Consider the following 56862-nt stretch of genomic DNA (forward strand, 5'->3'; position numbering starts at 1 on the left):
CGCAGATCCTCACCTGCGCGCCGCTCCGATGTCCCTGCTGTCGGTGCTGGCTCGTCCCGCACCGGCGGGAGTAGAACTGCCAAAGTAGTGCTAGCGGGATGCGGAAAAAGGGCTGTGCACGGTCGGCCTGCCATAATTCTCTGCGGCTGGGGGGAGGACGATGCGGGGTTCGGACGAACGCAGCGAGTGTCTGTTCAACTGTGTGAGCTGCCAGACGTGGGTCCCGACCGATCACCCGCTGCGGCCGATCCGAGCGATCGTGGACGAGGCGCTGGAGGTGATGTCGCCGACTGTCGCCGACGTTCGAGGGTCTGTACCCGAGGATCCGGACGGCCCTCGAACCGTCACGCCCAGGTGGTCGATGTGCGGCTCACGGCCGCCACCGGCTTGGCCGAGCGTGCCGTGGCGGTGTCCATGGTCGAAGCGATCCCCGCCGCCACCGCATCACGGTGGGCGCCGACAAGCGCCTACGACACCAAGGATTTCGTGGCAAACATGCGCAAGCTTGGGCGCCACCCCGCACGTTGCCCAGAACACGAGCAAACCGCCGCTCGGCGATTGGTGGGCATCGTGAGCGGATTCTCACGGAGCGCACGATGAACAGGAACTGGCACGAGACCCACCCCATGCCGCGGAAAGCGACCCATCGGCAGCGCGTCGAATGGCATCTGGCGCATTCCCAGGCCTGCGGATGCCGGCCGCCCCCGATGTCGCTGCTTGCCGAAATCCGTGACCTGGAGAAACGGAGCCTGCCGCCCGCCGAAAAGGACACCGTCTGACGGCGGAGGCACTTTCTGTATCAGTGCCGCTTGGCAATTCCTGGCAACGTCGGCAACCCGCATCCCGGCGCGTCCTTCTCCTTGGTGCGGTTGTCGATCCAAGCGCCGGGCACGGCTTCACCAATGCCGAACAGGGTGATGTGAATTGCCGGCCAGCGGCCTGTCCCTCGCCGCGCTTCCGGCGCTCCATCCCTTTCAACAGAGACCGCCGCCGTGGCAAGGACCGGGGCGGGGTGACACAGGTGGTCACTGGACTTGCAAGGCGCGTCTTCCGCACACTCTCTTTCGACCGTGGCGGGCCGTTTCAGTCCTTGGCACGGCCTACACGAGATCTCACGCCCCGGATACACGCCATGACTCACCCGCCCATCTTCCACGACCAAGTCACCGATTCCATCACACAGGTCAACATCAAGCGGCCCGATGGAACGTTTATGACGCCGGAAGAAATCATGAAGGCCAACAGCGCGAGCACACAAACCGTCACTCACGTCCCTTTTGCTCAGATCGCCCCGAAAATCAGCGAGAAACACCAAGAAACCGCTGCTTCGGACCCAACGACCATCATGGACCTGATAGCGAAGCTCTGAGGCTCTCCACACGACCTCATGCGACTGGTACGCAGCGGTGTGGAACGATCCGGATCGATCCACACCGCCGTCGCCATGGCATGAGACTCGCCCTTCGGCGGAGCCCTCCTCCTCCTGCGCCTCCTTTGACCTTCTCGAACGCCCTATGGGCGCCGAGACCGAGCATCGGCACGGTCACCAGCCTGCCGGTGCCGATGCGGCATCGGCGTGCGGGCGACCGGATCGACAGCCTCCAGCTCGTGAGTGGGGCGCCAATGGCCTGGGCAACGAATCCCGGACCACAGACTCAGCCGACGGACTCGGCCAACGGTTGGGCGCCAGCCGACGACGAACACCGATGGGTTGATGGCCTCAAAGGAATTTTTACTCCATCTGGGCAACCAACTCAGGGGATGGCGCCATCAGGTGATGAGATCGTAGTTCACCCATACCCCGGCGCTGCCGACACCGTTTCCGGTAGCGGCCGTCAACGACACCCCGGCCGGAAGATTCATCGGATAGGGCATCGCCTCCCTTCCCGGCTGATTGGATAGAGCGGTCACGTAGAAGAAGGCGACACTGCTGGAATCCGGGTAGGTGGCGATCAGCCGAATGCTGATGTCGTTTGCGGCCCAGAGCTGGGCCGACTTGAGGTCGATGCCGCCGGTATTCTGGGCGGCGCTGACGATCGTGACCGATTGCGAGGTCGTCAGGATGGAGTTGTAGCCATGCTTGCCGACACGTACCGCGTTCATGCTTTGCCTCCCGACAAAATGAAGGGAATATATTCATACACCCATGCCGTGATGCCGTGCGGACTTTCTGAAAATTCCGGGGGCGCCGTCATGGTTCACCGCCGTTCGCGGAATCAGCGGTTGGCGCCATCCCCCTCCGGGGGCTTGCCGGCCGGCATGATGAAGGAGGCCGCCCGTTGCCTCCTTGTCGGTGACATCGCATGCGAACCCTCCCGGATTTCAGCCCGCTTCCCAAAGGGGCAGGCATTTCCGTGCCTGCCGGATTGCCACCCTTGCTTGCTGGCACCTGCGCCGCCGCATCCCAATCTATTCGTCACCCCGCCGTCGACCGGCAACCGGACGATGCCCATTCCGTCCGGCGCAGCGCGTGCAGCGGCTTGCAAGCTGGTCGCGGCGGGGATTCCGTCGACGCGGCATAGGCTGGCGAAGCCGATAATCATGTCGGGGCAATTTCTTTGCCTGGCGCCGGATCGCCGGCCGCCGCTGGTTTTTCCGGTGTCACTCCCTCGCTTCCGGCCAGCACCCCCGCACCCGGCCCGGCCCCCGCCGGACTTTCCCATGCGGCGGCTTGGCGGTAGGATCAAGCACCCAACGGGAAGTCCCTGTTCCTCCCTTGAACACCCGGCGCCTCAGGAGGGCCGATCCACCATGTCCACCGTCAAGCTCTGGACCGACGCGGAAGCCGCGCGGAACCCTCGTGTCAAAGCCGTCTTCGATGACATCCGGGCAACGCGGAAGACCGACTTCGTCAACAACATGTGGCGGGCGCTGGCGAACCAGCCGGACCTCCTCGAGGCGACCTGGAACCGGCTGAAGCAGGTGATGGTGGCCCCCTCGGCGCTCGATCCGCTGACCAAGGAGCTGATCTACCTCGCCGTCTCGACGGCCAACTCCTGCTCCTACTGCGTCCATTCCCACACCGCCGCCGCACGGGCCAAGGGGATGACCGACGAGCAGCACCAGGATTTCCTCTCCGTCCTCACCATGGCCATGCAGACCAACGCGATGGCGACCGCCATGCAGGTGCCGGTCGATCCCGAATTCCAGATTTGACCGACCCAGATTTGACCGGCAAGACGGCGCGCCGCCCTCCCTTCGCCAGGAGCCGCGGCTCCCGGATGGGAAGGCGACGCGGCGCGCGCGCCGGGCGCCATCGGTGTGGACACGATCAAGGGGCAACCGAAGCCTCGGGCGCGGGCAAGGTCATGCTGGCGGGGCGAAGACAAAGGCGGTAAGAGCTTCCGCACCCGAACACGACCGTCACACGCCAAGCACGCGCCCGATGACCATGCCCCGATGATCGAATTCCGCTCCGTCACCCACGCCTACGGCGACCGCCCCGTCCTGCACGATCTGAGCGTCCGGCTGGCGGAGCGGCGCGTCGCCATCGTCGGCGGCAACGGGTCGGGCAAGAGCACCTTCGCCCGGCTGCTGAACGGGCTGCTGGTGCCCTCAGCCGGCAGCGTGCTGGTCGATGGGCTCGACACGCGGACGGACGGGCGCGCGGTGCGCCGGCGGGTCGGCTTCGTCTTCCAGAATCCCGACATGCAGATCGTCTTCCCGACGGTCGAGGAGGATGTCGGCTTCGGCCTGAAGGCCCGCAAGGTCCCGAAGGAGGAGATCGGCCGGCGGGTGGCGGCGGCGCTCGACCGCCACAACCTCGCCCGCCACCGCCACCAGCCCGCCCACCAGCTGAGCGGCGGGGAGAAGCAGCTTCTCGCCATCGCCGGGGTGCTGGTGCTGGAGCCGGCCCATGTCGTGTTCGACGAGCCGACCACCCTGCTCGACCTGCGCAACCGCCGACGGGTGATCGAGCTGGTCCGCGAGTTGCCGCAGAACGCCGTGGTCGTCACCCACGATCTCGACATGGTGATGGATTTCGACCGGGTGCTGGTGCTGGAGGACGGGCGGATCGTCGCCGACGACGTGCCCTCCGTCGCGATTCCCGCCTATGTGAAGCGGCTGTCCTGATGCTGGGACTCTACCTGCACCGGGAGTCGCCCGTCCACCGCTGGCCCGCGGGCGTCAAGCTGGGCGGGCTGCTGGCGGTCACCGCCGTGGTGCTGGCGCTGCCCGGCGTCTGGGGAGCCTTGGCGGCCGGAGCGCTCGGGCTCGGGCTGCTCCCCGCCGCGCGGCTGCCGGTGGCGACGGTGCTGCGCCATCTGCGGGCGCCGGTGGCGATGCTGGCGCTGCTGTTCGGGGTGCAGGCCCTGCTCGCCGGGACCGGCTGGGAGGCGGCGCTGGTCGCCGTCCTCCGCTTCGCGGCGCTGATCCTGCTGGCGACGCTGGTCACGCTGACCACACGGGTCACCGACATGGTGGAGCTGTTCGAGCGGGTGTTCGGCCTGCTCCGGCCCGTCGGCGTCAATCCGGCCAAGCTGGCGCTGATGCTGGCCTTGACCATCCGCTTCATCCCACTGCTGGCCGAACAGGTCCGCGAGGTCCGCATGGCCCAGCAGGCGCGCGGCGTGGAGCGGAGCATAGCCGCCCTGTTCGTTCCGCTGCTGGTCAAGATCTTCACCATGGCCGATGATCTGGCCGCCGCGCTGGAGGCGCGGGGCTACGACCCCGCCGACCGCGGCCCGTAGGGGCAAGCCCCACCCAGGAAGGAAGCGCACCACCATGCTGAGCACCCGCGACCTCGTCCTCTGCGCCCTGTTCGCCGCCCTGTTGGCCGGGCTCGGCATGGCTCCGCCCATTCCGCTGGGCTTCCTGCCGGTGCCGGTCACCGCCCAGTCGCTGGGCGTCATGCTGGCCGGCGCGCTGCTGGGCGCCCGGCGCGGCGGGCTGGCGGTGCTGCTGTTCGTCCTGCTGGTCGCCGCCGGGCTGCCGCTGCTGGCCGGCGGGCGCGGCGGCATCGGCGTGCTGATGGGACCGACCGGCGGCTTCATCCTGGGCTGGGTGGCCGGCGCCTTCGTCACCGGGCTGCTCGCCGAGCGCTTCGCCACCGGCGTCAACCCGGTGCGGCTCTTCGCGGTCTGCGCGGCGGGCGGCATCGCCGTGGTCTATGCGGGCGGCATCCCCTGGCTGTCGCTGGTCGCCGGGATGCCGCTGGAGAAGGCGGCGTTCGGGTCGATGGCCTTCCTTCCGGGCGACCTGATCAAGGCGGGCGTCGCCGCCTTCGCCGCCGCCGCCGTGCGCCGCGCCGGCGTGCTGCCGGCCCACGCCTGATCGCCGGAAGCCATGAGCCTCTGCCGCCCCTTCCTCGACGCCGCCGACCGTGCCCCGTCGCACCCCGCCCTGATCTTCGACGGGGCGCCGATCGGCTACGGCGCGCTGCGGGACTCCGTGCTGCGGGCGGGGGCCGGCGTGGCCGCCCTGACGGGAACGGCGGGGCGGCCGCCGCGCGTCGCGTTGCGGCTGGGCAACCGGCCGGAACTGCTGGCGCTGTTCCTCGGCACCGTCGCGGCAGGGGGTACCGTGGCGCTGCTCGACCCGAAATGGAGCGGGGGGCAGGCGACGGCGGCGCTCGACACCCTGCGTCCGGACCTGCTGCTGGCCGAGGACACGGCGGCCGGCTGGATGGCCGCGCAGTCGGCCGGCTGGATGCCGCCGCCGGTCGATCCGAAGACCCCCTTCCTGATCGGCTTCACCTCCGGCACCACCGGGCGGCCGAAGGCGTTCATCCGCGACCAGGGCTCCTGGCTGGCGACGCTGGAGGCCAGCCGGGTCGAGTTCGGCATCGGTCCCGGCGACGTCGTTCTGGTGCCGGGACCGCTGGTGCACGGCCTCGGCCTCTACGGCGCGGTGGAGGGGCTGTCGGCCGGGGCGACGGTCCATGTCCAGCCGAGGTTCGACGGCGACGACGCGGCCCGGCGGCTGGCGGAGGCCGGCGTCACCACCCTGGTCGTCGTGCCCACCATGCTGGTCGCCATCCTCGACGCGGCGGAGCGGCGGGGCGCGCCCTTCCCCGCCCTGCGCCGGGTGGTCTGCTCCGGCGCCAAGCTGGCGCCCGCCCTGCACGAGCGGCTGACGGCGCTGTGCCCGGACGTGACGGTCCTCGAATATTACGGCGCTTCGGAGCTGAGCTTCGTCAGCCTGCGCTCCTCGCGCGAGGGGGCGCCGGCCGACAGCGTCGGGCGGCCCTTCCACGGGGTGGAACTGTCCCTGCGCGACGACCACGGCCGGCCGGTGGAGCGCGGCCAGCCCGGCACCGTGTGGGTGCGCAGCGGCATGCTGAGCGACGGCTACATCGGCGACGCCGACGGCGCCGGCTACCGCGAGCGGGACGGCTGGGGAACGGTCGGCGACTGTGGCTGGCTCGACGCCGGCGGCTGGCTGCGGCTGGCCGGCCGCGAGGGCGACATGCTGATTTCCGGCGGCCTCAACGTCTACCCGGCGGAGGTCGAGGCGGTCCTGCGCGCCCATCCGGCGGTGGCAGAGGCGGTGGTCTTCGGCCTGCCCGACGCCTACTGGGGCGACGCGGTGTCCGCCGTGCTCTGGTGGCGGGGGGAGGCCCGCGCCCCGGCGGCGGAGCTTCGCGCCTGGTGCCATGGCAGGCTGGAGGGCTACAAGGCGCCCCGGCGCTTCCTGGCGGCCGACAGCCTGCCCCTGACCGGCAGCGGCAAGATCGCCCGCGCCGCCCTGCGCGACCGCGCGCGCGACGGCCGGCTGGAGGAGCTGGCGTGAGGGCTCCCGCGTCTTCCGGCTTTCCTCATCCCCATCCCGACCTTCCCCCCAGCCCTCTCCCCGGCGGGGAGAAGGGGACTGAAGGCGGGAAGGCATGACGCAAAGCCCCATCCTCGTCGCGGCGCGGCGCACCCCCGTCGGGCGGATCGGCGGATCCTTGCGCGACCTGCCCGTCGAGGATCTCGCCGCGCCGGTCATCCGCGCCGTGCTGGCCGACGCCGGTCTCGACCCGGCGGAGGTGGACGACGTGCTGCTCGGCAACGCCGCCGGACCGGGAGGCAACGTCGCCCGGCTGTCGGCGCTGGCCGCCGGGCTGCCCGTCGCGGTCCCCGGCCTCACCGTCGACCGCCAGTGCGGCTCCGGGCTGGAGGCGATCAACCTCGCCGCCCGGCTGGTCCAGGCGGGGGCCGGCGACGTCTTCCTCGCCGGCGGGGTCGAGAGCACCAGCACCGCCCCCTGGCGCGTCGCCAAGCCGTCCGGCCCCACCCGCAGCCCGGTCTTCTACGACCGCGCCCGCTTCGCCCCCGACAGCGTCGGCGACCCGTCGATGGGCGAGGCGGCCGAGAACGTCGCCGCCGCCTTCGGCATCGCGCGCGAACGCCAGGACCGCTACGCCCTGGACAGCCACCGCAAGGCGGTCGCGGCGCAGGCCGCCGGCCGCTTCACGCGCGAAATCGTGCCGCTCGCCCTGCCCGACGGCCGCACCGTCGACCGCGACGAGTGCCCGCGCGCCGATACCAGCCTGGACAGGCTGGCCCGCCTCCGTCCGGTCTTCCGCGAGGGCGGCACCGTCACCGCCGGCAACGCCTGCCCGGTCAACGACGGGGCGGCGGTCGTCGCCATCGTCTCGGAACGCAGGTTCCGGGCGCTCGGCCTGACGCGGGGGTTGCGGATCGTCGATTCCCAGGCGGCCGGCGTCGACCCGAATCTGCTCGGCACCGGGCCGATCCCGGCGGTGCGCAAGCTGCTGGCCCGCCATCCCGGCCTGACCGTCGCCGACATCGACCGGATCGAGTTCAACGAGGCCTTCGCCGCCCAGGTGCTGGCCAGCCTCGACGCGCTGGGCATCGACGAGGCCCGCGTCTGCCCCGGCGGCGGCGCGCTGGCGCTCGGCCATCCCTACGGCGCGTCGGGGGCGATCCTGATGACGCGGCTGTTCTCCGACCTCCTGTTTCCCCTCCCCGGTCCGGACGACGGCCCGGCGCCCCGGCGCGGGCTGGCGACGCTGGGCATCGGCGGCGGGCTGGGGCTGGCGACTCTCGTGGAGCCTGTTCGATGATGCCTGTTCGATGACGGCGGCGACCTCCTCCGGTGGGTCCGGCGACGCCTTCGGCTCGGCCTTCCGGCACCGGGCCTTCGCCCTGTTCTGGAGCGCCAGGGTGTGCTCCATGCTGGCCTTGCAGATGCAGGTCGTCGCCGTCGGCTGGCAGGTCTACGACATGACCGGCAGCCCGATGGATCTCGGGCTGGTCGGGCTGTTCCAGTTCCTGCCCACCCTGGCGCTGGCGCTGGTCGCCGGCCATGTGGTGGACAGCCACGACCGCAGGGGCGTGCTGCTGGGTGCCCTGTCGATCGAGCTGGCCGCCATCGCCGCCCTGCTGTCGATGACCCTGGCCGGCGCCCTGACGCCGCCGGCGGTCTTCGCCATCGTGGCGCTGATCGGCACCGCCAAATCCTTCGAGGGGCCGGCCAACCAGGCGATCCTGTCGGCCACCGTGCCGGTCGAGGATCTGCCCAACGCCGTCGCCTGGCATGCCTCGGCGGTGCAGGTGGCGCTGATCTCCGGGCCGGCGCTGGGCGGGCTGCTCTACATCGCCGGGCCGGCGGCGGTCTACGGCTTCAGCACGGCGGCGATGCTGCTCTCGGTGGTCCTGATCCTGCTGATGCGGCCGCGCCCGGTGACGATGACCCGGCGGGCGATGAGCCTGACCAACATGCTGGCCGGCGCAGCCTTCATCCGCAGCCGGCCGGAGATCCTCGGCGCCATCTCGCTCGACCTCTTCGCCGTGCTGCTGGGCGGGGCGACGGCGCTGCTGCCGATCTTCGCCCGCGACGTGCTGCATGTCGGCCCCTGGGGGCTCGGGCTGCTGCGCAGCGCGCCGGCGCTGGGCGCGCTGGCCGCCGCGATCTGCATCACCCGCTGGGGCGTGCGGCGCCACGCCGGGCGCTGGATGCTGGCCGCCGTCGCCAGCTTCGGCGCCGCCACCGTCGCCTTCGGGCTGTCGGCCGACCCGGTGCTGTCCTTCGCCGCGCTCGCGGTGGTGGGGGCGACCGACCAGATCAGCGTCTTCGTGCGGCAGACGCTGGTCCAGCTCTCCACCCCCGACGACATGCGCGGGCGGGTGGGCGCCGTGGCCTCGCTGTTCATCGGCGCCTCGAACCAGCTGGGCGAGTTCGAATCCGGGGCGCTGGCGGCGGCGCTCGGCATCGTGCCGGCGGTGGTGCTGGGCGGGCTCGGCGCCATGGGGCTGGCGGCCGGCTGGGCCTGGATGTTCCCGGCTCTGCGCCGGATCGACCGGCTATCCTCCCTGCGCTGAACCGCCCCCCCTGGGGAGCCTTCGGCCGCCCTCCAGGTTCTTGCGGACGATGGCGACGATGATCAACCCGAAGGCGAGCAGGCGGAGCAGGTAGATCCAGCTCTGCTCCTCGCGCACGACGCCGCCCACCGCGACCAGCGCCTGGTTGAGGGCGAACAGCCAGAAGGCCAGCGCGAAATGCAGGAACAGCGCGTCGCGCGTCCGCCGCCAGAAGCGCAGGAAGAACAGCCCGGCGACGACGTTGAGCGCGGCGAGCGCCCCGGTGATGAACCCATAGCTGGTTCCGGCCATCAATCGGCATCCCAGATGAAGCCGTAGAGCAGCACCCCGACCGCGGCGAGGGCGGAAAGCTGGCGGAACGGCAGAAGATCGACCTGCGTCGGCAGGACCACCACGTCGATGAACAGCAGCAGGTTGTTGATGGCGAGCGCCACGAAGCACAGCGTGCTCCACAGCAGCAGGCGCGAGCGCGAGCGCCAGTAGCTGCGCGCCAGCAGGATCATGCAGAGCAGGCTCGCAGCGAAACACAGCAGATAGACGCCAGACTTCACGACATCCATGTCAGTCATTGCTCCGGAAACGGAACGAATCCGCGAAGATCTGCACCTTGTTGCCGGGCGCCGCGAAGATTTCCCGGATGACGGCGGAGGGGCGCTGCGCGTAGGCCCGCTCGATCTCCTCCACCCACTGGTCGAGCACCGGCACCGCCGGCCGGTACTGGTGGCTCCCGGCGCTCCCGGACGTGACCAGGGCGGCGGCGAGAAAGGCATCCAGCGCCTCCTGCACCACCAGCTCGCTGCCGCGCAGCTCGCGGATCAGCTCGTCGCGCGACCACACGCGGTTGGGATCCCGACGCAGGAGCATCAGGAGTTCCAGAGCCCAGACCGAACGGATCGAGCTGCGGAGAAGGGTGAGCGCATCGTCGGACAACACCATAAAGCAGAACCTGACCTGTTTTTCTCACCAGCCCTCCCCGCCAGGGGGGAGGGAGCCGTCACCCCGCCTGGGACAGGGCGGCGGCGGAATCGAGCGCGCGCCGCAGGGCGCGGGCAAGGTCGGCGTCGCGGTAGGGCTTCGCCAGCGTCTCGGCGGCGGCCAGTTCGGGGTCGAGCGGCGCCGTCGAGCCGTTGGCGTAGCCCGACGCGAACAGCACGCGCAGCGCGGGATGGCGGCGCAGCCCCTCGCGCGCCAGCTCGCGGCCGTTCATGCCGCCGGGCATGACGATGTCGGTGAACAGCAGATCGACCGCCGCCCCTCCGGCCGCCGCGCCGTCGAGCACCGCCAGCGCGGCGGCCCCCCCGTCGGCCTCCAGCACCCGGTAGCCCAGCGCCGTCACCGCCTGCACCGCCACCGCGCGCACGTCGGCGTCGTCGTCCACCACCAGCACGGTCTCGCCACGGCCGGCGCTCTGCTCCGCCGCGTCGCCGTCCGGCTCGCCGGACGGGCGGGCCACCTCCACCGCGCGCGGCAGGTAGAGGCGGAAGGTGGTGCCGGCGCCGGGCGCGCTGTCGATGCCGATCAGCCCGCCCGACTGCTTGACGAAGCCGTGGATCATGCTGAGGCCGAGGCCGGTGCCCTTGCCGGTCTCCTTGGTGGTGAAGAAGGGTTCGAAGGCCCGCTCCAGCACCTCAGGCGCCATGCCGCAGCCGCTGTCGGACACCGACAGCAGCACATAGTCCCCGGCGGGGACGCTCATGCCGTGGGCGCAGGCCGGCCCCCGGAAGCGGGCGTTGGCGGTGTGGATGCGCAGGTGCCCGCCGTCCGCCATGGCGTCGCGGGCGTTGATGACGAGGTTCAGCAGCGCCGATTCCGCCTGGGAGCGGTCCACCGTGGCGGTCCACAGCGGCTCGGGCGGCGGCTCGATGACGATCTCGATGTCGCGGCCCAGCGTGCGCTCCATCAGCTCGCCCATGCCGGCCACCAGCGCGTCGAGATCGACCGGCTCGGGGTGGAGCTGCTGGCGCCGCGCGAAGGTCAGCAGCCGGCGCGTCATGTCGGAACAGCGCAGCGCCGCCTGCAACGCCATGTCGGCGCGGCGCGCGGTCTTGGCGTCGTCCGCCAGCACCGGGGCCAGCCGCTCCAGGCTGCCGATCACCACCATCAGCATGTTGTTGAAGTCGTGGGCGATGCCGCCGGTGAGCTGGCCGACCATCTCCATCTTCTGGGAATGGGCGAGCTGCTGCTGCGCCTGCCGGGTCTCGGTCACGTCGAGGATGGTGCCGAACAGCTCGCGCGGCGCCCCGGCCTCGTCGCGGACGACGACGGTCTGGTCGAGCAGATGGCGCACCGACCCGTTGGGACAGACCCAGCGGTATTCCACCGTCGACAGGCCGGCGTCGCGGATCGAGGCGAGCTGCTTGAGCACGCGCGGCCGGTCCTCCGGGTGCAGATGCTCCTCCCAGAAGCTGCTGCTCTCGACGAAGCGTCCGGCGGGATGGCCCAGCACCGCCTCGACGTTGTCGGAAACGTAGCGGAAGGGCAGCCCCGGCGTCAGGTCGGCGGTGTAGAGCACGATGGGAAGCTGGCGCAGGATCAGCGCCTGCCGCTCCTCCGAGCGGCGGAGCGCCTGCTCGGCGTGCAGCTTCTCGCGGCGGACCCGCTCGTTCTCGTCGAGCAGCCTCTGCTTGGCGGCGACCTCGCGGCGGACCTCCTCGCTCTTGCGGTAGAGGTCGACGAAGACGGCGACCTTGCATTTCAGGACATGCGGGTCGACCGGCTTGAACATGTAGTCCACCGCCCCGGTCGAATAGCCGCGGAAGATGTGGACCTCGTCCTTGTTGATGGCGGTCAGGAAGATGATCGGGATGTGGCGCGACCGCTCGCGCTTGCGGATCATCTCGGCCGTCTCGTAGCCGTCCATGCCCGGCATGTGGACGTCGAGCAGGATCAGCGCGAAATCCTGGCGCAGCAGATGCTTCAGCGCCTCCTCGCCCGACTTGGCGAGGACGAGCTGCGCACCCAGCTCCTCCAGCGTTTCGCGCACGGCGAACAGGTTCCGGGAATCGTCGTCCACGATCAGGATGGCGACGTCCGGCTTGCGCGGTTCCGGTTGCGGGTCGCTGCTCATGCCCCGGCTCTCCCACGCGGCGCGCGGCCCGGCGATGGCCGGCGGCGCCGGGTCGAGCGGCGCCAGACCCTGGCGGGGGATGACGAAGGGGGCGATTCCCCCCTGGCCCCGCCGCGGGATGCCCCGTGCCGGCACGGGCGCCGCAAGACGGATCCTCCGTCTGTTCATGCCGGCAGCCCCCGCAGCACCGTGCGCGTCCCCTTCGCGGTCCAGATGCGCAGCAGCGACAGCAGATGGTCGATGTCCACCGGCTTGGCGATGTAGTCGGTGGCCCCCGCCTCGATGCATTTGTCGCGGTCGCCCTTCATCGCCTTGGCGGTGACGGCGATCATCGGCAGATGGCGCAGCGAGTCGATGCCGCGAATCTCGCGCATGGTCTGGTAGCCGTCCATTTCCGGCATCATGATGTCGACCAGGGCGACGTCGATGTCGGGATTCTGCTTCAGCAGCTCGATGCCCTCGCGCCCGCTTTCGGCGTGCAGCACCTGGATGGCGTGCGCCTCCATCACGCTGGCCAGCGAGAAGATGTTGCGGATGTCGTCGTCGATCACCAGCACCCGCTTGCCGGCCAGCGCCGGATCGTGCTGGCGCAGGTCGAGGATGGCGCGCTGCTTCTCGTCGGGCAGGCGGTCGACGGCGCGGTGCAGGAACAGCGCGGTGTCGTCGAGCAGGTCGGCCGGCGAGCGCGCGCTCTTCAGCACGACCGTTTCGGCCAGCCGGCGCAGCCGCGCCTCGTCGTCCGGGGCGATGTCGGTGGAGGCGTAGACCACGACCGGCATCCAGGCGAGCGACTCGCGGGTGCGCAGCCATTCGATCAGCTCGAAATCGGCCGGCTGCGGCGTCGACAGATCCAGCACCATGCAGTCGAAGCGGTCGACGTTCAGCACCGCCATGGCCGCCTCGGTCGAGGTGACGGTCCGCGATTCGACGTCGCCGTTACCGATCAGGGCGGCGATGCCGAGCGGGGTGCGGCCCTCCCCGCTCTCCTTCTCGACCACCAGCAGCTTGCGGTGCGGCTCCTCCTTGAAGGTCTTGACGCGGTTCAGCGCGGCGAAGATCGCCTCGCGCTCGACCGGCTTCTCCGAATAGTCGAAGGCGCCCATCGACAGGCCGCGCCGCCGCTCGTCCTTGGCGGAGATGACGTGGACCGGGATGTGGCGGGTCTGCGGGTCGCGCTTGAGCAGGTCGAGCAGCGCCCAGCCGTCCATGTCCGGCAGCCCGATGTCGAGCAGGATGGCGTCCGGCCGGTATTTGCGGGCGAAGGGCAAGGCCGTCGTGCCGCCCGACGACACCACGGTGCGGAAGCCCTTCTCACGCGCCAGATCGATCAGGATGGAGGCGAACTTCGAATCGTCCTCGACGATCATCACCACCGGATCGCCGGGGCGGATGCGCTCGCGGTCGTCGGAGGCCGGGTGCGGCTGGAGCAGGGCCAGCCCCTCCTCCGAGCCGGTGGTGACGATCGGTCGGGTGGCGAGGTCGGCGCGCTTGGGCAGCAGGCCGCCGGACGGCCCACCCGACTGGCCGGTCAACTGGGCGGCGTCGCTGGCGAGGTCGAAGGTCAGCGGCACGTAGAGGGTGAAGGCGCTGCCCTTGCCCAGCACGCTGACGACGCGGATCTCGCCGCCGAGGAGGCGGGCGATCTCGCGGCTGATCGACAGGCCGAGCCCGGTGCCGCCGTATTTGCGGCTGGTGGTGCCGTCGGCCTGCTGGAACGCCTCGAAGATGATGCGCTGCTTGTCGTCGGCGATGCCGATGCCGGTGTCGACCACCGTGAAGGCGAGCACCGAGCTGGCCGCGCTCAGCACCGCGTGGCCGGCGCTCCAGCCTTCCGTCGCCGGGGCGACGCGGAAGGTGATCCCGCCGACGTCGGTGAACTTGAAGGCGTTGGACAACAGGTTGTTCAGCACCTGCTCCAGCCGCTTCTCGTCGGTCTGGATGCTGACCGGCAGCTTCTCGTCCATCTCGATGGTGAAGAGCAGCTTCTTCTCCTGCGCCACCTGCGAGAAGGTGCGCTCGACATGGCCGCGCAGGTCGCCCAGCACGACCTCGCCGATCTCCAGCGTGACGGTGCCGGACTCGATCTTCGACAGGTCGAGGATGTCGTTGATCAGGCCAAGCAGGTCGGAGCCGGCGGCGTGGATGGTGTGGGCGAACTCGACCTGACGCGCCGACAGGTTGGTGTCGGGGTTGTCGGCCAGCAGCTTCGACAGGATCAGCAGGCTGTTCAGCGGCGTGCGCAGCTCGTGGCTCATGTTGGCGAGGAACTGCGACTTGTACTTGGAGGTGAGGGAGAGCTGTTCGGCCTTCTCCTCCAGCGCCGCCTTGGCCAGCACGACCTCGCGGTTCTTGCGCTCGACCTCGACGTTCTGCTGTTCGAGCTGCTCGGCCTTCTCCTCCAGCGCCTCGTTGGTCTGGCGCAGCTTCTCCTGCTGGGCCTTGAGCAGCTCCTCGGACTTGCGCAGCGAGGCGGCCTGCTGTTCCAGCCGCTCGTTGGTGGTCTTCAGCTCCTCCTGCTGGCTCTGGAGTTCCGTCGTCAGGCGCTGCGACTGCTTGAGCAGCCCTTCGGTGCGCATGTTGGCGGCGATGGTGTTGAGCACGATGCCGATGCTCTCGGTCAGCTGCTCCAGGAAGGACTGGTGGGTCTCGCTGAAGCGGCCGAAGGAGGCCAGCTCGATCACCGCCTTGACCTCGTCCTCGAACAGCACCGGCAGGACGATGATGTTCAGCGGCGGCGCCTCGCCCAGCCCGGAGCTGATCGACACGTAGTCGCGCGGCACGTTGGTCAGCAGGATGCGCTTCTTCTCGTAGGCGCACTGCCCGACCAGCCCTTCCTTCAGGCCGAAGCGGTTGGCGAGGTTCTTGCGCTCCTTCAGGGCGTAGCTGGCGACCAGTTCCAGCATCGCCTCGTCCTTCTCGCGGCCGGCAACGTAGAAGACGCCGTGCTGGGCGTTCACCAGCGGAGCGATCTCCGACAGGATCATGTTGGAGACGGTGACGAGGTCGCGCTCGCCTTGCAGCATGCGGGTGAATTTCGCGAGGTTGGTCTTCAGCCAATCCTGCTCCGCGTTCTTCAGCGTGGTGTCGCGAAGGTTGCGGATCATCTCGTTGATGTTGTCCTTGAGCGCCGCGACCTCGCCCATCGCCTCGACGGTGATGGAGCGGGTCAGGTCGCCCTTGGTCACGGCGGTCGCCACCTCGGCGATGGCGCGGACCTGGGTGGTCAGGTTGGCGGCGAGCTGGTTGACGTTCTCCGTCAGGTCCTTCCAGAGGCCGGCGGCGCCGGGCACGCGGGCCTGACCGCCCAGCTTGCCCTCGATGCCGACCTCGCGGGCCACGTTGGTCACCTGATCGGCGAAGGTCGCCAGCGTCTCGATCATGCCGTTGATGGTGTTGGCCAGCGCGGCGATCTCGCCCTTGGCGTCCACCGCCAGCTTGCGCTTGAGGTCGCCGTCGGCGACCGCGGTCACGACGCTGGCGATGCCGCGCACCTGGTTGGTCAGGTTGGCCGCCATCATGTTCACGTTGTCGGTCAGGTCCTTCCAGGTGCCGCCGACGCCCTCGACCTTCGCCTGACCGCCGAGCTTTCCTTCCGAGCCCACCTCGCGCGCCACGCGCGTCACTTCCGAGGCGAAGCTGTTCAGCTGGTCCACCATCGTGTTGATGGTGTTCTTCAGCTCAAGGATCTCGCCGCGCACGTCCACGGTGATCTTCTTCGACAGGTCGCCCTTCGCGACGGCCGTCGTCACCTCGGCGATGTTGCGCACCTGACCGGTCAGGTTGGCCGCCATCATGTTCACGTTGTCGGTCAGGTCCTTCCACGTACCCGCGACGCCCTTCACCTGCGCCTGCCCGCCCAGCTTGCCCTCGATGCCGACCTCGCGGGCGACGCGCGCCACTTCCGAGGCGAAGCTGTTCAGCTGGTCCACCATCGTGTTGATCGTGGACTTGAGTTCGAGAATCTCGCCCTTCACGTCCACCGTGATCTTCTTCGACAGGTCGCCGTTGGCGACCGCCGTCGTCACCTCAGCGATGTTGCGGACCTGACCGGTCAGATTGGTCGCCATCGCGTTCACGTTGTCGGTCAGGTCCTTCCACGTACCCGCGACGCCCTTCACCTGGGCCTGACCGCCCAGCTTGCCTTCCGAACCCACCTCGCGCGCCACGCGCGTCACTTCCGAGGCAAAGCTGTTCAGCTGGTCCACCATCGTGTTGATGGTGGACTTGAGTTCAAGAATCTCGCCCTTCACGTCCACCGTGATCTTCTTCGACAGGTCACCGTTGGCGACCGCCGTCGTCACCTCGGCGATGTTGCGGACCTGACCGGTCAGGTTGGTCGCCATCGCGTTCACGCTGTCGGTCAGGTCCTTCCAGGTGCCGCCGACGCCCTTCACCTGCGCTTGGCCACCCAGCTTGCCCTCGGAGCCCACCTCGCGCGCCACGCGCGTCACTTCCGAGGCGAAGCTGTTCAGCTGGTCCACCATCGTGTTGATGGTGTTCTTCAACTCAAGAATCTCGCCCTTCACCGGCACCGTGATCTTCTTCGACAGGTCGCCATTCGCGACGGCGGTCGTCACGTCGGCGATGTTGCGCACCTGACCGGTCAGGTTCGCCGCCATCAGATTCACGCTGTCGGTCAAATCCTTCCAGGTGCCGCCGACGCCCTCGACCTTCGCCTGACCGCCCAGCTTGCCCTCCGAGCCCACCTCGCGCGCCACGCGCGTCACTTCCGAGGCGAAGCTGTTCAGCTGGTCCACCATGGTGTTGATCGTGGATTTGAGTTCGAGGATCTCGCCCTTCACGTCCACCGTGATCTTCTTCGACAAATCGCCGTTCGCGACCGCCGTCGTCACGTCGGCGATGTTGCGCACCTGACCGGTCAGGTTGGCCGCCATCATGTTCACGCTGTCGGTCAGGTCCTTCCAGGTGCCGCCGACGCCTTCCACCCGCGCTTGGCCACCCAGCTTGCCCTCGGAACCCACCTCGCGGGCGACGCGCGTCACTTCCGAGGCGAAGCTGTTCAGCTGGTCCACCATCGTGTTGATCGTGGATTTGAGTTCGAGGATCTCGCCCTTCACATCCACCGTGATCTTCTTCGACAGGTCGCCCTTCGCGACGGCCGTCGTCACGTCGGCGATGTTGCGGACCTGACCGGTCAGGTTCGCCGCCATCATGTTCACGTTGTCGGTCAGGTCCTTCCAGGTGCCGCCGACGCCTTCCACCCGCGCTTGGCCGCCCAGCTTGCCTTCCGAGCCCACTTCGCGCGCCACGCGCGTCACTTCCGAGGCGAAGCTGTTCAGCTGGTCCACCATCGTGTTGATCGTGGATTTGAGTTCGAGGATCTCGCCCTTCACGTCCACCGTGATCTTCTTCGACAGGTCGCCCTTCGCGACGGCCGTCGTCACCTCGGCGATGTTGCGGACCTGACCGGTCAGGTTCGCGGCCATCATGTTCACGTTGTCGGTCAGGTCCTTCCAGGTGCCGCCGACGCCCTTCACATGGGCCTGCCCGCCCAGCTTGCCCTCGATGCCGACCTCGCGGGCGACTCGGGTCAGCTCCGAGGTGACGGAGACGAGCTGCTCCACCATGGTGTTGACGTTGCGCGCGGTGCGCAGGAACTCGCCCTGGAGCGGCCGCCCCTCGATCTCCAGCGCCATGGTCTTGGACAGGTCGCCCTTGGCGACGGCGCCGATCACCCGCGCGATCTCGGTGGTCGGCTGGATCATGTCGCCGACCAGCGTGTTGATGCTGTCGACGCAGGTCTCCCAGCCGCCGGACGCGTTGGACAGCTTGGCGCGCTGGCTGATCTTGCCTTCCTTGCCGATGGCGACGCTGAGCCGGCTGACCTCCTTGGTCAGGTTCTCGTTCAGCTCGACGACGTCGTTGAAGGCGGCGGCAATCTCGCCGTCCACGCCGGTCAGGTCCATCGGCAGCCGGACCGAGAAATCGCCCTTGCGGAGCTGCCGCAAGGCGAGAAGCAGCGCCTTCGGATCCAGAATCTCAGCGGTCGCCATCGTCGCCGTCATGCCGTTTCCCCATCCCGCTCGCGGCCCCGCCGGCCGCCCCCGTGTCCACCCATCCCCGGTCGAATTCGGCGCGGTCACACCCGGCGCCATCGAATCCGACGCCTTCGAATTCAACGGCGCCGAACCCGGTCAAGCAATGCGCGCAACCTTATCGCTTTGCGCAAATACCAGCTTCACCCCAACGTGAATCCATCCCGACCGAATGAGTTAGCGCGCAGTCCTACAGCCCCACACGATGAAGTAAAGGCGATTCCGGTCAACTTAGCCTTTGGTACGCACACCGACGCCCGTCATAGGATGCTTGCCTATGACCTTGGGCGGATATCCGTCTGCTTGTCCGTGAGAAGGCCGTGACATCCGGAAAGCGGGAGCCGCAGCGCCCCGAACGATCCAATTTTCCGAGAATATGTTGGAATCGCCGTGCGTTGCTCCCCTCGCCCGCCGCGCGGTAGAGTGAGGCCCCATCGCCAGAACCAAGCGGACGGTCGCCCCCGATGCTCACCCCCAGCAGCCCCGTCTTCCGCCACAATTTCCACGAGCTGAGCGACCTCAACCGCATCCTCTACATGGTGGCCGTCAAACCGAAATGGGACGCCCACACCCAGTTCCTCTTCGAGGGCTGCCGCGACCTGATCGGCCAGATGTATCTGGAGGAGCGCCGCGCCCTGTACGACGCCATCCTCCGTCACAAGCCGCGCCACTGCTTCGAGATCGGCACCTTCACCGGCGGCGGCAGCACCTTCTTCCTGTCCTCGGCCTTCAAGGCGCTGGGCGCCGGACAGGTGGTGACCCTGGAGGCCGACCAGAACCTCTATCTGCTGGCGGCGTCCTTCTACGAACGCTACCTGCCGGATCGGAAGCCGCACGCCAAATTCATCCACGGCAGTTCCGCCGAACGGTTCGCCCCCATCCTCGCGGAGGCCGGCGGGGCCGATTGCGTGTTTCTCGACGGCGCCTCGGACCCCGAACAGACCATGCGGCAGTTCGCGTATTTCGAGCCGCACTTCCGTCCGGGCTCGGTGCTGATGTGCCATGACTGGGACTGCGACAAGCAGGCCCTCCTGCGGCCGCACCTCGAATCGCGGGCCGACTGGCGGCTGGAGGTGCGCCTGACGGATCCCGACAGCGTCGGCTTCGTCGTCTACGTCCACGAACCGGCCTGATCCTCCTCCCACTCCCGTTCACGCAAACGTGTAGGCCCCGTGATTTGCCGGCGGGCGGCTCCGGACCTATGGTTATGGGGTGACGTCCGGATTGGGAGAGGGTCGATGCTGTTCAAGTTCCCCACCGCCTCGATGGCCCGCGAGGACGAGGTGACTCCGAAGGGGCTGGTCCTGTCGCGCCGCAGCCTGATGGCGGCCGGCACCGCGGCCTTCGCCGTCGGCGGCCTGCCCGGCTGGCCGGGGCTGGCCCAGGCCGCGGCCTTCCAGGCGCCGACCACGGTGAAGCCGGCCGACGGCAAGCTGGACGCGACCACGCCGATGAAGTCCGCCACGACCTACAACAACTACTACGAGTTCGGTACCGGCAAGAGCGACCCGGCCGATGGCGCCTCGGCGCTGCGCACCCGCCCGTGGGAGATCGTCATCGACGGCGAGGTCGCCAGGCCGACGACCATCGGCATCGACGATCTGCTGAAGTTCCCGATGGAGGAGCGCATCTACCGCCTGCGCTGCGTCGAGGGCTGGTCGATGGTGATCCCCTGGATCGGCTTCCCGCTGGCCGAGCTGCTGAAGCGGGTCGAGCCGACCGGCAACGCCAAATACGTCGCCTTCCAGACCCTGCTCGACCCGGAGCGCATGTACGGCCAGAAATCCTGGGTGCTGACCTGGCCCTACGTCGAGGGGCTGCGGCTGGACGAGGCGATGCACCCGCTGACCCTGATGGCGGTCGGCATGTACGGCGAGACGATGCCCAACCAGAACGGCGCGCCGATCCGGCTGGTGGTGCCCTGGAAATACGGCTTCAAGTCGATCAAGTCGGTGGTGAAGATCTCGCTGGTCAAGGACCAGCCGCCGACCGCCTGGAACCGCTCTCAGCCGCGCGAGTACGGCTTCTATTCGAACGTCAACCCGGAGGTCGACCACCCGCGCTGGAGCCAGGCGACGGAGCGCCGGGTCGGCGACTTCTCGCGCCGCAAGACGCTGATGTTCAACGGGTACGCCAACGAGGTCGCGTCGCTCTACACCGGCATGGACCTGAAGGCGAATTTCTGAGCCTTGCGTCCCACCCCCTCAAGGTTCCTCACATGGCTCCCGACCTCCGCCAGACCGCCAACGCCGTCCTGACCGCGCGCTGGGCCAAACCGGTCGTCTTCGCCCTCGCCCTGGTTCCCCTGTTCTGGACGGTCTGGCTGGCCTGGAGCGGCGAGCTGGGGGCCGAACCGGTGCTGGAAAGCGTCAAGCAGAGCGGGCTATGGGCCCTGCGCTTCCTGCTGATCGCGCTGGCGGTGACGCCGCTGCGGATGCTGACGGGCGTGGCGGCGCTGGCGCGCTTCCGCCGGATGATCGGGCTGTTCGCCTTCTTCTACGCGGCGGTCCATTTGTCCACCTACATCGGCCTCGACCAGTTCTTCGACTGGCCGGCGATCTGGAAGGACATCGTCAAGCGCCCCTACATCACGGTCGGCATGGGCGCCTTCCTGATCCTGGCGGCGCTCGCCGCCACCTCGACCAACGGCATGGTCAAGCGGCTGGGCGGCAAGCGCTGGCGGGCGCTGCACCGGGGCGTCTTCATCGCCGGGCTGGCCGGCTGCCTGCACTTCATCATGCTGGTGAAGGGCTGGCAGACGACGCCGCTGGTCTACGCCGCCATCGCCGCCGGGCTGCTCGCCTTCCGCCGCTGGCCGCTCCGCCTGCCCGACGCCCGCCGCGCGGAGGGCCGTGTCAGAACACGGCCCGCAGGAACCCCAGCGTCCGCAGCCGCGCCAGAGCGGCGCTTCGCGGATGGAAGCTCCCCCGCTCGTCGCAGTTGAAGCCGTGCCCGGCCGGGTAGAGATGGACGGGAACCGCCGGATGGCGCGCCGTGACGCCGGCGGCGACCTCCGGCGGGATGGCGTGGTCCCGCTCGCCGAAATGCAGCAGGGTGGGCACGCGCGGCGTCTCGTCCAGCCGCTTGCCGATGTCGCCGCCGTAATAGCCGACCGCCGCGCGCAGCGGCAGTCGCGAGGCTGCCGCCCAGGCGAGGCTGCCGCCCCAGCAATAGCCGACCAGCGCCGCGTCGCCGCCGAGACGCTCCAGCGCCGCCTGGACATCCTTCAGCGCATCCTCGGTGGACACCCGCCCCTTGAGGGCGATGCCGCGCTGGATCCCGGCCTCGTCGTAAGGCAGCTCGACCGCGCGCTCGGCCCGCTCGAACAGGTCGGGGGCGATGACCGTGTAGCCCTCGGCCGCGAAGCCGTCGCAGACCGAGCGGATGTGGCGGTTGATGCCGAAGATCTCCGGCGCGACGATCAGCCGGCCGATCTCCTCTCCCCTGGCCGCCGCCCGGTAGGCGCGGAATCGATGGCCGTCCCCGGCCGGCAATTCCACCCAGCCGCCGTCGATGCCGCTCATGCTGGCCTCCCGCCTTGCCTTGTTCCGTCCCGTGTCCCGCCCACTGTCCTGGCCAGTGTCCCGACCGTCGTCCTGCCGGTTCGGGCGGTGCGATGATCCGCCAGGATCACCGAAAGGCATTTTCCTCGCAACCGCCTAAAATACACTCTTCTGCGCGATCGATTTCCTTGGCAGCGTCAACAGGACGCGGCGCGGGACATCACCCCGCGACCGCCCGCCGGACGATCCATCGCCCCATCGAAGAGGTGCTCCTCGTGCGCAAACGTCTTGTCTTCTGCGTGCTCGCCGCGCTGGCCGGCTTCGCTTCGGCGGCCCAGGCCGCCGACACCTACAAGTTCAACCTCCACAACAAGTCGTCCGAATACGTCATCAACGGCTTCCGCACCTTCGAGAAGGGGGAGTGGAGCAAGAACTGGATCGATTTCACGCTGAAGCCCGGCGAGTCGGCCGAGATGGACTGGGGCAGCGACGAGGGAAGCTGCGTGGTTCCCTTCAAGGTCAGCTGGATCGGCTACGAGGCCGAGCAGTTCAAGGTGGACTGGTGCAAGGTCCACAACATCTACATGAAGGACAGCGGCTTCACCTTCGACTGAAGCCCCCGGACGCGGATGGGCGCAGGGCGGGACCGGACCGGCCGTCGCGGCCCCGGTTTCCGCCCTGCGCGGCACCGTCACATCACCATGTTCTGCTCGATCGCCGCGTTCTTGATCGCCTTCTGCAACTTCTCGAAGGCGCGGACCTCGATCTGGCGGACGCGCTCGCGGCTGATGCCGTATTTCTGCGACAGATCCTCCAGCGTCGTCGGCACCTCGCGCAGGCGGCGCTCCATCAGGATGTCGCGCTCGCGGTCGTTCAGGTTCTCCATGGCGCCGCTCAACAGCTTGCGGCGCTTGCCCAGCTCCTGCTGGTCGCCGAGCGTGATCTCCTGGTTGGCCGATTCGTCGACCAGCCAGTCCTGCCACTCGCCCTCGCCGTCGACGCGCAGCGGCGCGTTCAGCGAATGGTCGGGGCTGGCGAGGCGCCGGTTCATGTTGACGACGTCCTGCTCCGGCACGTCCAGCTTGGTGGCGATGGCGTTGACCTGCTCGGGCGACAGGTCGCCCTCCTCGATCGCCTGCATCTGGCCCTTCAGCCGGCGCAGGTTGAAGAACAGCTTCTTCTGGGCGGCGGTGGTGCCCATCTTCACCAGCGACCAGCTGTGCAGGATGTATTCCTGGATCGCCGCGCGGATCCACCACATCGCGTAGGTCGCCAGACGGAAGCCGCGGTCCGGGTCGAAGCGCTTGACCGCCTGCATCATGCCGACGTTGCCCTCCGAGATCAGCTCGGACAGCGGCAGCCCGTAGCCCCGGTAGCCCATGGCGATCTTGGCGACCAGCCGCAGATGGCTGGTGACGAGCTGGTGGGCGGCACCGGAATCCTCATGCTGCTGCCAGCGCTTGGCCAGCATGTATTCCTTCTGGGGCTCCAGCATCGGGAACTTGCGGATTTCCTGGAGATAGCGGGAGAGATTGCTCTCGGCCCCGATCGCCGGAACGCTGGATGCTGTCGCCATGTCTTTTCCCCTTTCCTGCGGCCCCCGCGCGCAAGGCTGCGCGGGGGGCCGTTCTTGTCTGCGCGGGCTCCCGGCCCCTCAGTCGGAGCGGGCATCGAAGCCTGCCATGGCCCCGACTCTAAACCAGGCGACCACCCCCCGCGCATTAATTTAAACCGATTCTAGGATGACAATCAGTTCATGGAAGTCGGCGGGCATCGGCGCGTGGAAGGTCATCGTCTCCTCGCGCGACGGGTGCCGGAAGGTCAGCGCGGTGGCGTGCAGGGCCTGCCGTGGAAACTCAACAAGGGCCCGGCGCGCCGGTTCCGGCAGGGTCGAGGCGTGCTTCCCCCCCGGACGCGACGAGCGGCCCCGGCCATAGAGCGGGTCGCCGACCAGCGGGTGGCCGATGTGGGCCATGTGGACGCGGATCTGGTGGGTGCGGCCGGTTTCCAGCACGCATTCGACCAGGGCGGCGGCCTGCCCGAAGCTCTTCAGCACGCGGTAGCGGGTGGCGGCGTGCTTGCCGCCATGCTCGACCACCGCCATCTTCTTGCGGTCGGCGGAGCTGCGCCCGATGGCGCCCTCGATCCGCCCCTGCCTGGGGTTGGGCACGCCCCAGACCAGCGCGTGGTAGGTGCGGCTGAGCGACCGGTCGCTGAACTGCTCGGTCAGGCCATGGTGGGCGCGGTCGTTCTTGGCGACCACCATCAGGCCGCTGGTGTCCTTGTCCAGCCGGTGGACGATGCCCGGCCGCCGCACGCCGCCGATGCCCGACAGGCTGTCGCCGCAATGGGCGAGCAGCGCGTTCACCAGCGTGTTGTCGGGGTTGCCGGCGGCGGGATGAACCACCAGACCGGCCGGCTTGTCGATCACCAGCACGTCCTCGTCCTCGAACAGCACGTCCAGGGGGATGTCCTGGGCCTCCGGCTGCGCAGCCTCAGCTTCGGGGATGAAAACGTCGAAATTTTGGCCGGGTTTGACCCTCATGGACGGGTCCGTTATCGTCCGCCCGGCCTCGCTCACCCGCCCCTGCTCCAGCAGGGCCTGCACGCGCGAACGCGAGAGGTCGGGCAGCCCGGCGGCCAGCGCCTTGTCCAGCCGCTCGCCGGCCGCCGTCACGGGAACCGTGTAGGCGAGCGGTGCCTGCTGGACGCTGTCGCCGGACTCGGGCATCGTTCCGGGCATCGATCGGGCGTCTTTCATCGCGTGTTCGCCAGTTTTCTCTTGTCGTCTCATTTGTCCGGGAGTGGACCCCAAACCGTGCAGATCCTCAAGGCACTCGTCGTCATCATGGGCGTTCTGATCATCGCCGGCTTCACCTTCCTCGGGGTGGAGCTTTACAAACGCGCGACCGATCCCAGCCGCGCCGCCCAACAGGCCGCCGATTCCGACCGTGCGCCGCCCGGCCGCGAACCCGCCGACGTCACGCTGGACGTGCCCGCCGGGTCGCGCATCGGCGAGATCGTGGTGGTCAACAACCGCGTCCTGTTCAAGGTCACCCTGCCCCAGGGGCTGGATCGGCTGTACATGATGGATCCGCGCAACGGCGCCGTCACCGCGACCGTCACCGCCGGCAAGCCCGCCCCCTGACCCCTTCCCAGACCCGGACCCTCGACCATGCATGATTTCCGCAGCGACAATGTGGCGGGCGCGGCGCCGGAGGTGATGACGGCCCTGGCCGCCGCCTCGACCGGCTCGGCCAGCCCCTACGGCGACGACCCGTTGACCCGCCGGCTGACCGAGCGCCTGTCGGCGCTGTTCGAGACCCCGGTGGCGGTGTTCCCGGTGGCGACCGGAACGGCGGCCAACGCCCTGGCGCTGTCGGCGCTGGTGCCCCCCTTCGGCGCGGTCTATTGCCACGAGGAGGCGCACATCACGGTGGACGAATGCGGCGCCCCCGAATTCTTCACCGGCGGCGCCAAGCTGGTGCCCCTGCCGGGCGCCGGCGGCAAGCTGACGCCGGAGGCGGTGGCGCGGGCGGTGGCGCGGGCCGGCGTCAACGTCGTCCACCGGGTTCAGCCGGCGGCGCTCAGCCTGACCCAGGCGACCGAGGCCGGCACCGTCTACAGCCCGGCCGAGGTCGGGGCGCTGGTCGACGTGGCGCACGCCAACGGCATGGCGGTCCACATGGACGGGGCGCGCTTCGCCAACGCGATGGCCCATCTGGGCTGCGCGCCGGCCGACGTGACGTGGCGGGCCGGGGTGGACGTGCTGGCGCTGGGCGGCACCAAGGGCGGCTGCCTGGCGGCCGAGGCGGTGGTCTTCTTCAATCCGGCGATGGCCGAGGATTTCGGCTACGCCCGCAAGCGCGGCGGCCATCTGGTGTCGAAGACGCGCTTCCTGTCGGCGCAGCTCGACGCGTGGCTGGCCGACGGCCTGTGGCTGCGCCTCGCCCATCACGCCAACGCCATGGCCGCGCGCTTGGCGACGGGGCTGGCCGGTGTTCCCGAGGTCACGCTGGAGCATCCGGTGGAGGCGAACGAACTGTTCGTGCGCCTGCCGGAAAAGACCATCCGGGCGCTGGAGACGGAAGGTTTCGCATTCTACCGTTGGGACGACGGATTGGTGCGCCTGGTGACCTCCTTCGACACGCCGGCGGCCGCGGTGGACGCTTTTCTAAAAATCGTATCGGCGACGAAAGAAAGTGCTTGATCACTTCGTCAGGGTTCGCTAAAAACCCGCCCACGCCAACGACGTCCCCTTCGTCTAGAGGCCTAGGACACCGCCCTCTCACGGCGGTAACAGGGGTTCGAATCCCCTAGGGGACGCCAACCGCGTCAATGACTTAAGCCCCGCCTCGTGCGGGGCTTAGTCGTTTTGAAGGGTTTCTCGAGCGGCATCGAACCGCACGCCCCCGAGACAGGGAATGTCCGGAATTCCGTGCTCGGCGGGGCGGGTGTCAGGCGCTCCTTTCGCTTCAGGATAAGCCGGCCGAGCACGACCCCCCGGATACTCCCGACCCTCCCGGCCGCTGCGCTGAAAACTCGTCGCGCAGGACGGTCTTCAGAATCTTCCCATAGCTGTTCTTGGGCAGCTCGTCGCGGAACACGTATTGCCTGGGCTTCTTGAAGGAAGCGATCTCCGCCCGGCACCAGTTTTCCAGGTCACCGGTGTCGCACGCCATCCCGTCGCGACGGACGACGAAGGCGACGACCTGCTCGCCCCATTCCGGGTCGGGCACGCCGATCACCGACACTTCGAGGATCGCCGGGTGCCGCGCCAGCACCTCCTCCACCTCGCGGGGGTAGATGTTGGTGCCGCCGGAGATGATGACGTCCTTCGAGCGGTCGGTCAGGGTCAGGAACCCGTCCTCGTCCAGCCGGCCGATGTCGCCGGTGCGCAGCCAGCCGTCGACGACGGTCTGGCCGGTCGCGTCCGCGTTGTTCCAGTAGCCCTTCATGACGGTGTCGCCGGACACCAGGAGCTCGCCGGGCGTTCCGGCCGGGACCTCGCGCAGATCGTCATCCACCACCTTGATGGCGATGCAGGCCTGGGCGTAGCCGACCGAGGCGCGCCGCTCCCGCCAGCGTGGGTGGGTCTCGTCGGACACCACATGGCGCGGCAGGACGCTGATCGTCATCGGGCTCTCGCCCTGACCATAGATTTGAGCGAACCGTGGCCCCAGCACCGACAGCGCGTCGTCGATGTCGGCCGCGTACATCGGGCCGCCGCCGTAGACGACCAGCTTGATGCCGTCGCCGTCGTAGCCGGCCGTTCTGGCCGTCTCCGTCAACCGCTTGACCATGGTCGGCGCCGCGAAGAAGGACAGGCGCCGGTGATGACGTGCAAGCCCGATGATCTCCTCCGGATCGAAGCCCTGGGAGACCGGGACGACATGGCGCGCGCCGGCACGGACATAGGCGAAGTTGTAGAGACCGGCCCCGTGGGACAGGGGGGCCGCGTAGAGCGCCTGGTCCCCCGGTTCGACGCGGTCGACGTCGAGCCCGTAGCAGAAGGTCATGACCGCCAGGTTCCAATGCGTCAGCATCACCCCCTTGGGCCGTCCCGTGGTGCCCGAGGTGTAGAAGAGCCACGCCACATCGTCCTTGCGGGTGGGGTACGGCTTGCCCGCCGCCGCGGCGGATTCCAGCATCCCACGGTACTCGGGCGACCGGACACCGACCTCGGCGCAGGAGGCCGGCAGGGCGCAGGCCGTGTGAAGCGCGCCCCCGTCGGTGAAGACCACCGACGCTCCGGAGGCTTCGACGATCCAGGCGACCTCCTTGGGGTGCAGCTTGTTGTTCACCGGAACGGTCACGCCGCCGGCCCACCAGACGGCGTACAGGATCTCCAGATAGTCCGGGCAATTCTTCAGGAAGAGGGCGACCCGGTCGCCGGGCTTCACGCCATAAGTGTTCGTGAGCGCGGCGGCAAGCCGCCGGCTGCGCTCGGCGAACGCACCGTAGGTCGCGTGCAGCGCCTCGCCGTGGAAGATGGCCGGCGCGTCGGGGGTCGCCGTGGCGGAGGCGTGCAGCCAATTCGCGATGTTCATGGTGCGGTCCCCCTCTAAGCGCGCCCGGCTTCCAGGACGGAGGCATAGTTGGCGACGCCGGCGCCACCCATGTTGAACACCAGCCCAAGCGCGGCGCCGGGCTGTTGCAGGTCGCCGGCCTGCCCTGTCAGCTGGCGGTAGGCGATGGCGTGCATCGACACGCCCGTCGCGCCGACCGGATGCCCCTTCGCCTTCAGGCCGCCCGAGAGGTTGACGGGCGTCCGTCCGCCGCGATGGACCACGCCGTCCTTCAGCGCGCGGATGCCCTTGCCCTTGTCCGCAACCCCCATCGCTTCGTAGATCAGCAGCTCGGCGATCGTGAAGCAGTCATGGACCTCGGCGAAATGGAGATCCTCCACGCCGATGCCGGCGTCCCGGTAGGCGGTCCGGATCGCCCGTTCGGGGCCCTCGAAGGCCAGGAAGTCGCGCGTCGCCATGGGCAGGCAATCGCTGACATGCGCCGCGGAGCGGAAGCGGACGCTGCGCTTGAAGCCCGCGGCGTTGCCGGCCCGCGTGAGGACCAGGGCCGCGGCGCCGTCGGTGACCAGCGAGCAGTCGGTCAGGCGGAGCGGCGGAGCGATCAGTGGGTTCTTCTCGCTGACCGTGTTGCAGGTCTCGAAATCCATCGCCCGGCGCATCTGCGCCAGGGGATTCGCCAGCGCGTTCGTGTGGTTCTTCGACGCGATCAGCGCCATCGCCTCCAGCGGGTCGGCGTAGCGTTCCCGGTACTGCCGGGCGGCGAGCGCGAACAGCTGGGGGAAGCTGAGGCCGGCTTCGGCCGCGTCGTTCTGGTACCCCGCTCCCGCCAGGGCCTGGGTGACGTCCGCCGTGGAGCGATGCGTCATCTTCTCCGCGCCGACCACCAGCACCGTTTCCGCCCGCCTGGCGAGGATCGCGTGAAGGCCGGCATGGATCGCCGCCGCCCCCGACGCGCAGGCGTTCTCGCAGCGGACGGCCGGCTTGAAGCGGAGAGACGGCGACAGCTGGTGGATCAGGGAGGAGGCGAAGCCGTCGGGGACGAGCCCGGAATTGAAATGCCCGAGAAACACGGCGTCGATGGCCGACGGGTCGATCCCGGCTTCGTCGACCGCTTCCCGCGCCGACGCGACGATGAGATCCTCCAGGGTCTGTCCGGTCAATTTCCCGAAAGCCGTGTGGCCGCTTCCGACGATGCAAACCTCGGGGCTGATCACTGGCCGTCTCCCATTGTTCGTGTAGCAAATTTTTACGGCCAAAAACACATTGGCTCCATTCGTGCAAATACCTATAAGCCTACGTAGTTCCACGAGGCTGGCCGGGTTTCACCGGCCGGGTTTCAAGGGAGGATCGCGTGAGCGTTCTCGCGTCGGACTCGATGATGCGGATGGGCTTCCTGGAGTCCCCCACCGCCCAGCTCGTGCTGGCCAGGCGGCGCATCATGGAATGCAACAAGGCCGTGGAAAGGATGTTCGGCTATTCCCGCGCGGAGCTGGTCGGCCAGTCGGTCCGCAAGCTCTACCCGAGCACGGCCGATTACGACGCGATCGGGGAGCGGTGTGAAAAGGCCCTGCAAACGCAGAAGGACTATGAAGACGAGCGCTTCATGCAGAAGCGGAACGCCGACATCTTCTGGGTAAGGGCCTGCGGTGTCACCCTGTCACCCGGGACACCGTTCGACCTGATGGTCTGGAGCTTCGTCATCATCGCGGAGGCTGTCGTCAAGTCGGTGTCCCTGACGGTGCGCGAGCGGGAGATCGCCCGGTACATCGTGAACGGCCACACGTCCAAGGAGATCGCCAACATCCTCAACATCTCGCACCGGACGGTCGAGGCCCATCGCGCGCAGGTGATGAGGAAGGTCGGCGCAAGGAACGCGGCGGATCTGGTGTCGCAGATCATCCTGGTCGAATAGGAACTCTTGGCCGGTGCGGCGGTCGGCCACCATCCCTCCCGCCGACGGGGCCAGGGGAGGATGGCGGGGATCCCTTCTCATACCAATCCCGGAACGTTCCGCGCGGCCGCCGTCGCGGCCGATGCCAGGAGCGGGCGTCAAGATTTTCCGGCCCTGGCATCACTCCTCGCGGAAAGCCTTGCGGAAACTGTCCTCGATCGGCTGCGTCAGGTAACGCAACAAGGTCCGCTCGCCGGTGACGATCAGCGTTTCCGCAGGCATGCCCGGCAGGAGATGCACGTCCCTCAATGCCGTGAGCTGGGCCGCGTCCACCGCCACGCGGGCCTGATAGTAGGGCTGCCCGGTGCGCTCGTCGGTCACCGCATCGGCCGACACGCGCAGCACCGCGCCGTCGAGCTGCGGCGTGGTGCGGCTCTTGAATGCGCTCAGCACCACCTTTGCCGGCAGGCCGGCGTGCACCACGTCGATGTCGGTCGGGCTGACCCGCGCGTCGATCACCAGACGGTCATCGAGCGGCACGAGATCCAGGATCGCCTCGCCGGGCGCCACCACCGCCCCCGGTGCGAAGGCGCGCAAATTCATCACCGTGCCGGACTCCGGCGCCAGCACGTCGCGCCGGCCGTGACGGATGGAGGCGGCGGCCAGCTTTTCCTCGGCCTCGGCGCGACGGATCTGCACGTCGCGCAGTTCGGTGGCGACCTCGCTCTGCTGGTCGGCGCGCAGGCCCAGGATCTCCAGCTCCGCCTGCGCGATGCCCTCGCGGGCCTGGGCGATGCGGTTGGCAAGGTCGCCCTGCACCCCTTCCAGTTCCACCGCCTGCCGCATCAGGGCGAGCAGCCTCGGCTTGCGCTCCAACCCCTTGGCGACCATCTCCGCCACGGCTGCCGTTTCCTCCTGGATCAGGACAAGCTGGCGCCCTCCGGCCTTGCGTTGCGCCTCCAGGCCGGCGATCTGCGCCTCCAGCTGGGCGATTCGCTGCCGGGTGACCACGGCGCGCCCCTCCAGGCTGGCGCGACGGCTGGCGAAGATGCGCTCCTGTCCGCCGAGCATTTCCGCCACGCTCGCGGCGGAGACCGGGTCGGCGGCCTTCGCGGCCAGAGCCTTGGGCAGGGCCATCGCCGGCGCCTCGTCGCGCTCGGCGATCAGCCGCGTCTCCTGCGCCAGCAACGCCCAGAGCTGCCCTTCCAGCAGCGTCACCGTCGAACGGGATTCCAGATCGTCGAGCCGGATCAACGGTTGCCCCGCCACCACGCGGTCGCCGTCGCGCACCAGAAGCTCCGCAACGATGCCGCCGTCCAGATGCTGCACGGTCTTTCGATGACTGTCGGCGGTGACGGTGCCGGGCGCCACCGCCGCGCTGGCGAGCGGGGCGAGCGCGGCCCAGGCGCCGAAGCCCCCGAAACCGGCGAGCCCCAGCGCAAGACCGGCGACGACGAACCGGCCGACCGGCGGGCGCGACGGCGGAGGATCGACAGGGTTGTCTTTGGCCATAACCGAACCTCACTCCCCCATCTGAAGCGTCGGCGCCTGGACCATGAAGGGCTGGCCCCCCGGTGAATGCGCCGCGCCGGCCTGGGCTCCGCGCGCGGGCGCCGCCCCGCCGGGCACCGATTGCAGGGTGCGGCGCTTCAGCGCCTCCAGCACCTCGGCACGCGGGCCGAACGCCTCCACCCGACCGTCGCGCAAGGCGACCATGCGGTCCACCTGGGCCAGCGTGCCGGGCCGATGACCGATGACGATCACGCAGGCTCCCCGTTCCTTCAACGCCGCGATGGCCCGGTTCAGCGCCTGCTCGCCCTCGGCGTCGAGGCTGGCGTTGGGCTCGTCCAGAACCACCAGCTTCGGGGCGCCGTACAGCGCACGGGCCAGGGCGATCCGCTGGCGCTGCCCGCCGGACAGGAAGGCGCCGCCGTCGCCGACCTCGGTGTCGTAGCCGTTCGGCAGCCGCAGGATCATGGCGTGGCAGTCGGCGAGCCGTGCCGCCTCCACCACCGCGTCCGGGGCGGGCTCGCCCAGCCGGGCGATGTTCTCCGCCACCGTGCCGGCGAACAGTTCGACATCCTGCGGCAGATAGCCGATGTGCCGGCCGACGTCGTCGCGCCGCCACTGGAACAGGTCGGCGCCGTCCAGCCGCACCGCGCCACCCAACGGCGGGTGCAGCCCGACCAGAAGCCGGGCCAGCGTCGATTTGCCGGCCGCCGACGGGCCGACGATCGCCAGCGCCTCGCCGGCCCGCGCCTCGAACGACACGTTGTTCAGCAGCGGCCGTCCCCGATCGCCGATGCGGAACGCCACGGTCTGCACGGTCAGCCGCCCGGCCGGCGGCGGCAGCGGCAAACCGGCGGAGCGGCGCATCGGCCGCGCGAAGAACGCGGTCAGCCGGCGCCAGGCATCGCGCCCCGCGCTGACCTGCCGCCAGCCGCCGATGGCCTGCTCCACCGGGGCGAGCGCCCGGCCGACCACCAGCGACGCGGCCATCATCGAGCCGGCGCCCATCTCGTGCCGCACCACCAGCCAGGCGCCGGCCCCCAGCATGGCCACCTGCACCATCTGCCGCAGGAACTTGGTCAGGTTCAGCAGCGCCGTCCCACGCCGATGCGCCCGCTCCTGCAAGTCGAGCGCGCGGGCGTGGTCGCGCTCCCACCGGCGGGTCAGGCCGGGCAGCAGGTGCATGGCGTCCACCGCCTCGGCGTTGCGCATGGCGGTCTCGGCGGTGGCCAGGGCGCGGGTGCTGGCTGCGGCGGCTTCGCCCAGACTGGCGCGGGTGACCCGGTCGTTGATCAGCGCCAGCGCGAACAGCAGCAGCGCGGAGGCCATCGCGACATGTCCCAGCACCGGGTGCAGCGCGTAGAGCAACGCCAGATAGACCGGAACCCAGGGCGCGTCGAACAGAAAGGTCAGGCCGTTGCCGAGCACGCCGCGCACGGTTCCGAGGTCACGCAGGATTTCGGCACGCTGCCCCTGCCCGAGCAGGGCGCCGTCCACCATCCGCTCCAGCATCGGCGGGCCGAGGCGGCGTTCCATCCAGTCGCCCAGCACGCCGAGCGTCCGCACCCGCAGGTAGTCGAGCGCGCCGAGCAGGGCCAGCGCCCCCGCGGCGATCAGCGACAGGAACAGCAGCGTCGACAGACTGCCCGACGGCAGAACCCGGTCGTAGACCTGCATCATGTACAGCGAGGAGGTCAACATCAGCAGGTTAACGAGCAGGCTGAACCCGGCCACCCACAGCAGCGGCGCCCGGCAGCGCGCGACGATCGCCGCGGGGCCGGGCACGGCCGCCGCTTGACGGGCGGTCTTCTCCGTCGACGGCGCGGGGGGGGGCATCAGACGGGCTTGCGGTCGTCGGGGCCGGCTTTGCCGGCGCCGGACTTCAGGGCCTCCGGCAAGCCGTCGCCGGCCGCATCGCCGGTCTCGCCGGCTCCAGCCGAAAACGGGAAGACACCGGAATGTCTTGCCGCACCCAGGGTCTTCCACCGGGCGGCTCCTGACGACGGTAAAGCATTCAGAGGCGCGGTCTGGCCGATCATCATGGCGCATTCCCAATCGAATGGATGGCCCTGGCATTGGTTGCCGAACCCGGCCAACATAAGCCCAGCATCAGTAAACGATTCGTTAACTTCTCAAACCACCTTTAGAATTACCCGAATAATTTCCTTCATAAGTATTTATTTTGAGAGCGAATCATTAGTTTTCTATTCTTATGTATTTATATTTTTACTTGACTCTTGCGGTTTCTCTAAAATAACCCTGTAAAGCCAGGCAGGCTGGCCGAATTTGGAGAAAAAAATGGCGACCTATTACGGCGATGCGGGCGCAAATAACCTTGGTCCATACAGCGGACCCAACACGATTTATGGCGGCGCGGGCAACGACACCATCTATGGATACACCGACAACGATCGCCTGGATGGGGAGGATGGCGACGACCAGATCACGGGCTGGTTCGGAAACGACACCATCTTCGGGGGAAATGGCAATGACTTCCTCGATGGGTGGGACAACAACGATATTATTTACGGCGAAGCCGGAAACGACACCATCTATGGCGGAAACAACAACGACACCATTAATGGCGGATCCGGCGACGACTATATCTATGGCGACTACGGCACCGAGAGCGGACAGGACGTTCTTGCGGGCGGCTCCGGAAACGACACCATCGAAGGCGGCTCCGACAACGACTTCTACATCTTCAACTTCGGCTCGGACGGCCAGGATCTCTATTACGATTCCCAAGGCGATTACGACACGGTCCGCGTCAATGGCGTGACCAACATCAGCCAGCTCACCATCACCTCCGCCGCCGCCTATGGCGGCAGCGCCAACAACCTCGTCATCCACAAGGATGGCTCGCTCTCCGAATACATACAGATCTACGACTTCTACAGCGGGAGCGGATTCGGCGCCGGCCGCATCGAATACCTCGATGTGAACGGATCGACCTTCTGGCTCAGCGACTACATCGACCGGGTCTGAGCCCGGCCATGGTGCGGTCGGGGGACGCCGTTCCCCGACCGGACACCGCAGCAATCCCGCCCGACCATGAAAATCGCCTTCATCCATCAGAATTTTCCCGGCCAGTACAAGCATCTGGCCGCGGCGCTGGCAGCCGACCCGTCCAACCAGGTTGCCTTCATCTCCCGCCGCGCCGACCGGGACATCCCCGGCGTGCGAAGACTGACCTACGGCACGCGGCGCACCGCCGGTCCACCGACCCACCCGTATCTGCTGAGCACCGAAAACGCCGTCCTGCATGGGCAGGAGGTCGCGCGCGTCCTTTTGTCGCTGCGCAAGGAGGGTTCCGTCCCCGACATCGTCGTCGGTCATCCCGGCTGGGGCGAGACGCTGTTCGTCAAGGACGTTTTGCCGCAGGTGCCGTACCTGAGCTACTGCGAGTTCTACTATGGCGCGCAGGACCGGGATTTCGGCTTCGACCCTGTCTATCCGCCCGACCTCGACGCCCGGCTGAGCCTGCGCATGCGCAACACGCCGCTGCTGCTGGCGCTGGAGAGCTGCGACCGGGGAATCGCGCCGACCGAATGGCAGCGGGCCACCCATCCCGAGCCGTTCCGGTCCAAGATCGCGACCATTCACGACGGCGTCGACACCGCCGGCCTGCGCCCCGATCCGGCGGCGCGCGTCACCCTGCCGGACGGCCGCGTGCTGGCGCCCGGCGATCCGGTGGTGACCTACGCCGCCCGCAATCTGGAGCCATACCGCGGTTTTCCCAACTTCCTGCGGGCGGTTCCGCGCATCCTGGACGCGCGGCCCGACGCCACCATCCTGATCGTCGGCGGCGACGAGACCAGCTATGGCGCCCGCCCCCGGGAAGGCGGCACATGGCGCGAGGCGATGCTGAGGGAGGTGCCAGTCGATCCCGCGCGGGTGGTCTTCCTGGGGCACCTGCCCTATGAGCGCTTCCTGGCGGTGATCGGGGTGTCGCGGGTCCACGTCTATCTCACCTACCCCTTCGTGCTGTCCTGGTCGATGCTGGAGGTGATGGCGCTCGGCCGCGTGGTGGTGGGCTCCGACACCGCGCCGGTGCGCGAGGTCATCCGGCATGGCGAGAACGGCCTGCTCGCCGATTTCTTCTCGCCCGGGTCGATCGCCGACCGCGTGATCGATGTGCTGGGCGATCCTGGCGCCTTCGCCCCGCTGGGCCGGGCCGCCCGCCGGACGGTGATCGACCGCTATGCCCGTCCCGATTGCCTGGCCCGCCAGACCCGCCTGATCCACGACATGGCCGGGCGCTGAAGGGCACTGAAACGTGCCGCATTTTCCGGAGGCCGGTTTGGCTGAGTCACGCCGTCATCCCGGCCACACCGCCATGCCGGTTGCCGCGCGGCCTTTGCGACCGGAGGCTCTGCACGCCGGGCGTGCAGGATTTGGGAAAGCCGGACTTTCGGAATGGCTGGGGCCGCCACCGGGCGCGCCCCAACAGCGCGGCCAGCGAACGCCTCGCGGAAGCGGCAGCGACGTCGGCCACGGGTATCGGGCCACGGGACATCGGCGGGCGGATGCGGGCAAGAAAAGAGCGGCGAACCGGTTTCCCGTTTTCCGCCGCTCTTCGCTGCAACGTCGATGACGCTGCGAATTGGATGGTGCCCAGGGACGGAATTGAACCGCCGACACGGGGATTTTCAGTTGCAAGCATTATAGGCTAATTAATTGTTTTTGCTGGGATGCGGCGCATTATGTGCTAGCTCTGTGCTAGGGTGACGACTGGAAGGTTTTAAATCCCATTACACCGATTTCATAGGATATTTTAGCCAATGCAGTTCCTATTCGGCCCCATCCCTACCCTTCAGTACTCGTCGGCCAGCATGATCGTCAACACCCGTACGGTCACGCTGGGATCAGCGGCATCGGATGACAGATAGGTCATCGTGGGGTCGTAGTAGTCGATCTTCCACAACACCCCAACCCCTCGCACCACCAAGGTCGCGCAGTCGTGCTCGCTACAGGGGTCGTTGTCCACCGTGAAGGCGTTGAAGGTACGAACCCCGGCGAGGACGAGATTGAGGTGAAGGGGGGCGAGCGCAGCAATGCCGGCGGTGATGACCACCCGACCGCCATCGAAGGTTCGGCGCAGATGGTCGTTGAGGCGTGCGATTTCAGCCACCTTGGATTGGCCCCTCTTGGGGCCAATCTCATGCCCCATCGCCTTGCCGGTCATTGCGCCGGCTTCCCAGCCTTGGCGGTCGTCACCGGCTTCTTCAGCACGCGCTGCCGCCGCGCGACCGCCTCGGTCATCGCCTTGTCGAGCTCACCCGCCGCCACCGCCAGCTTGATCTGCTCCAGCGTGGGCAGCAGGTTGTCCATCGCACCGACCGTGATTGCGGCCTTGCCGGGCTTGAGTTCGAGCGGCCTGTTGCCGTAGTGGATGTGGAGGTGGATCGTTCCCGCCTCGTCCTTCCACCACCAGGGCCGGAACCGCACCGGCACGTCGCGGCGTTCCTTCGTGCCATTGACGTCCACCCACCGGCCGACACGGCGGATGAACACCTCGCCTTTGATCGTCGCCGTCGCGGCCTCGATCTGAAGGCCCAGGGCGTCGAGCAACTTGCGGCGAGCGGTGCCGACTGGGCTGGTGTCGATGCGCTTCGCGGTGCTCGTAAGCGTCAGGCTGTCCAGGATGCTCATTGGGGTTCTCCATTTGTTCCGTTCCCCAACGATAACACCATGGCAACGCCATTCAATACCCTAGGTTGAGTCAGGACCCTTAAGTCTCAAAATGCCCGCTTCACCTGAAGTGAAGAGCTGCTTGCCGTATCGGACTAAATACACCTGCTACTCGTGTAGTAGCGCAACACTCACACAAGGCGACTAAAAATGGATAAGACGTATATCGACGACATCCAGTATATCGATGCTGATTTACCAATGCCAACTCAGCCAGGAAACAAGCCGTTGCCGAAGGAGGTCATGGACAATCTTGAGGCTCGCGTTCGCCTCATGCAGCGCCGATGTGTCGCTGGCATTGCCGCCCCACGCCAAGCGCGCCAGAAGCGCAACCAGCACATTTGATCACTAGGGCTGCTACTGGGCAAGCACGGAGGCGGAACGCACTGTGCGGCGACGTGGCGTGCGGCAAAGGCTACGCTGGTCTATGTCCGCCCAAACAATGTCCGCACACCGTCGCAGGCGGTTGGCCGTTGCCGATCGAGGGTTGCGTTCCGCCAACGTGGCAGCGAGGCGCTCAAGACGAAGCACGAGACTTGTAAGAACCTGTATGCTTGGTTGGCGACCAGTTGCAAGTATATTACTGTAATATCGGCTACTCGATCCCAGCCACACACGGCTAAACTCGACTTGAGACGAGCAAATACGCTCTGAAACAAGTTCTTTGTATATCTGATCCAACATTTATGCATACCTCATGGCCATATTTTTGCCAGCACGCCATCGCGTGTCGCATAAATACTTATCGAATAGCACATACCTGGAACTGAATGGCGGTTACGTATCCGCTGTGTGGAAGGACCGGCGGGAGCCGATAGGAACACACGAAGGCCGAGAGGAGTGTAGGCCAGCCCACCAGGAGGGCACCGCAACGTAACCCCTGTAATGGCACCAACCTACCCAGGGCGGTCGGCGGTATATGGTGGCTGGTAACGGCCCCGTAAGTAGGACACCCCTGCTGATGGCAGGGCGACAAAGGACGATGGCTCTGTGGCGAGCACACACAACCATCACCTGCGCGGCGATCACCTTCCGGGTCGTCGTGCGGCACCGAAACTGGCGCGAGCCAGGGAATGAGAGGACTGAACCGGCGAAGCTGGTCAATGGCAGGAATTCGGGTTTCCGCCTGCTGTGAATGCCTCGACGGAAGGGGCGATGAGGGCTTTATACGCAGAACGAGCAATTCCCCCTGTGACGACCAGCAAGCACCCAGTGCTTCACTTCAAGTGAGTGGTTGTCACAGGGGGAATGTGCTCTTCCAGCTTTGACGCAGGACGAGAAGGCATAAGAACATCACGTTTGATGGTTTGCCGGACGAGTTTGCGAGGCCGCGAAACCACCAAACGTTCGCGAATGCGTGAGCGTTCGCGCATTCATCAACCAGAACATTCAGGATATATGCGATGCGACTGCACGAGATCATGGGGATTACGAGAGAGCACTGGCGCCAGCACCTCGCTGAGATTGGCCTTCCTGATACGACAGCCGACGCTGCGACCCGGCAGGCTGATCAGTTGGTGAAACGCGGAAAGCTGGCGAAGAAGAGCGCGGCTGTAACGAAAGCGCGAAAGGCTCTCGCTGACAAACAGCGCGACCTTGCAGACGCTCAGCGTGACACCTACAAAGCAAGGTAACTGACAGAGCCCCCCACCTTCTCGATTGTGTCCAAGGTGCGCCATGAGCGATATTGTTGCGAACGCACGCTAGGGGGATGCTCACGGAGCACACCCCCGCTTCATCCGATGTCGAGCGGCTCTGAATCATAGCCGCTCAGCACGACACTCGTTAGCTTCCTCTTGGCCGGTACGGGGACCTCCCCTCCTCCGGCTACCCTTATCCGGCTGGGAATCTGGTCCGCGCAGACATGATGATCCTCGACAACATCAATCAGCTCTTTGGCGATGACCTGAAGCGTACAATCCGCTCGGGCGCGCGGCTGAAGATCGCGGCGGCGACCTTCTCGATCTATGCCTACGAGTCGCTTCGCAGGGAGCTGGAGAAAATCCACTCGCTGGAGTTCATCTTCACCGCGCCGACGTTCCTCCCTGAGCAGGCCACAGACCGACTCCGCAAGGAGCACCGGGAGTTTCAGATCCCCAAGGTCGAGCGGGAGCGATCACTGTACGGCAACGCCTTCGAGCTGCAACTGAAGAACAAGCTGACCCAGCGCGCGATTGCCCGTGAGTGCGCCGACTGGATTAGGCGGAAGGCGACCTTCCGCTCCAATCGAGGGAAGGCGCCGATGCAGCAGTTCGGCCATGTAGGCAATGGGACGGAAAGTGCCGTCTACCTGCCGCTGCACGGCTTCACCGCCGTCGACCTAGGCTTTCAGAAGGGCGATGCGGTTTCCAACATCATCCACAAGATGACGGACGCGCCGACGACCGCGACCTATCTCAGCCTATTCGAGCAAATCTGGCACGACAGCGACCGGTTGGAGGACGTGACCGCCGCGATTTCCGACCATATCGCCTCGGTCTATCAGGAAAACTCCCCGGAACGGATCTACTTCGTGATCCTATACAACATTTTCAGCGAGTTCCTGGAGGATCTGAACGACGATGTGCTGCCCAACGACCTGACAGGCTACAAGGATACGCTGATCTGGCAGAAGCTATTCCCTTTCCAGCGGGATGCCGTCACCGGCATCATCAACAAGTTGGAAACCTACAACGGCTGCATCCTCGCCGACAGTGTCGGTCTCGGTAAGACGTTCTCCGCACTGGCCGTCATCAAGTATTACGAGCTGCGAAACCGCTCCGTGCTCGTCCTCTGCCCCAAGCGGCTGGCAGAGAACTGGTTGAACTACAACCGGAACCTCAAGACCAACATCTTCGGGCGCGACCGGTTCAACTACGATGTCCTGTGCCACACCGATCTCCTGCGGGAGAGCGGAGAATCCTTCGGGACGCCGCTCGACCGGGTTAATTGGGGCAACTACGACCTGGTCGTGATCGACGAATCCCACAACTTCCGCAACAACGATGCCTTCAAGGAACGGGAAACCCGTTACCAACGCCTGATGAACGCCGTCATCCGCGACGGGGTGAAGACGAAGGTGCTGATGCTGTCGGCAACACCGGTCAACAACCGATTCGCCGACCTGCGCAACCAGCTCGCGTTGGCCTACGAGGGTGATCCAAAGGCGTTGAACGACAAGCTGAAGACCAGTCGGGACGTGGAGGAGATTTTCCGCCGCGCCCAAACCGCCTTCAACAGTTGGTCGAAGCTGCCTCCCGAACAGCGAACCACCGCCGCCATCCTGAACGCGCTGGATTTCGACTTCTTCGAGCTGCTCGACAGCGTGACCATCGCTCGTTCCCGCCGACAGATACAGACCTTCTACGGTCTGGAGGAGGTGGGGCGCTTCCCGGAGCGGCTGAAGCCGATCTCGTTCCACTGTCCGCTGACACGCCGGCCCGACGTGTTCAGCTTCAATGGAATCTACGCTCAGCTGTCCCTGCTGAAGCTGTCGGTCTATGCCCCGATCAGCTACATCTTCCCGTCGCGGCTGGCCAAGTACGAAGCCCTGTACGACACCGAGGTCAAGGGAGGACGTGGCCGGTTTCGGCAGTCGGACCGCGAACGCAGCCTGCAACGGCTGATGACCGTCAATCTTCTGAAGCGACTGGAAAGCTCGGTGGAGGCGTTCCGCATCACGCTGAGCCGGCTGGCCGAGCTGCACACCGCCACGCTGGAGCGGATCGCCGAGTGGAAGCGGACGGGCAAAGACCCGGAGCTGGAACAGGTGTTGGGCTATGATGAAGACACCTTCGATGCCGACGAAATCCTGACCGGCGGGAAGGTCAAAATCAGCCTTGCGGACATGGACGCCGCGTCGTGGGAACGCGACCTCGCCGCCGACCGTGCCATCATCGAGGCGCTGCTCGCCGAGATGGCCAAGATCACCCCCGACCATGACGCCAAGCTGCAACACCTGAAGGGGGAGATCGAGCGCAAGCTCGCCAACCCCATCAACCTCGGCAATCGGAAGCTTCTAATCTTCACGGCGTTCGCCGACACCGCAAACTACCTCTACGCCCACATAGCCCGCGACGTTCTGAACCGCCACGGCCTACACAGTGCCAAGGTGATTGGCGGGACCAGCGCCCCGCAAACCACCCTGGACACGTTCTATGATTTCCCTTCGGTCCTCACGCTGTTCTCGCCCGTCTCGAAGGATAAGGCCATCGTCCTGCCGAAAGAACTGCGGGAGATCGACATCCTGATCGGCACCGACTGCATTTCCGAAGGGCAGAACCTTCAGGACTGCGACACGGTCATCAACTACGACATCCACTGGAACCCCGTCGCCATCATCCAGCGGTTCGGGCGGGTGGACCGCATCGGCTCGCGCAACAACGCGATCCAACTGGTCAATTACTGGCCCGACATCACGCTGGACGAATACATCAACCTGCGTGAGCGGGTGGAAAACCGGATGATCATCGCCGACGTGACCGCGACCGGCGACGACAATGTGCTGAGCCACGAGGCCAACGACGTCTCCTACCGCAAGGAGCAACTCCGACGTCTCCAGGAGGAGGTAATTGAGTTGGAAGACGTTCGCGCCGGTGTTTCCATTACCGACCTCGGCCTGAACGAGTTCCGCATGGACCTGCTGAACTACGTCAAGGCCAATCCCGACCTGGAACGGGCTCCCACCGGCATGCATGCGGTGGTTCCAAGCTCGCCGACGCTGCCACCGGGTGCCCTGTTCGCTCTGCGCAACCGCAATCACGGAATCAATATCGGCCAGCAAAATCGGCTGCACCCCTATTACCTCGTCTATATCGGCGAGGATGGGCGGGTCGTTGCCAACCATATGGAAGCCAAGAAGTTGCTCGACTTGCTACGCGCGGCTTGCAAGGGGCGTGTCGAGCCTCTGGCCGATGTCTGCGCCCTTTTCAACGCCGAAACACAAGACGGCCGGAACATGGGGCGTTACTCGGCCTTGCTGACAGACGCGATCCGCTCGATGATCGACCTGAAGGAGGAAAAAGACCTCGACAGCCTATTCAGCGGCTCCCGGACCTCGGCTCTGGTGGACTCCATCGCCGGGCTGGACGACTTCGAGCTGATCGCGTTCCTCGTTGTGCGGGATGCGGCATGACCCTCTTCGCCTACCCGCCCGCCACTCTGGTCAATCGCGTTCTACCGAAGAACAAGATCTACGCCAACGCCACCGTCTCCGCCAAGCTGCGTGAGGCGTTCGTGACCGAGCTGCATCAGGTGACGTGGCGGGCCAAACTGGCGCCAGAGACCGTCCGGTTGGCCGCCACCCCCATGGTGCCGGAAATCCAAATCTTCGAACTGGCGCTGCGTCAGACCGACCTGAACGAGGCCATACTCCGCACCATCGACGACGCCATCCCGTTCCCAATCCTCTTCGAGCTGCATTTTGGGGGAAAGGCCAGAACGCTGGCGGCCTGGAAGCGCCCGTCAGAGGCGGTCGCCGGAAAATGGGTGACGGGTACCTATCTCGCCACCCCCTGGGTGCCTGCCGACAGCTCTAGGCAAGGGCTGCCGGTTGCCCTCGACATGGCCAGCCTCTATGAACGCATGCTGGGTGTGCTGACGCCCCTGCCGTCCCGGCGCGGCGAAACATTGCGCGACCACATGGAGCGGTTGGAGCAGGTTCGCGGGCTGGAGGTCGAGTTGGGTAAGCTGGAAAGGCGATTGGCGCAGGAACGGCAGTTCAACCGGAAGGTGGAAATCAATTCCAAACTGCGGGCGGTCAAGGACGACATCGCCCGGCTGTCAGCGCAACAGGAAACGCAAGATTGAACGGGACGATTATGGAAAAGCTGAAACTGCATACTCCGGACCTGACGAAGGGGAACTTCGACAAGCTTGCCGAATTGTTCCCGCACTGCATCACCGAGGCGGCGGACGAGAAGGGGAAACCGGAACGACGGATCGACTTCGACCTACTGCGGCAGGAACTGTCGGATCGTATCGTTGAAGGACCGGTGGAACGCTATCAATTGTCCTGGCCCGGCAAGCGCGAGGCCCTGCTTGCCGCCAATGCTCCGATTGCCAAGACTCTGCGGCCATGCCACCAGGAAAGTGTTGATTTCGACACCACCCGGAACCTGTTTATCGAGGGCGACAACCTAGATGCGTTGAAGCTACTGCAAGAAACGTACCTGGAAAAAGTGAAGCTGATCTATATTGATCCGCCATACAACAGAAAGAAAGGTAATAACCTCGTTTATAGAGATGACTTCGTCGGCGATACTTTCGAGCACCTTGTGTCTTCTAGTCAGATGGATGAGGAAGGAAACAAGCTCGTATTAAACTCTGATTCGAATGGGCGCTTCCATTCGGATTGGCTATCAATGATGTATAAACGCCTCAGGTTGTGCAAGAACATTCTTGCGAACAATGGCGTTGTCTTCATTTCTATTGATGACAACGAAACTGCAAATATCCGCAGGATGTGCGACGAAATATTTGGGGAAGTTAATTTCGTCGGAACGATAATTTGGAAAAATGCGACAGATAACAACCCGACCAACATCGCTGTCGAGCATGAAAGCATTCATGTCTATGCAAAGTCTCGAGAGGAACTCGAAGGAGTCTGGAAGACAAGTGTTTCAGCAACGAAAGATGCCCTTGTGAAGATTGGCAATGATCTAATTTCCCAACATAAAGACGTTCAAGAGCTGAGGTCCGCTTACTCTTCATGGTTTCGTGAGAATAAGAACCAACTCGGCGAACTGGATAGATACAAATATATTGACTTCGGCGGCGTCTATACCGGTAGTCAGAGCGTGCACAACCCCGGCAAGGAAGGCTATCGCTACGACGTGCTCCATCCGAAAACCAAGAAGCCATGCAAAGAACCGCTGATGGGATATCGCTTTCCCAAAGAAACCATGGAAAAACTTCTTGCTGAGAAGCGCATATTGTTCGGTGATGATCACAACAAGATTATCGAACTAAAGGTTTATGCGCACGAGTACGAAGACAAACTATCCAGCGTGTTTGATCTTGATGGACGAACCGGTCCATACGACCTGAAATCTCTCTTTCCCGAAGCACGGAAAGTCTTTTCTAATCCGAAGCCAGTTCAACTTATTGAGCGGCTCGTTGCATTTTCCACGTCTAATAAAGATATCTGCGTTGATCTTTTCGCTGGATCGTCTACGCTTGCGCATGCCGTAATGCTCCTCAATCTGGAGGACAATGGAAATAGATCGTTCATCAGCATTCAGTATCCTGAGGAAATCAAGCCGGATAACAAAGACTCAAAAGATATCTTTAATTTCTGCCAGAAGTCAGGAATCTCTCCGTATATCTCAGAGATTTCTAAAGAACGAATCCGTAGAGCTGGTCGTTCCGTGAAAGAGCAGTCTAAGACGGTTGACATTGGATTCCGCGTCCTGAAGATCGATAGCTCGAATATGCGGGAAGTTTACTATACTCCAGATGCAGTTCGTCAGGGTGAGCTTGACCTATATATTGACAACGTGAAGGCGGATCGTAGCCCCGAGGACCTACTGTTTCATGTTCTTCTGGACTGGGGCGTTGACCTGACGTTGCCTATCACTCGGGAAGCGCTGAACGGGAAGTCCGTCTACTTCGTTGATGGGAATGCGCTGGCTGCCTGCTTCGATTCGGGCGTCACCGAAGAGTTGGTTAAGCAGATTGCCGCCCGTAAGCCGCTGCGCGCAGTTTTCCGTGACGCCGGCTTCTCTGACAACTCCGTGAAGATCAATGTCGAGCAGATCTTCAAGCTGATGTCGCCCACTACCGATGTGAAGGTCATCTGAGGACGCGCGGCATGAAACTGAAGTTCAAACGCCAACCCTACCAGACCGACGCGGTGAACGCGGTTGCCGACTGCCTAGCGGGCCTCCCGGCGGTCACCCGCGTGACCTACCGCGTCGATCCCGGCCGGGCGGCTGACGCCGATGGACAGGCGCGCGCCGCGCTGGAGGTGGAGGGATTCCGCAACCCGGACATTCTACAGCCCATGGGGCTGCTGCCAGCCGCACAACTTCTGGAAAACATCCACGCTGTTCAGCGGCGACAAAACCTGCCCCTGTCGGCCGTGCTGGTGTCGAGTAAGGCGGCTCCGATCAATCTCGATATTGAGATGGAGACTGGGACAGGGAAGACCTATTGCTACATCAAGACGATGTTCGAGCTGAACCGGCGCTATGGATTTTCGAAGTTCATCGTCGTCGTTCCGAGTATCGCTATTCGTGAAGGTGTACAAAAGACTTTCCAGATCACCGCCGACCACTTCCTGGAAGACTACGGCAAGCGCGCCCGCTTCTTCACTTACAGTTCGAAGGAGCCGCACAACCTGGAGAGCTTCTCCTCTGACGCCGGCCTGAATGTGATGATCATCAACATTCAAGCGTTCAACGCGACCGGAAAGGACGCTCGCCGGATTTACGAGGTGCTGGACGACTTCCAGTCACGCCGCCCCATCGACGTCATCGCTGCCAATCGGCCGATCCTCATCCTCGACGAACCGCAGAAGATGGAAGGGGCGAAGACGCTTGATGCGCTGGCCAAGTTCCGGGCGCCGATGATTCTGCGCTATTCGGCCACGCATCGAACCGAGCACAACAGGATTTACCGGCTCGACGCCATCGACGCCTACAATCAAAAGCTGGTGAAGAAGATCGCAGTGCGCGGCATCACCATGCGTGGGCTTTCGGGAACCAGCGCCTACCTGTATCTCGATTCCATTGAAGTCTCGAAGAGCAAGCCGCCCGAGGCGCGGGTGGAAATGGAGGTCCGACACAGCACCGGTATCAAGCGGGAACCCCGAAAACTCCGCCGTGGGGACAACCTGTTCGATAAGTCCGGCGAGTTGGACCAGTACAAGGGGTTCGTGGTCGGGGAAATCGACGCGCTTCGCAACGTCGTCAGCTTCCTGAACGGCGTGGAGGTCGAGAGCGGCGAAGCGGTGGGCGATGTCAACGAGGCCGCCTTGCGCCGCATCCAGATTCGCGAGGCCATCAAGGCGCACTTCGAGAAAGAGCGGACCCTGTTCGCGCAGGGCATCAAGGTGCTGTCCTTGTTCTTCATCGACGAGGTCGTGAAGTACCGTGATTACAGCCGCACCGACGAAAAGGGTGAATACGCCCGGCTCTTCGAGCAGGAATACGAAGCTCTGAAGGCAGAACTGCTGGCGGAGTTGCCGTTGGAGGCGGAAGCGTGGCGTCACCATCTGACCCGCTTCGACGTCGCGAAAATCCACAACGGCTATTTCTCAATCGACAAGAAGGGGAAATTGACCGACCCCGCCGTCAAGGCGCGAGGCGAGGACGCTGGACTCTCAGACGACGCGGACGCCTATGACTTGATCCTGAAGGACAAGGAGCGCCTGTTGTCGTTCGACGAGCCGGTGCGCTTCATCTTCTCCCACTCCGCCTTGCGGGAAGGGTGGGATAACCCCAACGTCTTCGTCATCTGCACTCTGAAACATAGCGACAATACCATCTCGCGCCGGCAGGAAGTCGGTCGTGGCCTCCGGTTGGCCGTCAACCAACTGGGCGACCGGATGGACGACCCGGCCACCGTGCATCACGTCAACGTGCTGACCGTTGTGGCGAACGAAAGCTACAAGGACTTCGTCGCCGCCCTGCAAAAGGACATTACCGCCACCCTGTCGGCTCGGCCGCGCACCGCCGATGAAGCCTACTTCTCGGGTAAGGTGCTGAAGACCGAGCACGGAGACGTGACGGTGACACCGCAGATGGCGAAGCTGATCTGCCGCTACCTAATCAAGAACGACTACACGGACGACAATGATCGCATCGCCGATGCCTATCATGAGGCGGTGAAGGAAGGCGCACTGGCGGCGCTCCCAACGGAACTGGCGCCGATGGCGGAGGCTGTCCACCAGTTGATCGGGACGCTGTTCAGCGACGCCCAACTTCCGCCGGTGGACGACGCCGGACAGGCAAAGGTGCAGAACCCCCGAAACGCGAACTTCGAAAAACGGGAGTTTCAGGAGCTGTGGGCGAGGATCAACCGGAGAGCCATTTACTCCGTCAGCTTCGATACCGAAGAGCTGGTTCGCAAGTGCATCCGTGCTCTCGATTCGGAACTGAAGGTCAGCCCGCTGCAATACCACATCATCGCCGGCGAGCAGGTGGAACAGGCGAGCTATGAGGCACTGAAGAGCGGCGAAGCCTTCCGTGTGCGCGCCTCGACCACTGAAACGCACAAGGCTTCCGTCCACTCGTCGGTCACCTACGACCTGTTGGGCAAGCTGGCGGAGGCGACCACTCTGACCCGAGCCACCATCGCGGCCATTCTGAAGGGCATCGGCGCCCCGATCTTCGCGCAGTATCGGACCAACCCGGAGGACTTCATCCAGAAGGCCGGGACCCTGATCAACGAGCAGAAGGCGACCGTCATCGTCGAGCATCTGTCATACGACCCGACCGGCGAGACGTTCAGCGCCAACATCTTTACCCAGGAAAAGGAGCCGCGCGATCTCTCGAAAGCGTTCAAGGCGGAGCGTCATGTCTTTGACTACGTCTTCACCGATTCGAAGGGGGAGCGGTCCTTCGTAGAGGAGTTGGATACGAGCAGCGAGGTGGTGGTCTACGCCAAGCTGCCGCGCGGCTTCTTCATCCCGACACCGGTCGGAAACTACAACCCCGATTGGGCCATCGCCTTCCACCAGGGTGCGGTGAAGCACATCTATTTCGTCGCCGAGACGAAGGGTTCGCTCTCCTCTCTGGAGCTTCGCGGGATCGAGGAAAGCAAGATCGCCTGCGCCCGCAAGTTCTTCGCGAAAATCACCTCGGAACAAGTCAAGTACGATGTGGTGGACAGCTACGGCAAGCTGATGGAAGTGGTTAAATGACGGGATGAACCGAAAGGCGAATGGATGGCGCCGTGCCATCCATTCGCCCGACGCTCCCAAAACGGCGACCCCGGCGACGCCTAAGAAGGCTCTGGCACGAAACTTAATAAAATGCAACTTTTCTTAGGTTCCCGCTGGAAGCCGCATGTTTCCTCGGGTTCTTTCTTGGGTTGATCGACCCTGCGACGGAAAACATAATGTCTTGTGCGCAACGACTACGCACAATGAGGTTGTGATGAAACAGGCACGGGTGCTGACGGACGGGGAACAGAAGCGGTTGCTGGCCGTGGTCGCGCAGGGGCGGCACGCCGCCCGCAACCGGATGGCCGTCATGCTGTCCTATCTCGCGGGCCTGCGGGTCGGTGAGATCGCGGCCCTGACCTGCGGCGACGTGCTCGACGGGAACGGTGCGGTGCGCGAGCAGATCAGGCTGAACGCCGAGATCACCAAGGGCGGCCATGCCCGCGTGGTATTCGTGAACGACCGGCTACGGAAGGAAGTGGAACGGTACCACCTCACTTGGAGTGAAGCCCCGGCACCGACATCCCCCCTGCTGCGCACCCAGAAGCGGACGGCGTTCAGCGCCAACACCCTGTGCCAGTTGATGGGGCAGCTTTACGAGCAAGCCGGCCTGGACGGGGCGACCTCGCACAGCGGTCGGCGCTGGTTCATCACCAAGCTCGCCCACAGCGGCATCAGCCCCAAGGTCATCATGACCCTGGCGGGCCACAAGCACCTGACCACGACGCAACGCTATATTGAAGTTAACGATGACCTAATGCGCGCGGCAGTGGAAGCCTTGTAGAAACACACTTCCGCATGCCCCCTAATCAATTTTTCTGAACAGAGCATTCCAAGGCGTCTTCAGCAAAAAAAACAGGGGGCAAAGGTGCCCCCTGTTTGTTAGTCTCTGTTAATCTTTCTGATTTTTTTTAGGATCTCCCTTGCGGTCCATTCACGGTCTTCACTTTGAGTGAAACGCGGGGGCAACAGCGACTCCAAAGCCGTTTGTTGCGCGCTGTTGATAGCCGATTTTCGGCTTAATGAGTCAGCCATGCGGATCGGCATTGGCAGGTTGTAAGATACCCTATTGTGATGGAGGCGAAGTTGCTCTTCATCCGTAAGTTCTCTGAACGCAGCTTGCTCGCGCGGTTCAAGGCAACTGAATGCTTCAAGAGCCTTTTCGCCTTTTTTTTCTGCCGCCTTCTCTCCTTCATGGGTTCTCGCTGCTTTGGCACTACGAATCGCGTGCTGTGCCTTCTGCCAATAGACTTCGGCGTCAGGGCTCATCTCAAGCAAGCTGGGCACCTCTATCGCAGCAAGCATCGAAGCTCGATGCTGCTGGTATTCTGCCAGCCGCTCGTCCGTGAGCAGCTCAGCGAATTCGGCTTCGGGGATGGTGATTTCAGGGTCGGCCTTCAGTAAATCGAGGACGTTCCTGATATAGGCGAGCCGCAGTTCAACGGTCATCATTCGCCTTAAAGGTGAAGGGCGGGGTTACCCCCGCCCTTGCGATCACGCCGGCTGAGTGACAGCCCTCGAAGCCAACTGCTTCTCGGGCATTTTCATCCAAACCATCCTGGTCGCATCCACCGCCTTGGATACTTCCTCGGCGTTCGGCTCCACCCCAGCCTTCGGCGCAAGACCGATGATGCGCTGCTTTTCGCTGGCGTCCATAGGAGCGGGGCAGCGATAGATCGCGGTCCCGTCCTTGACATCAACGATCACCACGTAGGTGCCGTTTGCCTCAAGCTCCTTGGGTGCCTTGAAGACCCTCGGCTTTTCGGCAACGGCACGCTTTTCTCCGTTGCGGGCAGCCCAGTAGTTGACGATACCGGTGATGCCCTTCCCGTAAGTATCGTGGGAGAAGTTTTTCACCTTTTCAGCCAAGTTTTCAGCGGTAAAGCCCATAAACTCAGCCCAGGCAAATACACTTGCATACTTCTCAAACGAGCGATCCCACTTCCAAGGGGTCAAGTTTGCAGTGCCCATGTATTGCACCTTTGGAGCCTTTACGTTGAAAGCTCCATACATGCAACGCGTCGGCGCAAGCCACTTGTTCGCACCCTCTTTGGGCATGGGAACCTGCTTGCGAAGCATCTCGCGCACAAGCTCGTCTAGCCGCTCTTCGGACATGGCCTCACAGGCCACGCCGTAGGAGTGGGCAAGACGCTTGTAAACTCCTTCACGCTTCCCTTCCGCCGCTTTCCTATCGAGATCGCGAGCTTCCCGTTCAACGTGCGCTACGCCATCAAACAGTTCCGACAAAGGCTTCTTTTCAACTTCGTTAGACATCGACTGCTCCATCTTGGAGGGTCCGGCAATTGTGTCCGGTCCACCACCGAAGTGGCCGCTTGTGCGCTACAAAATGGGCGGCAAATGCCGACCCGAGGTTGACGCAAGGGCAGGATTGCCCTCACGGCAACCGTTCTACCACCTTTTTGGGCGCATGGAAAGAAGAAAGTGTAGCTTGGGGCGCTTCTCCTCCTTCACTCGAAGTGAAGTCCCAAGGATCTCAACACAAAATATCGTACTTCTGGACTCGCCTCAGGTGAGTGAAGGATAAATCGCCATTTCGGCACACCATTACTATTGACTCAGCCCGACAATGGCTCTAATGTGCTTGGGCGCTTCGGTCAATGAAAATTGGGTAGCGCAGCAAATCCAAAATCGCTCAACAACGACGCGCTTCACATGAGTGGGGCGCGCATTTTGTCATGAAAGGACGCAAGATGCTAAGTGACGCACTGTATGAAGGCGAGCGCTCTATTCGCAAGTACCAGCTTAATATGCCAGACATCTATGACCGCTATGCGGATCGCATCAACGCTATTCGAGCACAGATGATCGCACTGATGACCGAATTGGACCGTCCTGTTGAAGGTGGGCTCGACGACGTGCCAACCTATCAGGCAGCACTCAAAGGGGATCCCACGGTCTATGATGCGTTCATGGAGAGCGACCTTCCTCCCCACGAGTGTATGGAGCGCATCAAGGCTGGAACTCTCTAATGTGCACGGGGGACGCGGACGCAATTGCCGGCCCCCATGCCGCTCGATACGGCCGAGGCACGTCTCGGCCGAAGCGTGAGCCTGTTGTTTAGGGAAATACATCACCGTACAGGTTCGCACGTGCCTGGTGCGTTCACTCAAAGTGAAGCCGACAGCTTCCACTCGGGCCGCAGGTGGTCCTTCATCAGTTCGAGCTTCACGTCTGCGTAGAAGCGGTGAATCATGTCGCTGCTCGTGCCGGTGTTGCGGGCCAGGATGAAGATGTCCACGCCGGCGATGAGCTGCTGGCTGATGTAGAAGTGCCGAAACGAATACGACGTGCGGCGAACGCCGCGATGGTCGGTCAGCAGGTCACAGACCGCCAGCAACGCCCCCAGGCTCTTCTTCACGCTGTCCATGCGTTCGCCCTTGGGCGTGATGAACACCGGCTCGGTGTCCAGGGGATCGCGGTCCATGGCGCGGACCCACAGCATCCACAGCGTATCGAACCAGGGCAGCGCGGCGGGTTGGGGCACGAAGGTCCGGGCCTTGCCCTTGCCCCGCACGCGCAGGCGGATGTCGCGCTCACCCAGCGGCTTGTTCCGCCCGTCCCGATAGCCGAGCACGTCCCCCCAGTTCAGACCCTTCATTTCCGTGGGACGGCAGCCCGTGAATGCGGCGATCATGATGTAGGCGTGTAGGATAGCCCGGTCCCGTCGAACGTGCTCGTTGAGCTTCGGATCGCTCATACGGGCCATCGAGGTTTCGACCAGCCGACCGAACTCGTCGGCGCTGAAGCTGGGGCGGGGCACATCGGGGGCCTTGAGGACCTCGACCTCGGGGATAGCCGCCTGCTTGATGTAGCCCTGCTTGGCGGCGTAGCGCAGCAGCATGCGAAGGAGCACCGCCTCGTTGCGCTGCCGGGACAGCGTGGGCGGACCGCGCTTCGTAATGGGCCGGCGAATTTGCCGGCCGGCGCGCATGTAGGTGATGAACGCGATGTCCCGGCCCGGTCCCTTGGTCCAGTAGTCCTTGCGCCATTCCGTGTAGGCGTCGATGTCGCGGTCGGTGATCCCGTCCATCGCTCGGTCGCCGAAGTAGCCCACCATGTAGCGCCGGATGATGCCGGGAAACTTCTCGCCCTGCTCCTTCTTGCGCTCGCCGCGTTCGACCTCGCGTTCGATCTTGGCGATGAACTCCTCGGCCACGTCGCCGAAGGTCTTCACCGTGGCAGTCAGCCCGTTCTCGGTGCGGTAGAGCGCCTCGTAGTAGACCTTGCGCGCTCGCTGATTCGCCTCGGCCTCGTCCATGGTGTCGAGCGACTTCCTGATCTGGCCCTGCCCCTTGATCGAGAACCGAACCCACCACTTGCTGCTGCCCGCGCGTTGGAACAGCTGAAACGGCTCTGACACAGCCCCCTCCTGACGGCTTCAAACTCTTTGGTTGCAGCTTACAGCCATCAACACCATTGGTGGAGGCATTCTAGCACAGTGGGCCAGCACAGCGACGAGGCGGGGGGCCGCAGGGGGCGCAAATCGTCGCCCACAGGGGTTCACACTGCTGCCCGGACTGTGCTGCGATTGTGCTAGCACAGCGGACCAAGAGGAAAATGACGTGAGGGAAATCAATGACTTAGCAGGAGAGGAAAGTTGTCCTCTGCGACTGTGCTAGGTCTGTGCTAGGTAAGCCTTACTTACCTACCGCACCACTAATCCCTTGATCTAAAAGGAGAAAGTGGTGCCCAGGGGCGGAATCGAACCACCGACACGGGGATTTTCAGTCCCCTGCTCTACCAACTGAGCTACCTGGGCATCCGGCGCTGCGGGTTTGGCCGTATCGGCCGGCGCAGCGCGTCGAGGGCCGCTTTGTAGGAAAAATCCGGGGACCTGTCCAGACAAAAAATCGAAAAATCTCCACGCCGCGCCTTCGCGATGAAAGCGGGGATTCGGGGCGGCTACAGCCCGCTCAACCCGTCCGCTTCCAGCACCGTTTCCGGCAGGATCAGCACCAGCCCGTCGAAGGGCTGGAGCAGGACCCGCGGGTTGCGCGACGTGCCGCAGGCCCGGTACTCCAGCCGCACCGCCTCGATGCGCTCCGGCAGCATGCGCGCGCGGTCGGTGATGAGCTGCCACGCCAGGACGCAGGTGTTCTCCTCGTCCTGCGCGATGGCGTAGTCGTAGTCGCCGTAGCGGTTGCGCCGCGCCGCGTCGGCGACCGTCGCCGTCATGTCGGGGAACTCGGCGGCCAGCGTCCTCGTCAGGCTCTCCAGCGTGTAGAGCGGCACCGGGAAGACGCGGGCCGGCTGGACCAGCGCGCCGAACAGGCTGTCGGGCAGGGTCTGCACGTCCACGGTCAGGCGGTTCTCGCCGGGAAGGGCCGTCGGGTTGCCCAGCACGACGCTGTAGCTCTTGTACACCGCGCCGGTGGAGCGCATGCGGGCGGCGACGATGGGGAACTGCGGGTTGTCGGGCAGCGAGACCGGCAGGGCCGTCGGCTGGACCCGCCGCCACGGCGTCGTCGACTGGGTCAGGTTGTCGCGCACCCAGCCACCGCAGCCGGCGGTCAGCAGGGCGGTGGCGAGAACGGACAGCCGAAGGAACCTTGAAACGCCGGACATGCGCGCGCCTTTACCAGTCGTGGTAGATGGTTTTCCACGAGGTCTCGACGGCCTCGCGGGATTCCCGGGTGCTCAGCCGGTCGTCGATCGACTTGAAGAGCTTGTAGGCTTCCTCCACGCGTTGCAGGTTGTACAACGCCCAGCCGCGCATGATGCCGAGGTTGCGCGGTTCCGGCACCAGCTCCTTGCGGGCGTCGAGCAGGCGCAGCACGTCGTGGTAGCGCTTGTCCTCCAGCGCGCGGCCGGCCTCGGTCGACAGCAGACTGGCCCTGACCTCGGCCTTCTGGGCCGGGGTCAGGTTGAGGCGCGCCAGATCCTGGGTCAGCCCCACCGTGTCGCCGGTCGACAGCCGGGCGATGGCCTGCCCGTAGGCGTTCTCCTGCGCACGCGTCATTCCTCCCTCGGCCTCGGCCGCGCCGCGCACGCTGTTCCGCGCGGCGCCCTGCCCGCGGACGGGTTCGCGGGCGGCGAGCGCCTGCGCCTCGACAAAGGCGGCCTCGGCCTCCGACGGTCGCTTCAGCTCCAGCAGGCACCAGCCGCGCTGCTGGACCAGGGCGACGGTCGGACCGCTCCGGGATATCGCGCGCTGGATGGCGGTCAGGCAGCCGGCGAAGTCCCGGCGGGCCAGCGCCTGATCAAGCTCGCTCGGCCCCTGCGGCCCCGCCGGGCGGCCGCCGCCCCCGCGCGGCGGATCCACCGACTTCAGGGCCTGATCGACGCGGGAGGACTTGCCGCGCCAGGGCTCGGCCGCCGCGCGCGCCTCGGCCTTCCTCCCCAGCCCGGCGTAGGCGAGGATCAGCCCCTCCGCCGCCTGGTCGGAGGGGGACCAGCCGTTGGCCTCGGCGAACCAGCCCTGCGCCTCGGCGTATTTCTTCTGCCGCTGGAAGTACCAGCCGAGCGCCAGCGCACCGCCGGAATCCTGCTTCTCGCGGATGGTGCGTTCCAGCTGCGCCAGGTCGGAGGCCGACAGGCTGCCGGGCCGGGCGGTGCCGGCGCGCTCCAGCAGCCGGCCGGTCTCGATCTCGGCCTCCGCCGCGCGGACGGCGGCGTAATCCTCGCCGGCCGCCGGGTTGGCGGTGGCGCCCAGCGCCGTCAGCTCGCGGATCTGCGCCTGGCTGAGATGGCGCGACGCCTTGAAGATGGTGTCGCGCCGCTCCTTGGCGCTGGGGCACTGGCTGACGATGGTCTTGTAGGTGTCGAAGGCGCGGTCGGTCTGCTTCAGCTCGGCGTAGGCCTCGGCCAGCCGCCACGCGTTGTCGAGCCGGTTGCAGGCCACCGCCTCCGGCTGGGCGGCGGCGGCGTCGATCACGTCCTGCCAGCGCTTGGTGTCGCTGGCGCCGCGCAGGCGGCCCGCCGCCTCGGCGAGGTCGAGCTCCTTGAGCAGGTTGGCCGAGGGCTGCCAGGACGGCGTCTGGCGCCGCTGCTCGGCGACGGCGGCGCGCGCCTCGGCGATCTTGCCGGCCGACACCAGCGCCCAGAAGGGACTCTCGTCGACCCCGGCGGTCGTTGGCTGCGGCGCGAACAGGTCCTTCGGCGGTTCCCAGGTCGGGTCGAGGGCGCGCAGCCGGGCGATCTCCGCCTCCAGCCGCTCGACGTCGCCGATGCGGGCGTAATAGCGCAGCGCCGTCTCGTCGACCTTGCCGGGCTGGGGGGCGGTGCCGCTGCCGGGCGCGGGGGCGACCTCCACCTTGACGCCGGGGGCCAGCGCCCGGCCGCCGGGACCGGACTGCGCGAAAGCCACGGGGGCAAGGGAAACCGTGGACAGCAGGACGCCGAGCAGCGGGACGGCGAGACGCGTCATGGTTCGAACCCCAGGCTTTGCGCGGCAAGAGCGGCCATATGAGCCAGCGTGGTCGAGTAGTAATCCTCGTCCGGCCCGAAGGCCGGGACCGTCACCTCGTTCCCGGTGCCGGCGATGCGGCTGGCCAGCCGGTAGACCGCCAGCATGCCGACCGAGGCGGCGACCTGCGTCGTCGTGCCGCCGGGCAGCGACACCGTCGCCGGAACGGCCGTTCCGCCGTACTTCGCCGCCAGCATGGCGAAGGGCCGGAAATAATAGGGGTCGCGGTAGCCGTCCCAGGCCAGATAGAGCGGCACCCGCACCGCGTCGTAGCCGTACTGCTTGCGGAAGCCCTCGGCCACCGTCGGAGTGCCCCCGCTGTCCAGCGCCACCCAGTCGGCGGGAAGCTGGAAGCTGCCGAAGCGCGCCTTGGACAGCAGAACCAGCCCGCTGTCGGCGACCTTGCGCCAGATCTCGGCCCCCGGCAGCGCGGCGAAGGCGCGCAGCGCCGGGAACACCCAGTAGCTCGGGTTGAGAACCAGCGTGTCGCCCTTGCGGAAGCCGTCGCGGCCGGGCAGCAGCAGGGTCATGCCGGCCTGCTCCACCACCACGGCGGCGGCCAGCGCCTTGACGATGGCGGCGGCGGCGGTCCGGTAGGCCTCGGCCTTCCAGCGCTCGGCGCCGCGCAACAGCGCCCAGGCGATCAGGATGTCGCCGTCGGACGCGTTGTTGCGGTCGGTGACGCCGCCGTCGGGCTGCCAGCGCCACGCCGCCAGCCCGTCGCCGCGCACCATCAGGTTGCGCTGGGTCCAGCCCCACATGCGGTCGAAGGCCTCGCGGTCGTCCGCCGCCTCGGCCAGCAGCATGCCGTAGCCCTGCCCTTCCGAATGGCTGACGCCCTTGTTGCCGGTGTCGACGACCCGCCCCTCCGGCAGCAGGAAGCGCCGGGCGTAGCCACGCCACGCCGCCGCGTCGTAGGGGGCCGCCAGCGCCGGGCCGGGCAGCGCCAGCAGGCCGGCGACCGCCGCGCCGGTCGTCGCCGCTGCGATCAGCACGTCCCGCCGCGATGGCCGCCGTGACGGCGTGGTCATGATCCGCTCCGCTTCGCGTGGCCGGGCTTCAGCAGCAGACGCATGGCGACCGTCAGAACCACCGCCGTCCCCAGCAGCAGCCCGAACAGCAGCTCGATCCGCTGCGACAGGTTGCGTGCAAGAATCAGGATCAGATTGCCGATGTCAAAGGGATTGAGGATGACCTGATAGGGACGCGACGCCTCCAGCGCGGTCATCGTCGGGGCGGCGCTGCTCCACAGGCCGCCGCCGCCGCGCAGCTTGTCCCACAGGGCGCCGTCGCCCAGGCTGCGCATCGCGCGGTCCAGCGAACGCGAATCCGACGCGGTCAGCAGGGTCCAGGTCAGCGTTTCGGTGCCCGGCGCCTTGTATTGCAGCAGGGCGGCCTCGGGCAGCGTCTCGGTGTTCTCGGTCAGCGCCACGACGTCGACCGGGGTTTCGACCACGGTCCAGCGGTTGACGTAGCGGGCGGCGGCGGCCATCGCGCGCCGCGCCCAGTCCGGCACCCAGCCGGATGCCGCCGAGGCGGCCTCCCTGCCGTCGC

General features: G+C 65.9%; 50 protein-coding genes, 2 tRNA genes and 1 pseudogene (1 of these 53 only partly in view). 28 read left to right on the forward strand and 25 right to left on the reverse strand.

Going from position 1 to position 56862, the window contains the following annotated elements:
- Positions 1–303 precede the first annotated feature (303 nt).
- From J2847_RS34975 to J2847_RS24965, 3 genes and pseudogenes are all read left to right on the forward strand, one after another.
- A pseudogene (locus J2847_RS34975) lies at positions 304–578 on the forward strand (IS5/IS1182 family transposase); the annotation flags it as partial.
- Between the two features lie 18 nt (positions 579–596).
- Positions 597–779 carry a hypothetical protein gene (locus J2847_RS24960; protein WP_209781631.1) on the forward strand — a complete coding sequence of 61 codons (183 nt, stop codon included), beginning with the start codon at positions 597–599 and terminating at the stop codon, positions 777–779.
- Positions 780–1132: 353 nt separating this feature from the next.
- Entirely contained in the window at positions 1133–1369 is a 237-nt protein-coding gene (locus J2847_RS24965; protein WP_209781496.1) for a hypothetical protein, read from the forward strand.
- Positions 1370–1770: 401 nt separating this feature from the next.
- On the opposite strand, the gene J2847_RS24970 is transcribed toward J2847_RS24965, so the two are convergent.
- Positions 1771–2103, reverse strand: coding sequence for a hypothetical protein (locus J2847_RS24970; RefSeq protein ID WP_085552210.1), 333 nt, complete (start codon positions 2101–2103; stop codon positions 1771–1773).
- A gap of 648 nt (positions 2104–2751) precedes the next feature.
- On the opposite strand from J2847_RS24970, the gene J2847_RS24975 reads away from it, so the two are divergent.
- The 7 genes from J2847_RS24975 to J2847_RS25005 all read left to right on the forward strand — a co-directional run bounded on the left by J2847_RS24975 (position 2752) and on the right by J2847_RS25005 (position 9269).
- Positions 2752–3156 carry a carboxymuconolactone decarboxylase family protein gene (locus J2847_RS24975; RefSeq protein WP_209781497.1) on the forward strand — a complete coding sequence of 135 codons (405 nt, stop codon included), beginning with the start codon at positions 2752–2754 and terminating at the stop codon, positions 3154–3156.
- A gap of 243 nt (positions 3157–3399) precedes the next feature.
- A complete protein-coding gene (locus J2847_RS24980; protein WP_209781498.1) occupies positions 3400–4074 on the forward strand; it encodes an energy-coupling factor ABC transporter ATP-binding protein in 675 nt (224 codons plus the stop codon).
- Entirely contained in the window at positions 4074–4691 is a 618-nt protein-coding gene (locus J2847_RS24985) for an energy-coupling factor transporter transmembrane component T family protein (RefSeq protein ID WP_209781499.1), read from the forward strand. The genes J2847_RS24980 and J2847_RS24985 overlap by 1 nt, the downstream gene beginning before the upstream one ends.
- 34 nt (positions 4692–4725) lie before the next feature.
- Positions 4726–5274 carry a biotin transporter BioY gene (locus J2847_RS24990; RefSeq protein ID WP_209781500.1) on the forward strand — a complete coding sequence of 183 codons (549 nt, stop codon included), beginning with the start codon at positions 4726–4728 and terminating at the stop codon, positions 5272–5274.
- Between the two features lie 12 nt (positions 5275–5286).
- Positions 5287–6732 (forward strand): class I adenylate-forming enzyme family protein, encoded by a 1446-nt coding sequence (locus J2847_RS24995; RefSeq protein ID WP_209781501.1) that lies wholly within the window; start codon positions 5287–5289, stop codon positions 6730–6732.
- Between the two features lie 94 nt (positions 6733–6826).
- A complete protein-coding gene (locus J2847_RS25000) occupies positions 6827–8011 on the forward strand; it encodes a thiolase family protein (protein ID WP_209781502.1) in 1185 nt (394 codons plus the stop codon).
- 10 nt (positions 8012–8021) lie between these two features.
- Positions 8022–9269 (forward strand): MFS transporter, encoded by a 1248-nt coding sequence (locus tag J2847_RS25005; protein WP_209781503.1) that lies wholly within the window; start codon positions 8022–8024, stop codon positions 9267–9269.
- On the opposite strand, the gene J2847_RS25010 is transcribed toward J2847_RS25005, so the two are convergent.
- The 5 genes from J2847_RS25010 to J2847_RS25030 all read right to left on the reverse strand — a co-directional run bounded on the left by J2847_RS25010 (position 9252) and on the right by J2847_RS25030 (position 18362).
- Entirely contained in the window at positions 9252–9560 is a 309-nt protein-coding gene (locus tag J2847_RS25010; RefSeq protein ID WP_209781504.1) for a DUF5985 family protein, read from the reverse strand. The two genes, J2847_RS25005 and J2847_RS25010, sit on opposite strands and share 18 nt — an antisense overlap.
- Positions 9560–9829, reverse strand: coding sequence for a DUF5985 family protein (locus J2847_RS25015; RefSeq protein ID WP_209781505.1), 270 nt, complete (start codon positions 9827–9829; stop codon positions 9560–9562). The genes J2847_RS25010 and J2847_RS25015 overlap by 1 nt, the downstream gene beginning before the upstream one ends.
- Position 9830: 1 nt before the next feature.
- Positions 9831–10133, reverse strand: a complete 303-nt coding sequence (locus tag J2847_RS25020; RefSeq protein ID WP_233474767.1) for a hypothetical protein — start codon at positions 10131–10133, stop codon at positions 9831–9833.
- Positions 10134–10263: 130 nt separating this feature from the next.
- The gene (locus J2847_RS25025; RefSeq protein WP_233474768.1) at positions 10264–12504 is read right to left on the reverse strand and encodes a response regulator; all 2241 of its coding nucleotides are present in this window, start codon (positions 12502–12504) and stop codon (positions 10264–10266) included.
- Positions 12501–18362, reverse strand: a complete 5862-nt coding sequence (locus J2847_RS25030) for a HAMP domain-containing protein (RefSeq protein ID WP_209781507.1) — start codon at positions 18360–18362, stop codon at positions 12501–12503. Before J2847_RS25030 ends, J2847_RS25025 begins: the two co-directional genes overlap by 4 nt.
- 494 nt (positions 18363–18856) lie before the next feature.
- Between J2847_RS25030 and J2847_RS25035 the strand changes: the two genes are divergently transcribed.
- The 3 genes from J2847_RS25035 (at position 18857) to J2847_RS25045 (ending at position 21336) form a co-directional block, all read left to right on the forward strand.
- Positions 18857–19525 (forward strand): O-methyltransferase, encoded by a 669-nt coding sequence (locus tag J2847_RS25035; RefSeq protein ID WP_209781508.1) that lies wholly within the window; start codon positions 18857–18859, stop codon positions 19523–19525.
- A 105-nt stretch (positions 19526–19630) separates the two neighbouring features.
- Positions 19631–20578 (forward strand): protein-methionine-sulfoxide reductase catalytic subunit MsrP, encoded by a 948-nt coding sequence (msrP, locus tag J2847_RS25040; protein ID WP_209781509.1) that lies wholly within the window; start codon positions 19631–19633, stop codon positions 20576–20578.
- Between the two features lie 32 nt (positions 20579–20610).
- Positions 20611–21336, forward strand: a complete 726-nt coding sequence (locus J2847_RS25045) for a protein-methionine-sulfoxide reductase heme-binding subunit MsrQ (protein ID WP_209781510.1) — start codon at positions 20611–20613, stop codon at positions 21334–21336.
- Here the strand turns inward: J2847_RS25045 and J2847_RS25050 are convergent.
- Positions 21248–21916 (reverse strand): dienelactone hydrolase family protein, encoded by a 669-nt coding sequence (locus tag J2847_RS25050; protein ID WP_209781511.1) that lies wholly within the window; start codon positions 21914–21916, stop codon positions 21248–21250. The two genes, J2847_RS25045 and J2847_RS25050, sit on opposite strands and share 89 nt — an antisense overlap.
- A gap of 254 nt (positions 21917–22170) precedes the next feature.
- Here J2847_RS25050 and J2847_RS25055 point away from each other — a divergent pair, with 254 nt between their 5' ends.
- Positions 22171–22509, forward strand: a complete 339-nt coding sequence (locus J2847_RS25055; protein WP_209781512.1) for a hypothetical protein — start codon at positions 22171–22173, stop codon at positions 22507–22509.
- A 77-nt stretch (positions 22510–22586) separates the two neighbouring features.
- Here the strand turns inward: J2847_RS25055 and rpoH are convergent, their stop codons facing one another.
- Together rpoH and J2847_RS25065 are read right to left on the reverse strand one after the other, a co-directional pair.
- Entirely contained in the window at positions 22587–23471 is an 885-nt protein-coding gene (gene rpoH, locus J2847_RS25060; RefSeq protein WP_209781513.1) for an RNA polymerase sigma factor RpoH, read from the reverse strand.
- 150 nt (positions 23472–23621) lie between these two features.
- Entirely contained in the window at positions 23622–24638 is a 1017-nt protein-coding gene (locus J2847_RS25065) for an RluA family pseudouridine synthase (protein WP_233474769.1), read from the reverse strand.
- A 75-nt stretch (positions 24639–24713) separates the two neighbouring features.
- On the opposite strand from J2847_RS25065, the gene J2847_RS25070 reads away from it, so the two are divergent.
- The 3 genes from J2847_RS25070 (at position 24714) to J2847_RS25080 (ending at position 26224) form a co-directional block, all read left to right on the forward strand.
- Entirely contained in the window at positions 24714–25043 is a 330-nt protein-coding gene (locus J2847_RS25070) for a hypothetical protein (protein ID WP_209781515.1), read from the forward strand.
- A gap of 27 nt (positions 25044–25070) precedes the next feature.
- The gene (locus J2847_RS25075) at positions 25071–26105 is read left to right on the forward strand and encodes a threonine aldolase family protein (protein ID WP_209781516.1); all 1035 of its coding nucleotides are present in this window, start codon (positions 25071–25073) and stop codon (positions 26103–26105) included.
- 43 nt (positions 26106–26148) lie between these two features.
- Positions 26149–26224, forward strand: a tRNA-Glu gene (locus tag J2847_RS25080).
- A gap of 146 nt (positions 26225–26370) precedes the next feature.
- Here the strand turns inward: J2847_RS25080 and J2847_RS25085 are convergent.
- Complete coding sequence (locus J2847_RS25085) at positions 26371–27945, reverse strand: class I adenylate-forming enzyme family protein (RefSeq protein WP_209781517.1); 1575 nt, start codon at positions 27943–27945, stop codon at positions 26371–26373.
- Between the two features lie 14 nt (positions 27946–27959).
- Entirely contained in the window at positions 27960–29138 is a 1179-nt protein-coding gene (locus tag J2847_RS25090) for an acetyl-CoA acetyltransferase (RefSeq protein WP_411800651.1), read from the reverse strand.
- A gap of 137 nt (positions 29139–29275) precedes the next feature.
- Here J2847_RS25090 and J2847_RS25095 point away from each other — a divergent pair, with 137 nt between their 5' ends.
- A complete protein-coding gene (locus J2847_RS25095; RefSeq protein WP_209781518.1) occupies positions 29276–29836 on the forward strand; it encodes a LuxR C-terminal-related transcriptional regulator in 561 nt (186 codons plus the stop codon).
- Positions 29837–29995: 159 nt separating this feature from the next.
- On the opposite strand, the gene J2847_RS25100 is transcribed toward J2847_RS25095, so the two are convergent.
- From J2847_RS25100 to J2847_RS25110, 3 genes are read right to left on the reverse strand one after another with little or no spacing between them, the layout of a single operon-like run.
- Positions 29996–31327 carry an HlyD family type I secretion periplasmic adaptor subunit gene (locus J2847_RS25100; protein WP_209781519.1) on the reverse strand — a complete coding sequence of 444 codons (1332 nt, stop codon included), beginning with the start codon at positions 31325–31327 and terminating at the stop codon, positions 29996–29998.
- Positions 31328–31336: 9 nt separating this feature from the next.
- Positions 31337–33160 (reverse strand): type I secretion system permease/ATPase, encoded by a 1824-nt coding sequence (locus J2847_RS25105; protein WP_209781520.1) that lies wholly within the window; start codon positions 33158–33160, stop codon positions 31337–31339.
- Positions 33160–33366, reverse strand: coding sequence for a hypothetical protein (locus J2847_RS25110; protein WP_209781521.1), 207 nt, complete (start codon positions 33364–33366; stop codon positions 33160–33162). The genes J2847_RS25105 and J2847_RS25110 overlap by 1 nt, the downstream gene beginning before the upstream one ends.
- A 256-nt stretch (positions 33367–33622) precedes the next feature.
- Between J2847_RS25110 and J2847_RS25115 the strand changes: the two genes are divergently transcribed.
- Entirely contained in the window at positions 33623–34312 is a 690-nt protein-coding gene (locus J2847_RS25115; protein ID WP_085552259.1) for a calcium-binding protein, read from the forward strand.
- Between the two features lie 66 nt (positions 34313–34378).
- Positions 34379–35590 (forward strand): glycosyltransferase family 4 protein, encoded by a 1212-nt coding sequence (locus J2847_RS25120; RefSeq protein ID WP_209781522.1) that lies wholly within the window; start codon positions 34379–34381, stop codon positions 35588–35590.
- Between the two features lie 550 nt (positions 35591–36140).
- Here the strand turns inward: J2847_RS25120 and J2847_RS25125 are convergent.
- On the reverse strand, positions 36141–36512 hold the full coding sequence (locus J2847_RS25125; protein ID WP_233474771.1) for a DUF3768 domain-containing protein: 372 nt from the start codon (positions 36510–36512) through the stop codon (positions 36141–36143).
- The gene (locus J2847_RS25130) at positions 36509–36979 is read right to left on the reverse strand and encodes a DUF6641 family protein (protein WP_209781523.1); all 471 of its coding nucleotides are present in this window, start codon (positions 36977–36979) and stop codon (positions 36509–36511) included. Before J2847_RS25130 ends, J2847_RS25125 begins: the two co-directional genes overlap by 4 nt.
- A gap of 189 nt (positions 36980–37168) precedes the next feature.
- Between J2847_RS25130 and J2847_RS25135 the strand changes: the two genes are divergently transcribed.
- A complete protein-coding gene (locus J2847_RS25135) occupies positions 37169–37363 on the forward strand; it encodes a hypothetical protein (RefSeq protein WP_209781524.1) in 195 nt (64 codons plus the stop codon).
- Between the two features lie 12 nt (positions 37364–37375).
- On the opposite strand, the gene J2847_RS34980 is transcribed toward J2847_RS25135, so the two are convergent.
- Positions 37376–37702, reverse strand: a complete 327-nt coding sequence (locus tag J2847_RS34980) for a DUF6626 family protein (RefSeq protein WP_411800652.1) — start codon at positions 37700–37702, stop codon at positions 37376–37378.
- A gap of 719 nt (positions 37703–38421) precedes the next feature.
- Here J2847_RS34980 and J2847_RS25140 point away from each other — a divergent pair.
- The 6 genes from J2847_RS25140 (at position 38422) to J2847_RS25165 (ending at position 48666) form a co-directional block, all read left to right on the forward strand.
- Positions 38422–38652, forward strand: a complete 231-nt coding sequence (locus tag J2847_RS25140; protein ID WP_209781525.1) for a hypothetical protein — start codon at positions 38422–38424, stop codon at positions 38650–38652.
- Between the two features lie 230 nt (positions 38653–38882).
- On the forward strand, positions 38883–42131 hold the full coding sequence (locus tag J2847_RS25145; protein WP_209781526.1) for a helicase-related protein: 3249 nt from the start codon (positions 38883–38885) through the stop codon (positions 42129–42131).
- Complete coding sequence (locus tag J2847_RS25150) at positions 42128–42805, forward strand: DUF4391 domain-containing protein (RefSeq protein WP_209781527.1); 678 nt, start codon at positions 42128–42130, stop codon at positions 42803–42805. The genes J2847_RS25145 and J2847_RS25150 overlap by 4 nt, the downstream gene beginning before the upstream one ends.
- Positions 42802–44796, forward strand: a complete 1995-nt coding sequence (locus J2847_RS25155; protein ID WP_209781528.1) for a site-specific DNA-methyltransferase — start codon at positions 42802–42804, stop codon at positions 44794–44796. Before J2847_RS25150 ends, J2847_RS25155 begins: the two co-directional genes overlap by 4 nt.
- A gap of 11 nt (positions 44797–44807) precedes the next feature.
- Positions 44808–47861 carry a type III restriction-modification system endonuclease gene (locus J2847_RS25160; RefSeq protein ID WP_209781529.1) on the forward strand — a complete coding sequence of 1018 codons (3054 nt, stop codon included), beginning with the start codon at positions 44808–44810 and terminating at the stop codon, positions 47859–47861.
- Between the two features lie 235 nt (positions 47862–48096).
- Positions 48097–48666 carry a tyrosine-type recombinase/integrase gene (locus J2847_RS25165; protein WP_209781530.1) on the forward strand — a complete coding sequence of 190 codons (570 nt, stop codon included), beginning with the start codon at positions 48097–48099 and terminating at the stop codon, positions 48664–48666.
- Positions 48667–48764: 98 nt separating this feature from the next.
- Here J2847_RS25165 and J2847_RS25170 read toward each other — a convergent pair whose 3' ends face one another.
- Together J2847_RS25170 and J2847_RS25175 are read right to left on the reverse strand one after the other, a co-directional pair.
- Positions 48765–49331 (reverse strand): hypothetical protein, encoded by a 567-nt coding sequence (locus J2847_RS25170; RefSeq protein WP_209781531.1) that lies wholly within the window; start codon positions 49329–49331, stop codon positions 48765–48767.
- A gap of 45 nt (positions 49332–49376) precedes the next feature.
- Complete coding sequence (locus J2847_RS25175) at positions 49377–50168, reverse strand: hypothetical protein (RefSeq protein ID WP_209781532.1); 792 nt, start codon at positions 50166–50168, stop codon at positions 49377–49379.
- Between the two features lie 410 nt (positions 50169–50578).
- Here J2847_RS25175 and J2847_RS25180 point away from each other — a divergent pair, with 410 nt between their 5' ends.
- Positions 50579–50872, forward strand: a complete 294-nt coding sequence (locus J2847_RS25180; RefSeq protein ID WP_209781533.1) for a hypothetical protein — start codon at positions 50579–50581, stop codon at positions 50870–50872.
- Between the two features lie 137 nt (positions 50873–51009).
- On the opposite strand, the gene J2847_RS25185 is transcribed toward J2847_RS25180, so the two are convergent.
- The 6 genes from J2847_RS25185 to J2847_RS25210 form a co-directional block, all read right to left on the reverse strand.
- Complete coding sequence (locus tag J2847_RS25185) at positions 51010–52263, reverse strand: tyrosine-type recombinase/integrase (RefSeq protein WP_209781534.1); 1254 nt, start codon at positions 52261–52263, stop codon at positions 51010–51012.
- 323 nt (positions 52264–52586) lie between these two features.
- Positions 52587–52662, reverse strand: a tRNA-Phe gene (locus J2847_RS25190).
- 143 nt (positions 52663–52805) lie between these two features.
- Positions 52806–53468, reverse strand: a complete 663-nt coding sequence (bcsN, locus tag J2847_RS25195; protein ID WP_209781535.1) for a cellulose biosynthesis protein BcsN — start codon at positions 53466–53468, stop codon at positions 52806–52808.
- Between the two features lie 10 nt (positions 53469–53478).
- The gene (locus J2847_RS25200) at positions 53479–55269 is read right to left on the reverse strand and encodes a hypothetical protein (RefSeq protein ID WP_233474772.1); all 1791 of its coding nucleotides are present in this window, start codon (positions 55267–55269) and stop codon (positions 53479–53481) included.
- Complete coding sequence (locus J2847_RS25205) at positions 55266–56339, reverse strand: glycosyl hydrolase family 8 (protein WP_209781536.1); 1074 nt, start codon at positions 56337–56339, stop codon at positions 55266–55268. Before J2847_RS25205 ends, J2847_RS25200 begins: the two co-directional genes overlap by 4 nt.
- Positions 56336–56862, reverse strand: the end of a protein-coding gene (locus tag J2847_RS25210; protein WP_209781537.1) for a cellulose biosynthesis cyclic di-GMP-binding regulatory protein BcsB. 1987 nt of this gene lie beyond the right edge of the window; 527 of the gene's 2514 nt are visible here — the last part of the coding sequence; the start codon falls outside the window, past its right edge — the gene reads right to left on this strand; it ends in the stop codon at positions 56336–56338. The genes J2847_RS25205 and J2847_RS25210 overlap by 4 nt, the downstream gene beginning before the upstream one ends.

This window comes from Azospirillum agricola, from assembly GCF_017876095.1.
Taxonomy (GTDB): domain Bacteria; phylum Pseudomonadota; class Alphaproteobacteria; order Azospirillales; family Azospirillaceae; genus Azospirillum; species Azospirillum agricola.

Bases quoted from the DNA above. Each gene is read 5' to 3' on its own strand.
- J2847_RS24960 (WP_209781631.1), top strand. From the start codon at position 597: ATGAACAGGAACTGGCACGAGACCCACCCCATGCCGCGGAAAGCGACC.
- J2847_RS24965 (WP_209781496.1), top strand. From the start codon at position 1,133: ATGACTCACCCGCCCATCTTCCACGACCAAGTCACCGATTCCATCACA.
- J2847_RS24970 (WP_085552210.1), bottom strand. From the start codon at position 2,103: ATGAACGCGGTACGTGTCGGCAAGCATGGCTACAACTCCATCCTGACG.
- J2847_RS24975 (WP_209781497.1), top strand. From the start codon at position 2,752: ATGTCCACCGTCAAGCTCTGGACCGACGCGGAAGCCGCGCGGAACCCT.
- J2847_RS24980 (WP_209781498.1), top strand. From the start codon at position 3,400: ATGATCGAATTCCGCTCCGTCACCCACGCCTACGGCGACCGCCCCGTC.
- J2847_RS24985 (WP_209781499.1), top strand. From the start codon at position 4,074: ATGCTGGGACTCTACCTGCACCGGGAGTCGCCCGTCCACCGCTGGCCC.
- J2847_RS24990 (WP_209781500.1), top strand. From the start codon at position 4,726: ATGCTGAGCACCCGCGACCTCGTCCTCTGCGCCCTGTTCGCCGCCCTG.
- J2847_RS24995 (WP_209781501.1), top strand. From the start codon at position 5,287: ATGAGCCTCTGCCGCCCCTTCCTCGACGCCGCCGACCGTGCCCCGTCG.
- J2847_RS25000 (WP_209781502.1), top strand. From the start codon at position 6,827: ATGACGCAAAGCCCCATCCTCGTCGCGGCGCGGCGCACCCCCGTCGGG.
- J2847_RS25005 (WP_209781503.1), top strand. From the start codon at position 8,022: ATGACGGCGGCGACCTCCTCCGGTGGGTCCGGCGACGCCTTCGGCTCG.
- J2847_RS25010 (WP_209781504.1), bottom strand. From the start codon at position 9,560: ATGGCCGGAACCAGCTATGGGTTCATCACCGGGGCGCTCGCCGCGCTC.
- J2847_RS25015 (WP_209781505.1), bottom strand. From the start codon at position 9,829: ATGGATGTCGTGAAGTCTGGCGTCTATCTGCTGTGTTTCGCTGCGAGC.
- J2847_RS25020 (WP_233474767.1), bottom strand. From the start codon at position 10,133: ATGCTCCTGCGTCGGGATCCCAACCGCGTGTGGTCGCGCGACGAGCTG.
- J2847_RS25025 (WP_233474768.1), bottom strand. From the start codon at position 12,504: ATGAACAGACGGAGGATCCGTCTTGCGGCGCCCGTGCCGGCACGGGGC.
- J2847_RS25030 (WP_209781507.1), bottom strand. From the start codon at position 18,362: ATGACGGCGACGATGGCGACCGCTGAGATTCTGGATCCGAAGGCGCTG.
- J2847_RS25035 (WP_209781508.1), top strand. From the start codon at position 18,857: ATGCTCACCCCCAGCAGCCCCGTCTTCCGCCACAATTTCCACGAGCTG.
- msrP (WP_209781509.1), top strand. From the start codon at position 19,631: ATGCTGTTCAAGTTCCCCACCGCCTCGATGGCCCGCGAGGACGAGGTG.
- J2847_RS25045 (WP_209781510.1), top strand. From the start codon at position 20,611: ATGGCTCCCGACCTCCGCCAGACCGCCAACGCCGTCCTGACCGCGCGC.
- J2847_RS25050 (WP_209781511.1), bottom strand. From the start codon at position 21,916: ATGAGCGGCATCGACGGCGGCTGGGTGGAATTGCCGGCCGGGGACGGC.
- rpoH (WP_209781513.1), bottom strand. From the start codon at position 23,471: ATGGCGACAGCATCCAGCGTTCCGGCGATCGGGGCCGAGAGCAATCTC.
- J2847_RS25065 (WP_233474769.1), bottom strand. From the start codon at position 24,638: ATGCCCGGAACGATGCCCGAGTCCGGCGACAGCGTCCAGCAGGCACCG.
- J2847_RS25075 (WP_209781516.1), top strand. From the start codon at position 25,071: ATGCATGATTTCCGCAGCGACAATGTGGCGGGCGCGGCGCCGGAGGTG.
- J2847_RS25085 (WP_209781517.1), bottom strand. From the start codon at position 27,945: ATGAACATCGCGAATTGGCTGCACGCCTCCGCCACGGCGACCCCCGAC.
- J2847_RS25100 (WP_209781519.1), bottom strand. From the start codon at position 31,327: ATGGCCAAAGACAACCCTGTCGATCCTCCGCCGTCGCGCCCGCCGGTC.
- J2847_RS25105 (WP_209781520.1), bottom strand. From the start codon at position 33,160: ATGCCCCCCCCCGCGCCGTCGACGGAGAAGACCGCCCGTCAAGCGGCG.
- J2847_RS25110 (WP_209781521.1), bottom strand. From the start codon at position 33,366: ATGATGATCGGCCAGACCGCGCCTCTGAATGCTTTACCGTCGTCAGGA.
- J2847_RS25115 (WP_085552259.1), top strand. From the start codon at position 33,623: ATGGCGACCTATTACGGCGATGCGGGCGCAAATAACCTTGGTCCATAC.
- J2847_RS25120 (WP_209781522.1), top strand. From the start codon at position 34,379: ATGAAAATCGCCTTCATCCATCAGAATTTTCCCGGCCAGTACAAGCAT.
- J2847_RS25125 (WP_233474771.1), bottom strand. From the start codon at position 36,512: ATGACCGGCAAGGCGATGGGGCATGAGATTGGCCCCAAGAGGGGCCAA.
- J2847_RS25130 (WP_209781523.1), bottom strand. From the start codon at position 36,979: ATGAGCATCCTGGACAGCCTGACGCTTACGAGCACCGCGAAGCGCATC.
- J2847_RS25135 (WP_209781524.1), top strand. From the start codon at position 37,169: ATGGATAAGACGTATATCGACGACATCCAGTATATCGATGCTGATTTA.
- J2847_RS34980 (WP_411800652.1), bottom strand. From the start codon at position 37,702: ATGTTGGATCAGATATACAAAGAACTTGTTTCAGAGCGTATTTGCTCG.
- J2847_RS25140 (WP_209781525.1), top strand. From the start codon at position 38,422: ATGCGACTGCACGAGATCATGGGGATTACGAGAGAGCACTGGCGCCAG.
- J2847_RS25145 (WP_209781526.1), top strand. From the start codon at position 38,883: ATGATGATCCTCGACAACATCAATCAGCTCTTTGGCGATGACCTGAAG.
- J2847_RS25150 (WP_209781527.1), top strand. From the start codon at position 42,128: ATGACCCTCTTCGCCTACCCGCCCGCCACTCTGGTCAATCGCGTTCTA.
- J2847_RS25160 (WP_209781529.1), top strand. From the start codon at position 44,808: ATGAAACTGAAGTTCAAACGCCAACCCTACCAGACCGACGCGGTGAAC.
- J2847_RS25165 (WP_209781530.1), top strand. From the start codon at position 48,097: ATGAAACAGGCACGGGTGCTGACGGACGGGGAACAGAAGCGGTTGCTG.
- J2847_RS25170 (WP_209781531.1), bottom strand. From the start codon at position 49,331: ATGACCGTTGAACTGCGGCTCGCCTATATCAGGAACGTCCTCGATTTA.
- J2847_RS25175 (WP_209781532.1), bottom strand. From the start codon at position 50,168: ATGGAGCAGTCGATGTCTAACGAAGTTGAAAAGAAGCCTTTGTCGGAA.
- J2847_RS25180 (WP_209781533.1), top strand. From the start codon at position 50,579: ATGAAAGGACGCAAGATGCTAAGTGACGCACTGTATGAAGGCGAGCGC.
- bcsN (WP_209781535.1), bottom strand. From the start codon at position 53,468: ATGTCCGGCGTTTCAAGGTTCCTTCGGCTGTCCGTTCTCGCCACCGCC.
- J2847_RS25200 (WP_233474772.1), bottom strand. From the start codon at position 55,269: ATGACGCGTCTCGCCGTCCCGCTGCTCGGCGTCCTGCTGTCCACGGTT.
- J2847_RS25205 (WP_209781536.1), bottom strand. From the start codon at position 56,339: ATGACCACGCCGTCACGGCGGCCATCGCGGCGGGACGTGCTGATCGCA.